Genomic DNA, 57671 nt, shown 5'->3' on the forward strand with positions numbered 1-57671 from the left:
AATGATGAATATCGTAAATGGTGGAGAGCATGCAGATAATAATGTTGATATCCAGGAATTTATGATCATGCCTGTAGGTGCTCCAACATTCAAAGAAGCACTTCGTATGGGTGCAGAGATTTTCCACAGCTTGAAGAAAGTACTAAGTGGAAAAGGCTTGAACACAGCTGTAGGTGATGAAGGTGGATTTGCTCCAAACCTTGGTTCAAATGAAGAAGCTCTTTCTACAATTATTGAAGCAATCGAAGCAGCTGGTTACAAGCCAGGTGAAGAAGTTAAGCTTGCAATGGATGTAGCATCTTCTGAATTCTACGAAGATGGCAAATACAACCTGAAAGGTGAAGGCGTTGTTCGTACTTCTGAAGAAATGGTTTCTTGGTACGAAGAAATGATCAACAAATATCCAATCGTTTCTATTGAAGATGGATTAGATGAAAATGACTGGGAAGGTCACAAACTTCTTACAGATCGTATCGGCGACCGTGTACAATTAGTTGGTGATGACTTGTTTGTTACAAACACTAAACGTCTAGCGCAAGGTATCGAGCAAGGTGTAGGTAACTCTATCCTTGTAAAAGTAAACCAAATCGGTACATTAACAGAAACTTTCGAAGCAATCGAAATGGCGAAACGTGCTGGTTACACTGCAGTAATCTCTCACCGTTCTGGTGAAACAGAAGATGCAACAATTGCAGATATCGCTGTTGCAACAAACGCTGGTCAAATCAAAACAGGTGCACCGTCTCGTACAGACCGTGTAGCGAAATACAACCAGTTACTACGTATCGAAGACGCATTAGCTTCTTCAGCAAAATACGCAGGCCAAACAGCGTTCTATAACTTAAACAAATAAGCATATAACCAAAAGATGGACTCTGACAACCAGAGTTCATCTTTTTTTATATAACAAGCAGAAGATATAACAGAAAGTGTAGTGCGAAGAATGACTCAGCTGAAGTGTGCAATATTGCCGTTCCGTAAATAAACTTCGCTTTCCATGGGCGTCTGTCAAGCCTCCTCGCTCGCAAAAACCGCTCACTGCGGGGTCTCGCCTAGGACTCTGATCCCATAGGAGACTACGTTTATTTACTCCACTAGAATTACAGTTCTTTATTTTTAAAATGCTGATATTACGGCATATAATTTACGTGCAACGTCATATTTGATATAAACACCACATTCAGTTCACTATTCGTTGCTCTCATTGGTCTAGAACTCTATAAATAGCTGGGGGAAAATAGGAGACTCTTGTGGGAACAGCGCGAGCTGAAGATCCACTTGTTAAAGTGGGTTTCTTTAACAAGTTAGCTGAAGCCGTGCCCACAGAAAGCGACTGTTTTCCCCCAGCGGAGCAATTGCATTTACAAAATTAGTACCTGAGTGCAACCATAATCAATGTCCGAAAATACGGCTTATGTTTAAATATAAAGTCTAAACAGTTCCGAGGGGCTAACATTGCGCTATTGGGCGGTTTACGTGTTATAATGTGGATGATTAATTTATTTGGAGGTAACTACTATGAAAGAAATACAGCCTGCTGAGTTAGCTGAGAAATTGAAAAGCGGAGAAAAGCTGAATATTATTGATGTAAGAGAAGATGAAGAAGTTGCAGGAGGTATCATTCCTGGTGCAAAACATATTCGATTAGGCGAAATTCCAGAGCGTATCAATGAGTTAGAGGAAGGTAAACATTACTATATGGTTTGCCGTTCTGGAGGACGCAGTGGCCGCGCAACAGAATATTTAGAAGCAAAAGGTATTCAAGCAACAAATATGGCTGGCGGGATGCTGGCATGGGAAGATGATGTAGAAATACCAGACGAGAAGTAATTAGACAATTGTTGTCGATATAAAATAGGCTTATCCTGTAAAGGATAAGCCTATTTATTTCTAGAAAGGATTTTATCTCTATATATTACTGATTTGTTTTCTCACGAACAAAAGCTTCTACTTCATCAGCAGTGTTCATGCTTAACAGCTGATCTTTGAATGATTGCATCTCTTCTTTTGACAGGCCTTTGATTTGTGTACGAGCAGGTAAAATAGATGTTGCGCTCATACTGAATTCATCTAAACCTAATCCTAAAAGAATCGGAATTGCAATAGAATCACCAGCCATTTCTCCACACATTCCAGCCCATTTGCCTTCAGCATGTGCTGCCTCAATAACATTGTTAACAAGGTTTAAGATAGCCGGGTGGTATGGTTGGTATAAATAACTAACACGTTCATTCATACGGTCAGCAGCCAGTGTGTATTGAATCAAATCATTTGTTCCAATACTGAAGAAATCAACTTCTTTCGCAAATTGACGTGCAATTACAGCCGTTGATGGGATCTCAACCATAATACCAATTTCAATGGAATCAGAGACTTCCACACCTTCAGCAATTAATTTGTCTTTTTCTTCTAATAAGATTTTTTTTGCCTGACGGAATTCATCTAACGTTGCAATCATTGGGAACATAATTTTTAAGTTTCCATATGTACTTGCACGAAGAAGTGCGCGTAATTGAGTACGGAAAATATCATCACGTTCCAGACAGAGACGAATTGCACGGTAACCTAAGAATGGGTTCATTTCATCAGGTAATTCCAAATATGGTAATTCTTTGTCTCCACCAATATCAAGTGTACGAACAACAACAGGTTTTTCGCCCATTTGTTCTAATACAGATTTATAAGCATCAAACTGCTCATCTTCAGTAGGCAGACTATTTTTACCCATATAAAGGAATTCGGTACGGTAAAGACCAACACCTTCACCACCATTGTTTAATACACCTTCTACGTCTTCTGGTGTTCCGATATTAGCTACTAATTCCACATGAGTTCCATCTGAAGAGGTAGTAGGCTCATCTTTTAGTTTTGCCCATTCTTGTTTCTGTTTTTCAAATTCTTCTTGTTTTTGCGTATATTTAGTAACTTCATCATCTGAAGGGTTAATAATAACTTGTCCATCAATTCCGTCAATGATCAGAAGATCTCCTTCTTTAACAGTTGAAGTAACTTCTTTTGTACCAACTACTGCCGGAATTTCAAGAGATCTAGCCATAATTGCAGAGTGAGAAGTTCTACCGCCAATATTTGTTGCAAAACCTTTAACAAATTGCTTGTTTAATTGAGCAGTATCAGATGGTGTTAAATCTTCTGCAATAACAACAACTTCTTCATTGATTAAAGCAGGATTCGGGAATGATACATTCAATAAATGTGCCATTACACGTTTTGTTACGTCTTTAATATCCGCAGCTCTTTCTCTCATATATTCATTGTCCATATTTTCAAACATTTGAATAAACATTTGAGCTGTTTCATCTAACGCAAATTCTGCATTAACCTTATCCGTTTCAATCTTATCTTTAATTGGATTAATTAATTCCGGATCACTTAACACAAGCAAATGAGCAGAAAAGATTTCAGCATGTTCGTCTCCAAGAGAAGTTCTCGCATGTTCTTTAATCTTTTCTAATTCTGATTTAGAAACTTCTAATGCATTTGTCAGGCGTTCTACTTCACTTTTTGCATCTTCAATCGCTTTCTTCGTAAAAGAAAGGTCTGGAACTGCCAATTTATATGCTTTCGCTATGGCGATACCATTTGATGCTGCAATACCTGTTAAAATACTCATGAAAGAATTACTCTCCTAGTCCTTCTGATTTAATTACTTCCACTACACCGTCTACAGCTTCCTGCTCATCAGAACCTTCAGCAATAACTTTGATTTCTGCACCTTGAGGGATACCAAGTGACATAACTCCCATGATTGATTTCAGGTTAATGGACTTTCCGTTATATTCTAAAGTCATATCTGAAGAATAGCTTCCTGCTTTATTTACAAGAACTGTCGCCGGGCGAGCATGAACTCCTGTTTCGTCTGTGATTGTTACTGTTTTTTCTACTGCCATAGTAAAAAACCTCCTGTTAAATATATGATTAATGTATTGCTACCTTTTAATTTTACTCTTTTTTATTGTTAATTTTCAAGATATCGATTGAAAAGTTTAAAATTTTTGTAAAAAATCAATAAAAGTAGCAACATCATTATAATGACTGTATGTCGAATTATCAAGTAATTTGTTTATTGATCCAGTTTAGTATATCCCGAAATACTATTTCTTTTTCATGTTCGTTAAGTATTTCATGTCTCATTTTCGGATATATCTTTAATTCCTTATCATCTGATGGATATAAACGCGCAACAGAATTCATGCCTTCTCCGTAGTTTGTCACAGGATCGTCTTCTCCCGACAGAAATAATAGAGGAATTTGTTTGTTTATCTGAGCAATTGCCCGTTTTTGCTGGATCTTGTCAATTCCTTCATATAAATCATAAAAAAATTGATTTGTTGGGATAAAGCCGCATAAAGGATCTTTTATATATTCTCTGACCAATTCTCTGTCCGTAGAGAGCCAGTCAAATTCTGTTTCCTTCTCCGTTCTCTTGTTGTACTGATTAAATGTGAGTTTATTCATAAATTGGCCAGGAGCTGTCTTTTCCTTTATTCTGGATATTGATTTAACAAGCGCTTTTCCTGCTTTTAATATAGAGGAAGGTTGGTACCCTGTCCCGATTAAGACAACTCCGGAAACATTCCTTTCCTTATGTAAAGTTAAATACCTTCTGGTAAAGAATGATCCCATACTATGTCCAATTAAGAAGATAGGCAATGCAGGGTTTTTCTGTTGAATACACTCGGTGATTTCCATTAGATCGCGAACAGCCCGGTCAAATCCGTCCTCATGGCAAAAGTACCCCATCTTGTTTTGCTTTTCACCTGTTCTCCCATGCCCTCTATGATCATTTCCATATACGAGTATGTTCTGACTATTAAGGAATGTTGCGAAATCATCATACCTTTCGATGTGTTCTGCCATACCATGGACGATTTGAACAATTGCACGCGGACTTTTCACTTGATTCCACATCCTTAAATAGACAGGAATTTGATCAGACATTGCCAGCCATTTACTTGTTTGCATTATCATCACCTCTATGATTGGTAGGTTCACTATATTTTACCATGTCTACAACTGCTTTTGGAACATCCTCTATAATAGAAAAATTGCAAAAAAACTTGCTAAACATAGACATATTGTGCTAAATTGATATTATGTATTTGTACGTCTAGGAGGTGTTTGCAACATGTTAGCAACAACGGCAATGATTTTGCTAATTATTGATGCAATCGTATTAATTGTTTTTGTATTATTACAATCAGGAAAAAGTGCAGGTTTGTCTGGAGCTATTTCAGGTGGAGCTGAACAATTATTTGGCAAGCAAAAAGCAAGAGGAATTGACGCAGTACTGCAAAAAGGTACAATCATTACAGGAGTGTTATTCTTTCTGTTAACTTTTTCTATTGCTTACTTGTTATAATTCCCTTGTATTAGGAATAGGGTCATAACAATAATAAGGGCATCCTTTGCAATAATGCGAAGGGTGTTCTTTTCAATTACAGAATCATACGGAAGGGAATGAATCCAAATGAAAATGAAACAGCCTGAGCCATTTATGTTTAAAGGAGACGAGCGTGCGGTATTACTATTACATGGTTTTACTGGTCATTCTGCAGATGTAAGAATGCTTGGAAGATACTTGAACAGTCTGGGATATACATGCTATGCCCCTATTTACCGAGGTCATGGAAAATCACCGGAGGAACTGATCGATGTCACTGCAGATCAATGGTGGGAAGATGTGCAGGAAGCCTATCAGTATTTAAAAAAAGAAGGATACGAAAAAATTGCAGTTGCCGGACTTTCCCTTGGAGGTGTATTAGGTCTAAGGCTTGCATGTAATAATCCGCTTCAGGCAGTTGTTACAATGTGTTCGCCTATGTTCTTTGATAATGAAGAACAATTAACGATTGGATTCAGACAGTTTGCGAAAGAATATAAACAATTAGAGAAAAAAGATGATGAGACAATTCAAGAAGAGATAAACCGATTGTTGGAAAATTCTAAAGAACTGTTTAAGCAAATTGCTGAATCAATTGAACGCGTAAAAGAAGATATTGATATGCTCTATACACCAGCATTTGTTGTCCAGGCGACAAATGACAAGATGATTAACACAGAAAGTGCGAATTATATTTATCAGACAGTTGAATCTGATCAGAAACTGATTAAATGGTACGAAAACGCCGGTCATGCAATTACATTTAGTAATGCTAAGGATGAACTACATAAAGATATTGCTGAATTTTTCGCATCACTTGACTGGTAATTTGCCATAATAATAATAGAAATAGAAAGAGGTGAATTGGATGGATCTACAACAGAAATTATTGGATTTTTTTCAAGAAAATGCGACTAAACCACTATCTGTCCAAGAAATAGAAGAAAGTTTGCAATTGGATAGCAGTGAAGAATTTACCGAGCTGATGAAAGCATTAAATCACTTAGAGAATAACGGTGAATTAATCCGGACAAAGAAAAATCGTTATGGTTTGCCAGAAAAAATGAATCTGATTCGAGGAAGAATTCAGATGCATGCAAAAGGGTTTGCTTTCCTCATTCCGGATGATGAAGCAATGGAAGATGTCTATATAAATGCCGCTGATTTACAGTCAGCAATGAATGGTGATATTGTCTTCGTAAGAGTAGACCAGAGAGATGATGACGGAAAACGCGCGGAAGGTGTTGTTGTCCGGATTATCGAAAGACATACAAAGCAAATTGTCGGAACATACGATGACAATGGAGCATTTGGCTTTGTTATTGCAGATGATAAAAGAATTCCTAATGATATCTTTGTACCGAAAGGACAGTCTAAAGGGGCGGTCAGCGGTCATAAAGTTATTGTAGAAATCACAAAATTCCCTGAAGGACGAATGAGTGCAGAAGGGGAAGTTGTTCAAATTCTGGGACATAAAAATGATCCTGGTATGGACATTTTATCCATAATTTATAAAAACGGCATAGCGATCGATTTCCCTCAGGAAGTACTGGATCAGGCAGAAAGTGTTCCAGAGAAAATTTCTGAGGCAGATTTAAAAGATCGACGGGATCTAAGGCAAGAAACTATTGTGACGATAGATGGTGCAGATGCGAAAGACCTAGATGATGCAGTTACCGTATCAAAACTTTCTAACGGTAATTATAAATTAGGTGTATATATTGCTGATGTGACTCATTATGTGAAAGAAGATTCTCCAATTGATAAGGAAGCATTTGAAAGAGGAACAAGTGCTTATTTAGTTGATCGCGTAATTCCGATGATTCCACATCGATTGTCAAATGGAATTTGTTCATTAAATCCACAGGTGGACCGTCTTGTACTTGGTTGTGATATGGAGATCAATGCAAAAGGGGAAGTTGTCAGCCATGAAATTTTCCAGGGTGTCATTAACACAACAGAACGAATGACATACAAAGCAGTGAACCAGATATTAGTTGAGGACGATCAGGAGCTTAAAGAACGATATAACTCTCTTGTACCAATGTTTGAAGATATGCGTGATCTGGCCGAAATTCTTCGTAATAAGCGCTTTGGCCGTGGTGCAATTGATTTCGATTTTAAAGAAGCACAGGTGCTTGTTGATGAATCTGGAAAAGCAGAGGATGTAGTAATAAGGGAACGATCAGTTGGTGAAAAACTAATAGAGGAATTTATGTTATGTGCCAATGAAACAATTGCCGAGCATTTCCATTGGATGGATGTTCCTTTTATTCATCGTATTCACGAAGATCCAGACCCATCAAAATTACAGACATTCTTTGAATTTATTGCAAGGTTTGGGTATGTCGTAAAGGGAACCTCGAATGAAATTCATCCACAGGCATTACAGCAAGTATTGGATGAAGTTCAAGGAACAGATGAAGATATGATAATTTCTAAGTTGATGTTGCGCTCAATGAAGCAGGCCAAATATGATCCTCAGAGTATTGGTCACTTTGGTTTAGCAACAGAGTTTTACACTCATTTTACTTCACCGATCAGACGTTATCCGGATTTGATTGTCCATCGTCTTATTCGTACTTATTTAATTGAAGGAAAGCTAGATGCAAAAACGAGAAATCATTGGAAAGAGAAAATGCCTGACATCGCTCGTCAAGCTTCAATGAAAGAAAGAGCAGCAGTTGACGCAGAACGAGAAGTGGATGACCTCAAGAAAGCCGAATTTATGCAGGATAAAATTGGCGAAGAATTTGAGGGTGTTATCAGTTCTGTAACAAACTTCGGTTTATTTGTGGAATTGCCGAATACAGTAGAAGGATTAGTTCATGTCAGCTATTTAACTGACGATTATTATCATTTTGATGAACGATCTTATTCCATGATCGGGGAACGAACAGGAAATGTGTTTCAAATAGGTGATGCCATCACGGTGAAAGTCGCTCAAGTTAACTTAGATGAGCGCTCTGTCGACTTTGAAATTGTGGGAATGAGACCGAGAAAAAGCAGAGAAAGAAAAGAAGAGCCAAAAGTCATAAATGCAAGAAGAGATAAAGGCGGTTTGAAAAAGACTGCCAAAAAAGCGCAAAAATCTGGTGTGAAAGCAAAGAAAAAGAAAAACGGTCGAAAAAAGAAGCGGAAATAGAAGTGCTTTCGAGCCTTCTGTTTCCTGTTTTTACACGTTAGGAAATGATAAATACTGCACGGAAGTGTTGGACTGCGTAGTGGAATTTTTAAGTTCCAGATAAAATAACCCATTTGCTAAAAGGTGAGCGAATGAGCGTTTTTCTCATTCAAATTATGTAATTGCTTCCTCCATTAGCGCATTTTTATGATTTTTGCTACAATATGTTTACGTAACATTTAGGAGGAACAAGCCATGGTAAAGAATGACGGAAGAGCAATCGCCCAAAATAAGAAAGCAAGACATGATTACTTTATAGAAGAAACCTATGAAGCAGGAATAGTACTGCAAGGTACAGAGATTAAATCTATTCGTAAGGGACAAGTAAATTTAAAAGACAGTTTTGCAACAATCCGAAATGGAGAAGTATATTTAAATAATATGCATATTTCTCCATATGAACAGGGGAACCGCTACAATCATGAACCAACACGAGCAAGAAAATTATTACTCCACCGCAAACAAATTGATAAACTAATCGGTGAATCAAAACAAGCGGGATATTCTTTAGTTCCATTAAAGGTTTATATCAAAAACGGTTTTGCCAAGATATTAATTGGGCTGGGTAAAGGGAAGAAAAAATATGATAAGCGTGAAGATTTAAAACAAAAGCAGGCAAAGCGGGATATGGACCGTGCGATAAAAGATCGAGGCTAATAACGGAAATTGGAAATCTTGTTTACTTGAATTTTGCTAGAGATGTGTTATAATTATATTTGTTGATTCGGTTAGACAATTCATAACAATTTCATATATAAGAGCTTAGATAACTCTTATCCGTATCTTCTTATTATTAAGGGGACGTTACGGATTCGACAGGGGTAGGTCGAGCTCAGGTTGCGCGTCGAGGTTACGACTCGTAAAACGTTAACGCCAATAATAACTGGCAAAGAAAACAATTACTCTTTAGCAGCTGCCTAAGCACTGACTAAAGGATCCTTCCTGCCATCGCCCATGTGGCAGATTGAAGGGTCTCACTTATTAGTGGGCTACGCTGTGATCCTCCGTCTGGGGATTTGCAGAAGAGACTAATCAGACTAGCTGCTCGGACGCCTGTTGGTAGGCAGAACAGTTAGCGAAATCGCGAATATACCAACTACACGTGTAGAAGCCTGAGTGCCGATATCCTTGGACGTGGGTTCGATTCCCACCGTCTCCACCAATACATATGTTGGTGGTTTTTTTGTGTTTTCGGACTATCTCATAAGTTTACTCTATTCATTTGTTTATAATAGAATATATTAATGTTCAGCGCCAATCTGCCGTTACAGATGGCGCTTTTTCTCATTATATAACGTAGGTTGATTTGACGCTGGCAGATATAAATAAGTATAATAAAATTGCATTATGTGTAAGCGTTAGCAAAAATTTCAGAAATGAAGTGATTCAATGATCCATCTACTGAAGACTTATTACAGAAATTTAAGGCTTAAACATAAAATGGTTATTTTAACATTCCTTGTCTTGCTTACATTCAGTATAGGCGGGGTATCAATCCTTCAATATGCCTTTCATCTGTATAATAAAGAAATCTACCGTCAATCTGCCCAAGCGTTACAGGTATCGACCAACTCCATTGAAGCGGAATTGAGAAAATTAGAAAGACTGTCTTATCAAATTTCAACAGATACATATGTTCAGTCATACTTGATCGAATTGGCTGATACAGAATCTAGCTACAATCGATATATGATTGGTGCAGAGTTAAGGAAAAGGCTAATAGATATTGGGGCACTTAGTAAATATGTACAATCAATTCAGGTATATGATAATTTTGACAGAGAATATGCCAGCGGTATAGCTTTAAAGAATTTGAGCAAACAAAGATTAAATCAGATAAAGAGATTAACGGAACAAGAAGAGGGCGGTGCTGCCTGGTTATCACCGACAGAGGAGGATGATTCGATCATTGTTGCACGGGATATCCGTGAGTATTTAACTTTCTCTTTTGAAAAATTAGGGACAGTGGGAATTCGTGTGGACATTAAAGAAATTGTCAACGAGATTACTAGTAATCTAGAGGACGAGGATACGAGCTTCTTAATATTTGATCAGGAAGAAACACAGATTTTTACAAATGAAACGCCAATTGAAAAGGTAAAACCATCACACTTTGCGCTTAATAAACAAGGGTACCAAATAGTAAAAATTAATAAAGAACGATATTTCCTGACATACTCAGAAGCCAGTGATTTAGGCTGGACTTACATGATACTTACTCCATACAGTAACTTGTTTATGGTCATAACCCAAGCAAGAACTGCTGTTTTTGTTACATATTTAGCTTTATTCTTATTCGTCATCTTCTTAGGTTCTAAATTTACTGGCACGATTGTCAATCCAATTGAAAGCTTAAACCGCAAAATGAAAAAGGTGCAGACTGGTCATTTTGATTACGAGGATTTAAACACAGAAAGTTATTTTACGAAAGATGAAGCTGGCCAAATGCATGAAAACTTTAAAAAAATGATGAACCAAATCAATTATTTAATAGAAGAAAACTATAAAAAGCAATTGTTAATTAAGGAATCTGAATTCAAAGCATTGCAAGCTCAAGTAAATCCGCATTTTTTATATAACACATTAGAATCAATTAATTGGTCAGCCAAAATTGCCGGAGAGAAAAAGATTTCACAAATGGCCGAATCACTTGGCTATGTTCTCAGAGCTTCCATCAATATGAAAAGCACACTTATTCCATTAAGTGAAGAAATATCAATTGTGGATCATTATATCACCATCCAGAAATACCGTTTTGAAGACAGGCTTTATTTTACCAAACATATTCCGGAACATTTACTTAGAATGGATGTTCCTAAATTTATATTACAGCCACTTGTAGAAAATTCAATCCGTTATGGCTTACAGGAAATGATGGGCAGGTGCGAGATAATCCTGGAAATTAAAGAAACGGTGCAGAATATTGAAATAATCATCAGTGATAACGGACCGGGAATGACAGTTAGTCATCTGCACAATGTTAGGAAAGGAGAGTACGAGCCTAAAGGAAACGGAATTGGGTTAAAAAATATAAGTGAACGGATTAAAATTTTATTTGGTAATGATTATGGACTACGAATGGAAAGTGAACAAAATAAAGGGACAAAAGTTGTGATTATCCTGCCAAAGGAGGCAAAAGATCAATATGTACAAAGTGCTGCTGGTAGATGATGAGCGGATGATTTTAGACGGAATTTCGATTATTGTGGACTGGGAAAATCATCAAACAGAATTGATTGGAAAAGCAATGAATGGATTAGAGGCATTAGCTTTGATAGAAGAGGAGGAGCCGGATATCGTGATTACAGACATCACGATGCCCGGCCTTGATGGAATCGGTCTTGTTGCCAAAGCGAGCGAAAAGTTCCCTTCTGTAAAATGGATATTTTTATCAGGTTACGATGAGTTTGAGTATGCAAGACAAGCAATGAAATTTGGTGTAAGACACTATCTCTTGAAACCATGTAATGAAAATCAGATTTCAGAAGCCTTAAGTGAGTTAATATTAGAAAAGAAGGAAGAAGAGCAAACTCTCCAATATATGGAGACGATTCAGCAAGAAGCCTCTAAATTATCTGAATATGAACAGGAAGACATATTAAAGCGATTTCTTACCGACATAACACCTGCAAAAGAATTGTATGAAAAAATGAGCAATATCATTTACTCGAAATTTGAAAGGGATCAATATCAATTGATCCTATTTCACTGTGAAAAAGCAAATACAATGTTAGCAGAAAATCAATGGGCTGATTTGGCCGCATTTTTTGATACGAAAGCACTTATAAGTACAATTATTGATAATAACTTACTTGTGTTATTGGAAGCAGATAATAAAATTGCGGAAAAAATTAAATTATATCAAGATACAAGGCAAAACAACTGGTCAATAGTTATCTCCCCGCAATACTCCGTAAAAGGGATTATAGATACCAAATTGAATTATTATGATCTCATTATGCAACTATTTTATCAATCTAAAGGACAAGTTATTTCATCTGATAATTTTATAGAATTTCAAACAAATATTGAAGACACTTCACAACTAGATTTAAACCAACTGATTGTTCATTTAAAGAAACAATCTGATGAAAAAGCTATGACCTTGATCACACAGTTTGGCGAAGAACTGAAACAACATAAAATCAGTCCTAAAATTGCCAAAGGATATTTCATTCAATTTTATCTGCTGTTAATGAGTAAACTTCATTCTGTCATGCAGGAAGACCGATTTGAAACAATTTCAAAATTGGAAAGTTTTTTACATTTAGAAACATTTTATCACTTCTTTGATCAATTGTTTACGGAACTAATAAAAACTGACCCAGCACCAAGAAGGTATTCTGCAGTTGTACAACAATTAATGGAATGGATAGAGAAAGAAATCCATAATCCAGAATTATCATTACAATGGTTAGCGAATAATTGTCTTTTTATGAATGCTGATTATTTAGGCAAGGTATTTAAAAAAGAAGTTGGTCAGCGTTTTTCTTCCTATGTTACTAATGCCCGAATTAATAAAGCGATTGAAATCATTGAATTGGAAGAAGATATCAAAGTTTTTGAATTAGCGGAAAGACTGGGCTTTGGTACGAATCCGCAATATTTTAGCCAGCTGTTCAAAAGGATCAAAGGATTCACACCATCAGAAATCATCAAAAATCCAGATTGAGAAACCGCTTACGAAAACTCTTTTTTTTAAACATTTATCTCTGTTTTTTCTATCATAGAATATTGTGGAAAAATGATATGATTAATCTGTAATCGCTTACAGTAAGCGTCTATAAAAAGGGGAGGGAAAGAAATGAAAAAATCTTTGTATTTGCTGTTAGGTTTCATGACCGTATTAATCTTAGCTGCATGTGGCGGTGAAAATGGTACGGAGGAAACAAACACAGATGGCGGAACAGAAGAAACAGGGAATGAGTCCGGAGAGGCTTCTGGTGAGGATGTTACACTGCGAATCGCATGGTGGGGTGAGCAGACAAGACACGACAGTACATTAGAAGTAATCAAGATGTATGAGGAACAAAATCCCCACGTGACAATCGAGCCGGAATATGCAAGCTGGGAAGACTATTGGCGTAAACTAGCTCCACAAGCTGCAGCTAATGAATTACCAGATATTATTGCAATGGATTTATCCTATCTTTCTCAATATGCACAAAACGGTCAGTTAGCTGACTTGACACCATTTCTGGAAAATGAAATTGATGTGAGCAATATATCAGAAGACAATGTTAATGCAGGAAGAATTGACGATAATTTATTTGGCTTTAATTTAGGAGTTAATGCAGTAGGATTCCAATATAATCCACAGAAATTATCAGAGATCGGATATGATGAAATTCCTGAAGGATGGACTTGGGATGACTTCCAGGAAATGTCCCAGGCAGCTGCTGATGCAGGAATGTATTTTGATAATGGATTCCAGGCAGATGTATTCTTCAACTACTATTTACGTACAAATGGGGCGCGTTTATATGCAGAAGATGGCAGCGGGTTAGGATATGAGGATGACCAATTGTTTGTAGACTTTTTCTCCATGACGACAGAAGAAGTGGAAAAAGGTGCAACACCTACCCCTGATTTCTTAGCACAATTAGCTGGGCCGGAAGATGATCCAATTATTAAAGGCGAAGGTGTAGGTATTTTCCAATGGTCGAATCAATTCGTTGGATTAGAGGAGTTATCTGGATTAGATTTTGAAATTGCACCAATGCCTGGTCCAACCATGGAAGAGGGACTTTTCCTGAAGCCTAGTATGTTCTTCTCTGTTGCAGAGAATTCCGAAGCAAAAGCAGAAGCTGCAAAATTTATCAGCTTTTTCGTCAACAATGTGGAAGCTAATAAAGTCATTTTAGGTGACAGAGGTGTGCCGATCAATTCGGAAGTGCTTGAAGCATTAAAATCAGAAGTTTCCGATTCACAAGCACAAGTATTCGAATATATTGAATGGGTTGAGAACAATAGTACACCTATGGGGCCGGCAGATCCGGCAGGTGCAGGAGAGATTATCGAATTATTAACAAGTCTTTCTGAGCAAATGGCCTATGGAGAAATAACTCCGGAAGATGCAGCAACACATTTCAGAACACAGGCAGAAAGTATTCTAGGTAACTAATATTAGAGATGATAGCTGATCTGATTATAGATCAGCTATCATTTTAAACAAGCTGGAAGGGAGCTGATTATGTTGCAATCACATATGAAGCAGAATTTATGGGGCTACCTGTTTATTGGTCCATTTATTATTGGTTTCCTGGCCTTTACGATAATACCAATCATTTCATCTTTATATTTTTCCTTTACTTCATATGATTTGTTTTCTCCACCACGGTGGATAGGTTTAGATAACTTTACTCAAATGTTTACAGAAGACCCGCGTTATTTACATTCATTAAAAATTACGTTTATCTATGTATTTGCTGGTGTTCCTTTACGATTAGCGTTTGCCCTGATTGTTGCCATGTTGCTGAATACAGCATCAAGGGCAGTCGGTTTGTATCGTACCATGTATTACCTTCCTTCATTAATCGGAGGAAGTGTTGCGGTTGCCATCATGTGGCGTCAAATCTTTGGTGATGACGGGATTGTTAATCTTGCGCTTGGTTTTATCGGTATCGATGCAGTCAGGTGGTTTGGGGACCCGACAGCAGCATTATGGATGTTGATTTTCTTATCAGTATGGCAATTCGGTTCCTCAATGTTAATTTTCCTGGCAGGATTAAAGTCAATACCACAGAGTTACTATGAGGCAGCAAGTGTTGATGGGGCAAGCTTTTTCCAAAAGTTTTTCAATATCACGCTGCCAATGTTAAGTCCCGTTATTTTATTTAATGCTATCATGCAGACAATTGGGGCATTTATGACATTCGTACCTGCATTTATTATTTCAAAAGGTACTGGCGGTCCGTTGGATGGTACATTGCTGTACTCCCTATATTTATTCAAGCAAGGTTTCGAGTTCTTCCACATGGGCTATGCATCTGCTATGGCGTGGATCATGTTAATTATTATTGCGATATTAACATCGATCATTTTCTTCACTTCAAGATTTTGGGTGCATTATGAATCAGAAGGGGGCAGATAAAAATGAAATCCAAACATATTAAAAAGCTGATTTACCATGTTCTTGTTGGTGGATTCGCTATTCTGTTACTCTATCCGGTTATTTGGCTTATTATGAGTTCCTTTAAACCAAGCTCAGATATTTTTGTGACAGCAGAGTCGTTAATTCCTAATCCTTTTGTCCTGGAAAATTATGCGATTGGATGGGAAGGTTTCGGTGATTACGGGTTTGGTACCTTCATTAAAAATACTGCTGTCTTTGTAGCGTTTGTATTAGTAGGTCATTTAATTTCCTGTTCCTTAATCGCATTTGGATTTGCTCGGCTGAAATTTGTTGGTCGGAATTTCTGGTTTGCAATTATGATTATGACCTTGATGCTTCCATATGAAGTTGTCATGATCCCTCAATATATCATTTTCGCAGAATTAGGCTGGCTTAATTCCTTGAAGCCATTAGCTGTACCGGCATATTTCGGTCATCCATTCTTTATTTTCTTACTTGTTCAATTTATCCGGACAATTCCGAGAGAGTTGGATGAAGCTGCAACAATCGATGGCTGTAATACGTTCCAGATTTACTACAGAGTCATCTTGCCATTAATTGTACCAGCACTTGCCACAACGGCAATTTTTACATTCTACTGGACATGGGATAATTTACTTGGACCTGTTTTATATTTGAACAGCCCGGAGAAATACACTGTTTCAATGGCATTAAATATGTTTTTAAGTAATGAGACAGTATCAAACTGGGGAGCAATGTTTGCAATGTCAACAGTTTCACTTATTCCGGTTTTTGTTATCTTCTTCATCTTCCAGCGTTATGTTGTCGAAGGAATCAGCACAAGTGGTTTAAAAGGTTAAAAACATCAAAAGAGGTGGGAAAAATGCAAGCAGTGAATAAAGCCCTGGAATGGATTGCGAATGTTGCATACTTAAATATATTATGGATCTTGTTTACACTTATGGGTGCAGTAGTTCTGGGGGTATTTCCTGCTACTGCAGCCACTTTTATGGTATCGAAAAAGTGGATTTCAGGGGATAGTGATATTCCGGTTTTTCAAACATTCTGGCAAACATTCCGCACATCTTTTAAAAATGCCAATATTCTTGGTTTTATTATAAGTCTGTTCGGATATATTCTTTATCTGGATTTTGTCTTTATTACCGTTGCTCCTCACAATTATGTGTTATTACTGACGATACCGTTTCTGTTTATCAGTCTTTTATTTTTTCTGACGGTAATGTATGTTTTTCCTGTATTTGTTTATTATGAAATGAGGATCATCGAAGTTTTCAAAAGTTCATTCTTTATTATGATCCTGAATCCTTTAAAGACAATCATTATGGCTTTTGGAGTGTTTGGGATCAGCTTTATTTTATGGCATCTTCAACCACTGCTTTTTTTCTTCAGTATAAGTTTGCTGTCGATCGCGCTAATGATGCCGGCAAGGAAAGCTTTCGATAGAATTCAACAAAAGAAGGAACAATATGATGACAAGAAATTGGTAGAAGAATAGAATAATTAATCTTATTTTTAAACATAAAATACGAAATTGAAATATAAATGTAATATTTCGCTAATAAAAATGACATATTTCTATGTTACACTGTTGCTAGTGAATAGATAGAGATATTAATAGATAACCCTTTACATCTATATTCGCTACTACATTTAATAGATTGAAGGCAGGGGAAACGAGTGCGAGATATGAAGTTATTTATGAAACAAGCAGCAGTAACTGCAACAGTTGTAACAAGTTTATTTTTTGTACATAGTAATTCTGTTCAAGCAGAGACAAAAGCCGAAATTCAAGCACAACGTTCTGAAATACAAACTGACATAGAAGCAAAACAATCTGAAATTGAAAGCATTAAAGAAGAATTAATTACGTTGACAGAAAAATTGCATCGATTAGAAGAAGCGATTAAAGATAATGAGAAAGTAATGCAGGATACGGAAAATAATATCACGAAAGTAGAAGAAGAAGTAAAAAATCTTGAAGCCGAGATAAGTGAACTGCAAAAAGACATTGATCGCAGGAATGAGATTTTAAAAGAAAGAATTTCATCAATGCAGCAAAGTGGCGGAACAAGCAGTTACCTTGAAGTTCTTTTTGGAGCAACAGACTTTTTAGATTTTATTGACCGCTTTTCACTAGTAACAAAAATAACAACTGCTGACCAGGACTTACTTGATGCACAGGAGACTGATAAGCAGAAGTTAGAAAACAACAAAGCTTCACTTGATCAAAAGCTGTCTGAATTAGAAGAGATGGCGATTGAATATGAAGAAATGCAAAAACAGATTATAAATCAAAAAGACGAAAATGAAGCGGTTAAAGAAGAACTAGAGCAAAAGCAGGAAGCAAATCAGGAAGTACTGGATGACTTGGAAATTGAAGATGAAATCTTAGCAAATAAAGAAAAAGCTATAGAAGAAGCGAAACGTCAACAGGAAATATTACAAAGCCAGCCAGCTGCAAATGTAAATTCAGGATCTTCTGAACTTTCAAGTTTGCCGCAAAGTTCAGGATCTACTTCTGTTGCTACGGGAAATCTGCAGACAATTATAAATGCTGGTAACAGATATATTGGTAACTCTGTTTATGTTTTTGGTGGCGGAAGAAATGCATATGATATTGCAAATGGGCGTTTTGATTGCTCAGGTTTTGTAAGCTGGGCCTTCAGACAAGGTGGTATAAGCTTACCAGCTAGCACATCAGGAATGTCCGGAGTAGGTGTGAAAGTTTCCACAAGCGAAATGAAACCAGGTGACCTTGTATTCTTTAATACATATAAAACAAATGGCCATGTTGGTATTTACCTTGGAAACAATAAATTTATCGGTTCACAAAACTCTACAGGTGTAGCTGTCGCTGACATGAGCAGTGGCTATTGGGCAAGTACTTTTTCAGGACACGTACGCCGCGTAGTACAATAATAAGAGGCAAAAAGTCAGGAACTTTTAATAAGTTCCTGACTTTTTTGTGTAAAAAAGAAAGAAAGGCCGTGATTGTCCGGCCTTTCTTAAATAACCATTTAGCAATATTTATTATATGCTTCAGTTAATTGGTTAATAATCTCTTCAACCTCAAAACCTTCAATCTGTTCTCTGGGAATAAAATACTGCAGCTCGCCGTCTTTAACGATTGCCATTGATGGAGAAGAGGGTTCGATATCCGTAAAATAAGATCTCATTTGGGCAGTTGCTTCTCTATCCTGACCAGCAAATACTGTCACAAGATTCTGTGGTTTCTTTTCATTTTTTAATGAATGTATTGCAGCAGGTCTTGCCAAGCCTGCAGCACAACCACACACTGAATTAATCACAACCAGAGCTGGTTGACTGTTCTCTTTCATAAATTGATCTACTTCTTCTGGTGTATTTAATTCTTCAAAGCCAGCATTGGTTAGTTCTTCTCTCATAGGTCGAGCGACTTCTCGCATGTATTCTTCATATGCATTCATTCGTTTGTTCCTCCTTAAATTGCACCTATTATCAGCATTTTACCAAATTACAATGAACTAGACGAATAATTTGATTGACTTAATTTCACTTTCAACCAGCCTCTTACACTATTAATAAACCATATGTGGTCAAATTGCGGAATGTCGGTGAGATATATTTGCTTAACCTCTAACACTTTTTCTTCAATCAATTTTGCACGGAGAGTTCCGTTTAATAATCCATCCGTTACAGGTGGTGTATAAAATTTCCCATCTTTCTCAAACACAACATTTCCAATTGTAAACTCTGTTATCTGTTTATTTTCATTCCAAAGCAATGTAGTTAAATAATCTTGTGGTAAATGCTGATCAAACTGCTGATAAATTTCTCGATTCGTAGTTTTATGATACAAAAATACATTATCAATACTTACTGGTTCATTTGCCAAAACCGCTTTAATTGGTTGTTTGATTTGCTCAATTTTTTCTGATGCAATGGTACTGTTCCCGTCCTGGTTAAGCAGTAACCTAATTTTATACTTTCCCTCTGGAATATTATTTGCACAAGTTAACAATTGCTCAATGAGGTCCTCTTTTTTGCAATGAAAGGAAAAATAATTAGCCGAATTCATTAATCTTTGCAGATGATAATCAAGCATTGGATATTCTCCATTTTCTAATAAAATGGATTCAAGTAACGAAAATGATGGGCGATTTTCGACTAAAAAGGCTGCCTTTTGCATCCATTCCTCGTATTCACTTGCACTAGAGGAATTCCATGTTACACCACTTCCCGTCCCATAAAATGCATCCCCAGAATTATTATCAATCCACACTGTTCTAATAGGTACATTAAATATCGCTTGCCTGTCTGGTCCAATCCAGCCGATTGCCCCACAATAGACATCACGAGGGGTTGTTTCCATTTCAGCAATATATTTCATTGTTTCTACTTTCGGAGCACCGGTAATTGAGCCACATGGAAATAATGCTTGAAACCAGTCCCATACAGTTTTATTTTCTTCTATTTCCGCTTCAACGGTGGAAGTCATTTGATGTACTGTAGGATACTGCTCAATCTCAAACAATTTTTTCACATGGACACTGCCTGGTTTCGCAATTCGGCCTAGATCATTTCTTAATAGGTCAACAATCATAACATTTTCCGCACGATCTTTGACAGAGGCATGTAATTGCTCTTGTAATTGCTTATCTTCCTCCATTGTTTTCCCGCGTTTAATCGTTCCTTTCATTGGTTTTGTAGTAATCATTCCATCATTTACTTGAAAAAATAATTCCGGCGATATGGATAGAATCTGGTAATCATCAATGTCAATAAAGGCACTATATGGAGCTTGCTGATTTTTTCTTAATTGCTGATAGTACTGAAAACTATTTCCTTGGAAATTAGCACATAGTCGAGTAGTGTAATTGACTTGATATGTGTAACCTTGCTTGATAAGTGATTTTATTTTTTTCATCATCTGATCATAATGGTCGTTTATAATAGTATTCCGCCATGAGGAAATATTGTATGATAACTCTTGTCTTGGTACGGAAGTTGTTTCCTCTGCGAACACACCAAACCACACTAAAGGGAACGAACTCTTCTTATTTACTGCAAAATTATGATCAAACGCTGGTGCAGCCTCGTATGAAACAAACCCTGCAACATAATAGCCGCTATTTAATGCTCTTTCCACCTCATTAAATGCAGTGTCTGCATCTGCAATACTCCTTGCTGTAATCACTTTAATTGGATTAGCAAAGTTCTTTTCCATTCCACTGAAATCAAATTGGAGAAAGGGAGTCATTTTATCACTTCCTTCGGTTTGTTTAACAGCAGGCTATTTTGTACAATTTCAAATCCATGCTCTGTTAAGATTGCTTCAGGATGAAATTGTACCCCTTCAATTGCCAAATTGGTATGCTTTACTGCCATAATTAATTGGTCATTTGTTTCGGCTGTAATTAATAAATCATCCGGGAAGCTACATTTGTCAGCTGCCAGCGAATGGTATCTTGTCACACTTAGTGGCGATGGCAAATTCTGAAATACACCAGTCTGATTATGAGAAATCGAAGAATTTATTCCATGCATTGGCTGGCCTGATGAAACAATCGATCCGCCAAAAAACTCTACAATAATTTGCATACCTAAACAAACACCGAAAATGGGGGTGTCTGTATACAAATTTTTTAATATAGGCAGACAAATTCCCGAGTCCTTAGGCGTACCTGGACCTGGTGATAATACAATCAATTCAGGATCTAATGACTTGATTTGCGCAATGGAGATTTGATCATTGCGATAAACGACGACTTCTTTAGATAATTCCCTGTAATACTGGACCAGGTTATATGTAAATGAATCATAATTATCAATAATTAAAATCACAATTTTCCCTCACTTTAAAATAACGTTAGTAAGTATTATATCTTAACAGTGAGTTTTTAAAAAGCTAGCAGAAATAATTGGTTTATGAAGAGTCTGTCAGTAAAAGAAAAAGCGGAATATACGGATGAAGAAGCAGGAAAGTCGCAAAAAGAAGCAGGAAAGTCGCAAGAAGAAGCAGGGAAGTCGCAAGAAGAAGCAGGGAAGTCGCAAGAAGAAGCAGGGAAGTCGCAAGAAGAAGCAGGAAAGTCGCAAGAAGCAGCAGGAAAGTCGCAAGAAGCAGCAGGGTAGTTGCAAGAAGAAGCGGGAAAGTCGCAAGAAGAAGCAGGAAAGTCGCAAGAAGAAGCAGGAAAGTCGCAAGAAGAAGCAGGGAAGTCGCAAGAAGAAGCAGGAAAGTCGCAAGAAGCAGCAATAAAAGTACAAAAAGGAGCAAATTAATATTTTCTTCATATAGATTAAGAAGCCGGTTTATCCTTATAGCAGCAAGGGGAAATCATTGATCTCCTGTTGACTTTCTATATACTTTTCGTTATAATAAAAACGCACTTGGAATGATAATCATTTTCAATTATCACACTGAGAATTTAATAGGTTATGAGGATTACATATGAAACTTTGGATATTAGTGATTGCAACTATTATCCTGTCATTTATTTCATTATTCATAGGTGCAATTGATATTAAAATTAGTGATTTATTGGATTGGAGCTCTGATGAAACACAGATTTTCTTAATCAGTCGAGTACCTCGCTTAATGGCAATTATTTTGGCAGGAGCAGGAATGAGTATTGCGGGTCTGATTATGCAGGCTTTAAGCCGCAATAAATTTGTTTCCCCGACTACGGCAGGAACGTTAGATGCAACAAAACTAGGAATCTTAATTTCTATGCTTTTTATTACAAACGTAACTTATACACAGCAGGTTATTTTCAGCTTTGCCTTTGCTTTAGTCGGAACATTGGTATTTATGCAGCTTCTTGACCGGATCAAATTTAAAGATGCTATCTTTGTACCATTAATCGGTATTATGTACGGGAATATTCTATCATCGATAACAACATTTTTTGCCTATGAGGCAGACCTTATTCAAAATATTTCCGCATGGTTAATGGGGAGTTTTACCTTGATTATCTCTGGCCGGTATGAATTGCTGTATGTAAGTATTCCAGCAGTTATTTTAGCTTATATTTATGCAAATAAATTTACAGTCGCAGGGATGGGGGAAGAGTTTGCGAAGAATTTAGGCCTGAGTTATAAAGTGGTATTAAATATTGGTCTTATCCTTGTTGCCATTATCTCGACAACAGTTGTATTAACTGTAGGGGTAATACCTTTCTTGGGACTAATTGTACCAAATATAGTATCCATCTACTTAGGGGATAATCTGCGCAAAACTATACCATATACCATGTTATTAGGGGTCGTTTTCCTATTAATCTGTGACATTATTGGTCGTATTATTATTCACCCATATGAAATACCAGTCAATGTTACGGTGGCTGTTATTGGCAGTGCGATCTTCTTAATTATGTTATTTAGGGGGAGAGCATATGCGAAATAGAACGAAATTACTATTATTATTTGTATTGGTCATTATTTCAGTTTTATTATACGGTTTTTATGATATTAAGGGCGGATTTGATTATGCGTTTCCGAGACGGATGATTAAAGTGGCGGCAATGGTTATTACAGGAATAGCCATTTCTTATTCCACCGTTGTATTCCAGACAGTTACACATAACCGTATTCTGACACCTTCTGTAATGGGACTTGGATCAATGTACGAGGTAGTCCAGACAGTAATCTACTTCTTTGCAGGTTCTATGTCAATCTGGATAGTAAATAAATATTTGAATTTTGGTGCAGCGATAACTGCAATGGTTGTATTCGCGCTCCTGTTATACCGGTTCTTGTTTCGTGCCGATAAACATCCAATCTATCTGCTTCTATTAATTGGGATGATTATTGGGACACTTCTTGGTAGTTTAGTAACATTTCTTCAAGTATTGATCGATCCGGTAGAATACTTAGGGTTACAATCTCTATTATTTGCATCTTTTACAAAAGTAAAAGCTGAATTGTTATACATAGCTTTCGGAATTTTACTGATTGCCTTTATTTATGGATATTTCATCATGAAAAAGTTGGATGTTATGTCACTCGGCCGCGAGAATGCGATCAACCTTGGGATTAACTATGACCGAATGGTAATGAATATACTAATCTTATCATCCGTTTTGATTGCTACATCTACAGCACTAGTAGGACCAATTACTTTCTTTGGTTTAATTGTGGCAAACCTGTCCTACCAGTTTTTTGTGACATACAAGCATTCTGTTATCATACTTGGTGCCAGCTTGTTTAGTATTGTTGCTCTAGTAGGTGGTCAATTTCTTGTAGAACATGTCTTGGAATTGCGGACTACAATTAGTGTTATAATCAATTTCGTCGGTGGTATTTACTTTATTTACCTATTATTAAATGAAAGTAGGGCTGCAAAATGATCGAAATAAAGGGACTAACGAAACAATATGGGAAAAAGCCTGTAGTAGAAGATGTCTCCGTAACAATCGAGCCAGGTATGATTACATCATTTATCGGGCCAAATGGGGCTGGTAAATCTACACTTCTTTCAATGGTAAGCAGATTATTGGATGCAGACACAGGAGAAGTATTACTTGATAAAAATGATGTGAAAAAATGGAAGTCAACGGAATTTGCAAAGCGTGTTTCTATATTGAGACAGGCAAATTATATCAATGTTCGGTTAACTGTAAGAGAATTGGTGGCTTTCGGGCGTTATCCTTATTCAAAAGGAAGATTAACTGCTGAAGATAACAGGTTTATTGATCAGGCGATAGAATATATGAACTTGAAAGATATGGAGGATAAATTCTTAGACGAATTATCCGGCGGGCAAAAACAACGTGCATTTATTGCAATGGTTATTGCCCAGGATACAGACTATATTTTACTTGATGAACCATTAAATAACCTGGATATGAAGCATTCAGTACAAATTATGAAGATATTGCGCAAACTTGTAGATGAATTGGGAAGAACAGTTGTCATTGTCTTACATGATATTAACTTTGCCTCAGTTTATTCAGATCGTATTGTTGCATTAAAAGACGGAAAGCTTGTCAAGAATGGACCAACGAATGAAATAATTAATTCGGTTGCTTTGAGAGAGATTTACGATATGGATATCCCCATTCAGGAACAAGATGGCTGCCGGATATGTGTCTACTTTAATTCGCACACTACCAGCTAATTCAATCATGATAGAAAACGGCTTAAAGAAAAGTTTCCCCGATCCTCTTTCTTTAAGCCGTTTTAACAACTTATAAATGATAAGTGGACAGAAAAATCAGAAAAAAGAAAAAATACTATTGACGCTAATGGTAAGTCAGTATATAATGATAATTGTTATCAATGATAATGATTATCATTACCAAATAATAAATACATAAGGAGAGAGAATAGAATGAAAAAGTGGCAATTAGCTATTTTATTTTTAGTTTTTGCAGTAATGTTAGCAGCATGTGGTGCAGATCAAGAAAGCTCAGCAAATGAGGCAGATGAGCCAGAAACAACAGAAGAACAAGCACCAGCTGATGAAGGTTCAGAAGAAGAAGGGACTGGGGAAACAGAAGCAACGGAAGACAGTGGCTCTGCATATCCAATGACAATTTCTCCAACTATTTCTGAATCGGAAGGCAGAGATGGAACAGCTTACAGCTTTGCGGATGTGGAGTTTGAATCTATGCCAGAAAATATAGTTGTGTTTGACTACGGATTTTTAGATACATTAGATGCACTTGGTGTGGAAGGTATCGTAGGTGTGGCGAATGGAAGCACATTGCCAGAACATTTAGAAAAATATGCTTCAGATGAATATACAAATATCGGTAGTTTAAAAGAACCGTTACTTGAAGATATTGCTGCATTAGAACCTGATGTAATCTTTATCTCTGGTCGTCAATCAGCATTCTATGATCAATTAAAAGAAATTACGCCAAATGTAGTATTCGTTGGAACTCAACAAGATGACTACTGGAACACATTCTTATCTTCAGTAGATGTTGCGGCTAAAATGTTTGGTAAAGAAGCAGAGGCAGAAGAATATCTTGCTAAATTTGATTCAGCACTAGAAGAAATTAAAACATTAGCAGGTGACTATGAAAACAGCTTAGTAACAATGTACAATGAGGGAAGTTTATCTGGTTTTGCAACAAATTCCCGTTTCGGTTACATTTATGATGTATACGGATTTACACCAGTAACAGAAGATATTGAGTCTTCTTCTCATGGCTCTAACTTTGGATTTGAAGCAATATTAGAATTCGATCCACAAGTGTTATTTGTTATCGACCGTACAGCTGCAGTTAATGGAGAATCTAACATTGATGCAGATATGGAAAATGATATTATCAAGCAGACAACAGCTTATAAAAATGACCAGATCGTTTACTTAGATGGTGCTTTATGGTACTTAAGCGGTGGTGGTTTACAGTCTGAACTTGATAAAATTGAAGAGGTTAAAGCTGCATTAAGTAAATAGCAGGATGAGAGGGCCGTCCAAGGTGTGAAAGGTATTTGACATCTTGACGGCTCTTTTTTAATGTTAGAAACAGATAATTTCTGCAGGGAAGTTTTAGCGGTATTTTAGAAATTTTGAAATTTCAATTATAAGAAAAAATAACCAATTCGCACTAAGATGAGTGAAACCGAAATATTCTAATCACCGCTCTAAATATCCGTATTGCCCCCACTGATCAATGTCTAGATTCTCGATTTATTTATTTCCTCATGCAATTTATTCATCACTATTTTCTTATTTTACTACTGGTTTTCAGTAGATTGCGTAGTTTCCTGATAAATTTATATAAAAAAACTCAATGAATATAAATAGTAGGTGTGCAGTTAGATGAGAGATATGACTATTTTTCTATAATTTCTTGTTGTGTAATGGGTGGAAATTAGGTAATATGAATTACAGGAAGTAATTTTATACTATGATAGTAATCATGAGATAAGGAGACATGTACTGATGACATCATCTAACGAAGTAAACATAAACGAAATCATTAAAGAATTATATAATGGATCAGTTCAGTCTATTAAAAATGTAGTTCCAGTAGGTCATCAATTTGATGCGCCCAAATTAACAACAGATCCTCTGTTTGTAAAATATGGTGTATTAATTGGTTATAGTGGTTCTTTCAAGGGTGACCTGTTAATCCAAGCGAATCCCCAGGTTTTTAGTTCTATTGGAGAAGCATTATATGGAATGCAATTACCAGAAGAAATGCTAGACTCTTTCTCGGGCGAATTAGGAAATATGGTGGCAGGCGGCTTATCGACTCATTTAGCTACTGCAGGGATTGAGACAGATATTACCCATCCAACAATAATTAGCGGTGACGCGAAATTGTCGGGATTTAAAAGAGTATTAGAAGTAAAAATCCAGTACGAAAATATTGGGAATATGACAATGTCATTATTGTTGAATCACTAATCATTCATGCGATTAAAATAAACTGATAAATTAAGTAGGTGAAGAGAATGCAAGAAACACTTTCAAAAACAATTATTTTTAAACTGAATAACCAGGAGTATGGTGCAAACATTGCTCAGATTTTATCAATCGAAAAATTACAAGAGATTGTTGCACTGCCGCAAACATCTGACTTCATTAAAGGAATTATCAACCTGCGAGGGACGGTTACCCCTATTATTGATCTGCGTACAAGGTTAGGGATGAAAGAAATGGAGGAAACCGAACAAACAAGAATCTTAATTGCAAAAGTGAAAGAGATTCAAATTGGATTGATTGTTGATGAAGCGACAGACGTCATTGACATTTCACCGGAAAAAATTGAACAAACACCTGAATTAGTAAGGGATGTTGATCATCGGTATCTAAAAGGTGTTGCTAAATTAGAAGAACGTGGAATGCTGTTATTATTAGATTTAGATCATGTTTTAAGTATGGAAGAATTTACTGAAATACAACAAGTTGCACAAGATTAATGGAGGTATAAGAATGGCACAGGTACTAATTGTAGATGATGCAGCATTTATGAGAATGCAATTGAAAAATATTTTCACAAAATTAGGTCATGAGGTTGTAGGGGAAGCAGAAAATGGTCTTCAGGCAACAGAATTGTATGACCAATTAAAACCAGATATTGTTTCCATGGATATTACCATGCCTGAGATGAATGGTGTGGAAGCAACGAGAGAGATTAAAAGTAAAGATAGCAATGCTACAATTATTATGTGTTCTGCAATGGGGCAGCAGCAAATGGTGTTAGAGGCCATTAAAGCAGGGGCAAAGGATTTCATTGTGAAGCCATTTACAGAAGATAGAGTACAAGAAACATTAGACAAGCTTTTATAAATAAGAGGAGGATGGGGCAAATGAATTATAATTCAAAAAGTCTCATGGGTCACTTTGACTTATGGTAACAGTCTGTTGAGTGACTGTTTCAGATATGTCCCATCCTTCATTTCTATGCAATGTTTACCTGTATATTACTGAGAAATATTAATTTGCTTTATATGAAATTTTACTATTGGAGTAATCTCAACAGCTGGATACCTTTGTTGCCATTCGTCTTTGTTCCAGTCTCTAAACTTACTTCTGGCAGATGCTCCTATCATTAAAGGATCAATTTCGGTTTCTTGAAATTCTTTAATTAAACGAACCGCGTCTTTTTCTAAATCTTTTCCTATTTCCTTTTCTAATTCCTCTTTTTCTCTGGTATTATCAACTGAAACACTTACCGTTTCAGCCAAAAAACCATCAATTGTTATGATTATATTAAGCTTATCTTTTGATACCCATTCTTTTTTATGGCTAGAGCGGATAGAAATGACATCTATCGATTGGTTTTTCTTTCTCCATTCAAACTGATATGTCCCATCCGTTATATTTTCAAACATTGACTTAAAGGTGAAAAATTGATCAGGTCCAATCTCATGTACCAATTTATCTTTGGAAAAAAACCCTAAACCAATAACATCTGCAGCTGCAGTGCTTGTTGAGACAATTGGCATAAACGGATCCATCCCGTCACCACTGTTTTGATAATTAAACAGATGAAGATTCATATTTGGTAAATTCCTCTTCATGTTGCTCTCCATTAAACTTTTAATATAGTGTGGAAAAGTTTGCTGTAATTCATATTTTTTTGCAAGAAGGTCTTCTGCCTTTCCTTTCACAATGACAGGATATAAATTTCTGCCGATATCAGGGATTTCATTTATCCCCTGCAGAATTTTTTTAATTCCTTTTTCAGCTAATTCTTCTCCAAACATAATGCTTGTTAATTTCCCTGTCTCTACTTGAAAAGGTGCTTTATTTTGAGTCTTTGCATTAATCCCTTGAACAGTTTTGGAGCGGCTCGTATAATAAGTATTCTCTCTTACACTTGTCTGTTCACTGAACCCATAAAGGGGGGACACAGCTGTGCCAATATATTGTTCTTTAATCGGATCCCAGTCAAAGCCATAAAGCATAATTAATTCAATGTCATCAATAACGGTTGTTCTCACACAACCAGTTAATAACATGATAGTGCAAATGAATGTTAGAAGAATTTTATTAACTTTCAAGGCGTTTTTTCACTCCCGTATGAATTATATGGCAAATGTAAAGAAAGGGAATATAAAGAAATAAGAGATACATACCTGCTTTGGTTAAAAGAGCAGACAGCTTTTCAACGATAAGATAATCACTCAATACAAACATACAAGCGACACCACTGATTGCAGATATGATAGAAATTCCCCGAAAAGAAAATTTTGTTAACCGATGAAAAGATTGAACACTGCCCCAGAAATATAACCCTGTTGTAGCAATGATGCTTCCAAAATGAAGGCTGATCCCGACATATTCAAATCTTTCGATAAAAGGGAGACTGACTATTTTCCATACATGAAGGGCTGGCCAAGTTAATTGCTGAATTTGATTTTCACTAAAGTAAAAAAAATCAGCAATAATAATGAGTAAATACAATAAGGTTGTATAGATATTTGCACTAATGGCCCATTTCCGGCTTTTATGGAATTGACGAATAAAAGGTGCGAACAACAAGATAAGCTCCACACCTAAAAAACTGCTGACGATCGGTTCGACTGCCTTAATAATATTCAAGTAATCAGTACTGAGAATTGGAAGCAGGTTCTCGATATGTCCAGTCTTAAAGGGAGTATAGACTGTGAATAGTAATGACAAAGGGATCCAGGCACTAAAAAAAGCAAATCCGACGATGATGCGAAAACCGCCTAAAACGATGTAAACAATAAGTAGGTAGATAATGAAATAAAACCATAGTAAAGATAAATCAGGGAAAAACCATACTTGAATGATTTCCACATATGACCGCAAAACAAACATAGAGATGACCAGAAGATATATTCCGAAAAGAAAAGAAAGAAGATTACCAATGATTTTGCCAAATAATGTTTGATGAATATCAATCAAATCTTCGTGGGGAGGAATTAACCTCCATATTACAATAATTACAAGGGTGACTAAAAACCCTGTAATAAGTACACTGATCCAACTATCATATCCTGCAATTTTGGTGATCTTCCTGCCGAATGATAAAATCCCTTCTCCCATTTGTGAACTGAAAAGGATAAAAAAAATTAAAAATGGGGAAACCATTTGGCTTATATCGGGTTTTTGCTGCTGGGTGTTCATAATCTTTCCTACTTTCTCTTTCCGTTTTTCGCCGTTGTTCTTCTTGAATTCATTCGGTTTTTATCCCCGGTTGTTGTTAAAATAGGCCGCTTTTTTTGCACACTAAATGGCAATCGGAAGAAGGAATCCTTTAAGTCTGGCCATCTCGGCGGATAAAATGGCTCTGTGTAAGGTCGCCCCAGTGAAGTTAATCTTAGTAAATGGGTAACCATAAACATAACTGCTATCGATATGCCGATAATTCCCCACATTTGTGCAAAAATAATAAAAGGAAAACGGATAAGACGGATCGTATTACCAATTCGGTAAATCGGTGTTGTAAAAGATGCCAAAGCCGCCAATGCTACCAATATGAGTAAGACATTACTTGTTAAGCCGGCTTCCACAGCGGCAGTACCAATTACAATTCCCCCTACGATACCAATGGTCTGACCGATTTTAGTCGGCAGCCTTGCTCCAGCCTCCCGCAATAGTTCAATCGTTAATTCAAGAATTAAAACTTCTAAGACTGGGGGGAAGGGGATATCTTTTCTTGAAGAAATAATTGTTCCCAATAAATCAATTGGCACAACATGATAATGATAAGTCAAAACAGCGACATACAATGGCGTAACTAAAACAGAAAACATCACCGCAAAGATACGAATGATTCGAAATGCTGTTGCCAGAGGCCATGTCAGAAAATAATCTTCATAAGATGCAAAAAATCCAACTAATGTAGTAGGCCCTGTTAATACTTGAGGAGAACCATCACAAATGATGGCAACTTTCCCTTCTATAAGGGCACTTGTTACACGATCAGGTCTTTCTGTGTCCATTAATTGAGCAAATGGTGATGCCGAATTATCTATTATCATTTGCCCGATAAAGGAGCTATCAGTTATCTGGTCATATTCAATATCATTAATTCTTTGTATCACTGTATCAATATTATCTTGATTGGCAATCCCATCAATGTACACAACAGCAACAGACGTTTTAGTGATCTTTCCAACTTGCAGCACCTTCACTTGCAGTTGAGGCAATTTAAGTCTTTTCCTGATTAAGTTGATATTTGTATTTAAGTCTTCAATAAAGGCAACTTTTGGACCGAGTACACTAAATTCAATTTCAGGTTGTGAGACAGGCCTGTCTGTAATAAATATTGCAGGCATCAACAGTACCTGCTGCAGATCATGATTAGGAGCAATTGCAATATATCCAGATAATAATTTCTCTTCTATTATTTTTAAATCAGAGGTAATCTCTGTTTCATCAAAAGGAAGAATATTCATCAAATCGTGTAGGTTATTAATCGTTAAATCGTGGCAATATGGCAAAAGGTTTGTCTTAACCTTATCTGTATCAATTAACGATTGATAATAATATATGTTAAGGTTAAGATTGCTTCCGAATTGCAATCTCTTAAAATCATCACTTTTTTGCATCACTTCTAATAATCCGGAAAAATTTTCAACAGGATTTGAATGGTGGGTTTTTCTTGATCTGCGTAACATACATATATCGCCTTTCTTTTTTGATAGTTTGAGAAAATCGTGTAAATTTATGCATGCTAGGAGTATTATTTATATTGAGTATATAATTGGAATTCTTCATGTCGATTCGTTATGATCAATTTAAAGGAGGAGAAAGGAATGCAGCAAAGAAATATATTTATCCAGTCAGAACGTCAGCAAAATCTATATGATAAAGCCGGAAGATTGGCTGAACAACTGTACAAAAGAAGAAAGCAGGCAGATGATGATGCATCCTTGCCGCTTGAAAATTTAGCCGATTTACGCAGAGAAAAATATCTATCCTTAACTTTACCCAAAAGCTATGGCGGAGAGGAACTGAGCCTTTATGAATTTTTGCTTATTCAGGAGAAATTAGCTGAGGGAGATGGGGCAACAGCTCTTTCCATTGGCTGGCATTTAGGTGTGATCAAGGAATTAAGTGAAGATGAGCTATGGGATAAGAAGACATTCAATTATCTGGCACAGGAAGTTGGAAAGAATCAGAAATTGGTTAATAGAGCTGCCACAGAACCTGCGACGGGGAGTCCGACCCGTGGAGGAATACCTGAGACAACAGCGATAATGGATGGAGATCATTACATAGTAAATGGCAGAAAAACTTTTACAACAATGGCCCAAGTGCTTGATTTTTATATCGTAACAGCATTTATAAAAGATAAAGATGCAGTGGGGTCATTCCTTATCCCGAAAGAAACAGCAGGACTGTCTGTAAATAAAACATGGGATACTCTCGGTATGAGGGGAACAGGAAGTGATGACCTGATTCTTGAAAACGTCAAAGTGCCATCCCAATTTCTTGTTGAGGTAAATGACAAACCAAGAAAACCTGGGCCAAAAGGGTGGCTGTTACATATTCCAGCATGTTACTTGGGTATAGCAACTGCAGCTAGAAATGATGTTATCGAGTTTGCGAAGAATTTCCAGCCAAACAGCTTAAAGACACCTATATCTGAAGTAGAACATGTTCGACAAAAAGTTGGAGAAATTGATTTAAAGCTGCTTCAAGCAAGGCATTTTATGTACAGTGTAGCGGAAAAATGGGATAAGTTTCCTGACAAGAGAAAGGAACTGGCAGGAGAGCTTGGAGCAGTCAAAGTTGTTGCTACAAATAGCGCGAATGAGGTAGTTGATTTAGTGATGCGAATTGTTGGTGGGAGAGGACTGGCGAAAGCAATGCCATTTGAACAGTATTACAGAGATGTACGTGCAGGACTACACAACCCGCCTATGGATGATATGGTTATTCAATCACTTGCAAGAAACGCATTTTCCTCATAACTGTGTTAAGCACTTTGTTTTGACTTATTTCATAGAATAGGGTATCTCACATGAGTCTTATCAGAGCGGGTAGCTATTAGTACTAATCCTGCTTAAAGTTTCGAGTAACAGGAATCTGGGCGCTAAGCATTCTGATAAGTTTCGCTAATGATTAGTGAGGGATCAACATCCTGACTAGTCATAGTCTCACGTTATAAGGAGGCTGTCTATGAGCATCATTGTTAATCCTAAACAGGTCTATAGTTATACCAAAATGATGGAAGACATCTTATTATTAACGGAAGCATACCCTTTTCTGCATAAAGAAGTGATTGGACACTCTGTGGAAAAGCGAAAGATAGTGGCAGTTAAAATCGGAACAGGGAAAAAAAGCATCATGCTGAATGGAGCACATCATGCAAGAGAATGGCTGACAACTGCTTTATTAATGGATATGCTCGAATATTATTGTCACCGTCATGAAAATGAGCAGGAGATTCGAGACATCTTTTCAAAAATCTCTCTTTGGTTTGTCCCAATGGTCAATCCAGATGGGGTAACGTTAGTTCAGGAAGGAGCAGATTCTTTTCCCCAGAAAGAAAGTTTAATGGAAATGAATCAAGGATCTTCGGATTTTAATGGTTGGAAGGCAAATATCCGAGGCGTTGACTTAAATCGTCAATATCCAATGGACTGGGATTCAATAGATGATAGAATTCAGAAACCTGCTTCAGCTATGTTTAAAGGTAGTCATCCTTTAACAGAGCCAGAGTCTATGTCTCTATATTTGTTTGCACTAGAGCATAAGTTTGATGCTGTAGCTTGTTATCACTCTTCAGGAGAAGAAATATTCTGGCAGTACAAATTAACAGGAGATCTTTACCATTCTGCAAAAAAGATTGTTGAACAGCTGGCAGAATTGACAGGATATCAATTAATAGATCCTGGTCCTAATCCGAGCGGCGGCGGATTTACGGATTGGTTTATTATGGTACAGAAACGGCCAAGTTTTACGATTGAAATTGCACCATATGTTGGACCAGTTCCTGTACCATTAGAGTATTATGATAAAATATGGCAGGAAAACAAAGAAGTAGGGATTACATTAGCGAAAGCATGCTTGCAAGGTTAAGCGTGCTTCGTTGTTTTTCTCTCTTCATTGATGACTTCCTGATATCCAGTAAGCAAATCCTCGAATTGATCTTCCCATCTTTGTTTTTGTGCATATCGAACAGCATTTTCTTCTAATTGTTGCCGCCAAATACTATTTTCTAAAATGGATGCAATCGCATTTATATAATCATCTTTTTTCCCTTGTCGACAAAGCATTCCGGTAAATCCTTCCTGGATAATCGTTTTTACACCACCAGCATTTGCACCGGCAACGGGCGTTCCGCATGCGAGTGCTTCTAATACTACATTGCCAAATGTCTCGCTTTCGGACGGGAAGACAAAAAGGTCACTTGAAGCTAAAAAAGGTGCAACTTCCTTTTGTGATAAAAACCCGGTAATAGTGACATTTGCTGTCTTATGCTCCTCCAGGTACTGTTTAGATGGGCCATCTCCAATGATACTCCAGTGAATTTGTCTGTTTAGCTGCTCTGGTAAGTTTTTGAACAAATAAGCAAGTGTTTCAATATTTTTTTCGGGAGCTAACCTTCCGACATAGCTTAATATATATTTTTGTTTTATATTATATTTTTTGCGGATTTCTGAATGATTATAATGAGGGTGGAAAACAGTTGTATCGACACCGCGTTTCCAAATTTGGATATTGTGAAAGTCTCTTTTTTGCAATTGACTGAAAGTGTGGGCAGATGGTACAAAAATACGTGACATTGACTGATGAAACCATTCCATATAACGCCAGAGTGGCCTGGATAATAAAGATAAATGATAATAATGCAAGTAATGATCAAAATCTGTGTGATAAGAACCAACTAATGGTATATTTAGCTTTTTTGCTAATTGTAATCCGCACAACCCAATCGAAAATGGTGTCGCCACATGAATAATATCTGGTTCAAACGATAATAATAAATTTTTAATTTCTGTTTTCTTTGGTAAAGAGATTCTGCATTCTTTATATAGAGGAAATGGGAAGCTCGATTGTGGATAAATCTGGTCCGTTGCTGATTCATTTCTCGTTTGCTTAGGGGATATAACGATATAATGGTGGTTGGAAGAATCCAAATATGTTGTGAGCCTGCCAAGAGTTTTTGCAACACCATTTACATCAGGAAGAAAAGTATCTGTAAAGATCGCAATTTTCATTTTTGTCACATCCTTTCGAGTATAACCTTTCATACAAAGGATATGTCGAAAAAATGTAAAGAACAACTTATTTATGTAAAATGATTGTAAAAAGAAAAGGAAGGAAAATTCAAACACGCTGTTTCTGGTGATTGAATTTCCCTGCAGATTATTGACAAGAAGGGCAAAATCCGTAAATTTCAAACTTATGATCTTCTATCATAAATTGGTTTAGTTCCTGGCTGATTTGCTCCATCGGACAATGATGGATTTCTTTGGTCACACCACAACTTTTGCAGATAAAATGATGGTGATGATGATGATCACATTTTAAACGAAAGTGTTTTTCTCCATTTAATTCTGTAGATTCCAGTATTCCTAATTGGTCAAATAAATGTAAATTACGGTAAATCGTATCAAAACTGATTCCTGTATAATTTGGTTCCATGTTCTCCTGGAGGTCTTTCGCTGTTCGGTATCTGTTTTCCTTTACGAAATAGCCAATCATATGCTCACGTTTTTCTGTATATTTATAACCTTTTTGTTTTAACAAGTTTAAAGCCTCTTGTACATTCATTCTATCACCTCGTTATTGGCTCGATGTTTTCTTTCTTTTAGGCGGTTGGTCACATTTTTACTGATAATCGTAAGAATCAATAAGATTATTAACAGCATAACGATCGTACCACCTGGAGGAATTTCTAAGTAGTAACCACTAATTAACCCTAAAATCACAGCTGTTTCTCCATATATTATCGCATAAATTATCGTTTGTTTAAATCCTTTTGCAATACGAATACTTGCAGCAACCGGTAATGTCATCAAAGAAGAAACTAATAAAACACCGACAATTCGTATTGATGCTGCAATAACCAATGCTTTCAGTAAAATAAAAATAAAATGAATAGCTTTCCCGTGAATCCCTGTCACATTTGCATGTTCTTCATCAAATGAAAGTAAAAATAATTCCTTATAAAATAAGAAAATCACGACACATACAATAACAGCTATTATAATAATACTGTACAGGTCCTGCCTGCTTACAGCAGAAACCGAACCGAATAGATAATTATACAAATCAGTATTAAAGCCATTGGCAAGTGAAATAAAAATGACGCTTAAACCGACACCGGCTGATAAGATAATAGGGATGGAGAGTTCCTGAAAAGCTTTATACACACTTCTAAGCCGCTCAATCAGTACTGAACCAATTACAGAGAAGCCTACACCTGAATAGAATGGGGTAAAGAATGGCGATCCGGTTTTCTTCTCCATTAACAGCCCGAATGCAATTCCGGCCAAAGTAACGTGTGACAGGGCGTCAGCAAGTAATGACAACCTTCTCACTACAACGAATGTGCCTAATAATGGTGCAATAATACCAATAATAATGCCCGTAAAAAATGTATTTCGTAAAAATTCATACTCTAAAAAATTCGCTAACATGAAGCTTCCTCCGTCTTAATGTTGATGTGTTACTAGATTTAACGGGTGACCGTAATAATCTGATAATTGTTCTTTTGATAATGATTGAAACGAACTGGGTTTTCCATGAAAATGCAATGTTTTATTCAAACATACAATTTGATTTGCATGCTGAGTCATTGTTCCGATATCATGGGTAACAAGTAGTAAAGTAATATTCTGCTTATTTAATTCATGCAATAAATCAAAAAACTTCTCAACATTTTCAGCGTCAACTCCAACAGTCGGTTCATCTAGAATAATTAATTCCGGTTCACTGACAAGGGCTCTTGCAATGAAGATTCTTTGTTGCTGTCCTCCTGAGAGATTACCGATATTCTCATGGGTATATTCTGCCATTCCAACTTGTTCAATAGCCTGTTTTATTTTCCGTTTATCTTCTTTTGATAAACGCTTAAAATAGCCGAGTTTTGCTGTTAGTCCCATAGCAACAACTTCAGCTACTGTGGCAGGAAAGCCTCGGTTGAAACTGTTCGCTTTTTGAGAGACATAGCCAATCTTACTTTTCTGCTTATATTTTTGAACAGGGGTATCAAAAATCGTTATTTCTCCAGCTGTAGGTTTCTCCAGTCCAAGAATCAGTTTAATTAGTGTTGTTTTGCCTCCGCCATTTGGACCGACCAAGCCGGTAAAATCACCTTGCTTGATTTGAAAGTTTATATTCGACAGCGCCTGACGGCTTCCATAATGGAAACTTACATTTTTCATATTAACAATGGTATTACCCATAATTTATTCTCCTAACTTGTACAACTTCCACATAGTTCTAAGTCAATTATATCGTAATCATTCCGTTTTGTAAATCAATTGAATTAATTCATCAAAATATAAAAAAACTTGGCAGTTGGCCAAGTTTTAATGAAGGGGAAGCTGTTGTTTATCTTGCTGGAATTGCTGATAACTTTGTTGGCATTTCTGCATATCAGCCTGCTCAAGACTGTACCAGCCATTTTTGAACATAAGATTATATAGTTCTCTCTGGCAGTTCTGTGTTTCTTCAAACACATTTAATAGATCCTGATATAAAACCTGATTACTTGCTTCATTTAAAGCGGTACTATATGCCTGAGTTAAGTATTTTTCTGTAGCTAAAATATCTGTAGCAAAATCGCGATCATTCATAGCCTGTGTCTTCTGTATGGTAGTTTCCGGGTTTTGGACTTTTTTATTCATTTGCTGCACGTTTACTTCCTCCTTACATCATTTTCTGTTTTTGATCATTTAAGTGTTCGAGGATAAGCTGGTAATGTCTTTCATGCATCTGACAAGCTCCTTCAATTGCTTGGCGAACTTCAGGGATGGTACAGTTCTGAGCAAAGAAATGTGCTTTTTTAGCTGCATTTAAGTTCCAGGACAGCATATCTGTTAAATAGAGATGATCTTTTGTTGTAATCATTTTTGGCGGCTGTGTCATCAACTGTGAACCCATTGGTTGTTCTTGCTGCTGCATACGACTTCCTCCTTAAATATCAGTTCGACCATATTTTGTTCTAAAGAAACAAAACTATACTAGAGGTGGTTTTCTTATTGCTTGCTTATTTGAGAATTCTTTAGGTAAAATAATGGAAACAAGCATGATGGAGGAAAGAAATTATGGCAGTTCAATTTTATTGGTACCCTAAATGCAGTACATGCAGGAAAGCGAAAAAATGGCTTGATGAGAATAACATTACTTATGAAGCGATCGATATTGTAGAAAGCCCGCCATCAAAAGAACAAATGGCTGTTATTATTGAAAAAAGTGATCATCCGATCAATAAGTTTTTCAATACAAGTGGAAAAAAATATCGGGAATTGGGCTTGAAGGACAAGCTTACAGATGCATCTGAAGAGGATAAGTTAGATTATTTAGCTTCTGATGGTATGTTAATAAAACGTCCGCTAGTAGTTGGCGAGAACCAGGCTACCATAGGGTTTAAGGAGGAAATATTTGACCAGACCTGGAAATAACCTTTATATTAAAATAGAAGTGAGTGTTCAGAAAGTCGGCAAATAAGAAGCAAGAAGGTAGAGGCGGTGCAGTGAGGAGCATCGGAACGTATGGTTTGAATACGTGAGAAGCGGATTCACAAACCAACGAAGAGATGCGCCGCTTATCATTTGTTGACTTTTTGAACATCCTCTAGAAGTATAAATTGGAGGTATTAGTTGTGAATTTAACAAAAGATCTATTATTTTCCGAAGAACATGAATGGGTAAAAAAAGAGGACGGAAAGCTAAGGATCGGTATAACGGACCATGCTCAATCTGAACTGGGGGACATTGTATTTATCGAATTACCAGAACCAGGTGATACAATAGAAGCAAATGAACCATTTGGAAGTGCAGAATCTGTTAAAACAGTATCGGAATTATACGCTCCTGTCAGCGGGAAAGTTGTCGAAGTTAATGGAGAGTTAGATGATAGTCCTGAACTTGTAAATGAATCACCATATGAGAAAGCATGGTTGGTTGTTGTTGAACCGAATGATGAATCAGAGCTGGATAAATTAATGTCTGCTGAAGATTATAAGAACATGATTAATGAAGAATAATAAATTTTAGCATTCGCAACTAATTCAGCGGATGCTAAATTTGTATAGTGTATATTAATTAGTCATAACTACACTAATTTGTTCCATACAATAAACTAAGCTGTTGTTAAATAGCATGTAGTCTGACGAAGTAGGTGAGCCAATGCTGAATTTAGATACAAAGGTAATTATTGTAGAGGGCCGCTCCGATAAAGAAAAAGTAAAAAAACTAGTAAATGATCATGTGGAAATTGTTTGTACAAATGGAACGTTAGGTGTTGAACGACTTGAATACTTAATTGAAACCTATGATATGGATCACCGAGATGTATATATTTTAGTGGATGAGGATAATGCAGGAAAAAAATTAAGAAAACAGTTGTCAAAAGAACTGCCACACGCCACACACATCCATATAGATAAAGCATTTAGAGAAGTTGCAGCAACTCCGGAAGCTGAATTAGCTGTTGCTTTGGTTTCTTCTCGTATCATGATTAATCCGGATTATTTATAAAGGTGATGTTAATGGAAGAATTAAAAGAGAAAACATGGAATATTCTTAATGGGGAAAAAGCAATTATTTTTATATACACACCATTCTGTGCTACCTGTCAGTTGGCAGAAAAAATGATTCATATTATCGAACAGGAAAACCAGTCGAGAGTCATTTATCAAATGAATGCTTCTTTTTATCCTGACTTTATGGCTGATAATAAGATTGAAAGTGTCCCAGCCCTGGTTTTCTGGGATGGTGCTAGGGTACAGGACAAGATATACGCAATGGAATCAGTAACAAAACTTTTCAACATAATTGGTGAATGGGAGCAAAAATGGAGTATTTCTCAATAAAATAAAGTATTATGCATTAAATTTAATTAATTCAGAGGTGAATGAATCAAACTGATTTCAGTCAGAGATATTGCAGTCATACAGAACGACAGTCCGTTTTGTTGAATTGCCAGAGAATGTTACAATATGATTGTAAATAACCGAAAGGATTGATTCATTATTAATGACCATAAGCTTGATCTGAATTACACAACAGAGATGGAAAAAGCGATGCATCAAATGCATGGAGTTGGATATGCAGAATACAGTCGCAATCTTAAAAAAAGGTTAAGTGTGGAAAAAGAAAGAGAAAAAAGTTATGAGAAAAGCCAAAGAGTGATACAGGATGTCGAAAGATTAGTTCATAGATAATATAGCAAAAACAACAGTTACACGATATAAGTGAAGCTGTTGTTTTTTTATTTTCAACTAACTAAATAGTAACTTTATGAACGATTTAACCAATTATGCTTTTATGCTGTTCCGTCGTAGGTTAGTTGTGACTAACGTTAAACTACACTATTATAACAGCAATTTCCTGTGTGTCAGGTTAGAATCTTATTTGAAGCGTTGATTCTGTGTTTGTAAAGTTGTCTTAATCGATAATATAGTCCAAGTTGTGGTATAATATCTTTCGTGGATATCAGTCGAATATGGTTGATTATAGATTCGAAATAGTATAAGATTATAATGAGAATAAAGTGAGAATGAATGTAATTCCACTTGTAATTAAGATAATATAAAATGTTTTGGAGGTATGTTTTTATGGCAGGTTCAACTTTAGAGATTAAAGATCTTCATGTTGAGATTGAAGGTCAGGAAATATTAAAAGGTGTAAATTTAACAATTAAGGGTGGAGAATTCCACGCTGTAATGGGACCAAATGGTACTGGTAAATCAACCCTGGCATCTGCAATTATGGGTCATCCGAAATATGAAGTAACAAAAGGACAGATCCTTTTAGACGGTGAAGATGTATTAGAGATGGAAGTTGATGAACGTGCACAGGCAGGTCTATTTCTTGCAATGCAATATCCAAGTGAAATCAGCGGTGTGACAACATCAGATTTCTTACGTTCTTCTGTTAACGCACATCGTGAAGAGGGTGACGAAATTTCTTTAATGAAGTTCATTAAAGAGATGGACGGTGCAATGGATTATCTTGAAATGGATAAAAATATGGCACAACGTTACTTGAACGAAGGTTTCTCTGGTGGAGAGAAAAAACGTAACGAAATTCTGCAATTAATGATGATTCAGCCAGCAATTGCAATTTTAGATGAAATTGATTCTGGTCTGGATATCGATGCATTAAAAGTAGTATCAAAAGGTATCAACAAAATGCGCAGTGAGGAGTTCGGCTGTCTGATTATCACTCACTATCAACGTTTACTTGATTATATAACTCCAGATCATGTGCATATTATGATGCAAGGCCGTGTGGTTAAGTCAGGTGGACCGGAATTAGCTCAACGACTTGAGGCAGAAGGTTATGAGTGGATTAAAGAAGAATTAGGTATTGAAGACGAAACTGTAGGACAAAACGCATAAAGGTTAGGAGGTATCGTATGACTGTGGAAACTAAATTACCATATGATCAGGATTACATCCGGTCATTTTCAGCTAACAGAAATGAACCAGATTGGATGCAGGAATTGCGTATAAAAGCACTAGAATTGGCAGAAGGACTGGAAATGCCAAAACCAGATAAAACAAGTATCAAACGCTGGAATTTTCATGATTTTAAACATGATGTCAGTGCGGAAACAATTCCTTCATTAAAAGATTTACCGAAAGAGATTCAAGTATTCCTTGATATGGAGAACCTAAATGAGAACCTTGTAATTCAACGTAACCAAAGTGTTGCTTACAAATCCTTATCTTCTCAATTAGAAGAACAAGGTGTCATTCTTACTGACATCCAGACAGCTCTCGAAAAGCATAGCGATTTAGTACAACGTTACTATATGAAAGATGCAGTCCAAATCGATGAGCATAAATTAACGGCATTGCATACTGCTTTAATGAACGGCGGAGTTTTTGTTTATGTTCCGAAAAATGTACAAATTGAAGAACCGCTTCAAGCGATTTTCTGGCAGGAGGATCCTGAGGCAGCTACATTTAATCATGTAATTGTTGTAGCTGAAGCAAACAGTTCTTTGACATATGTTGAGAATTATATTTCTAAAAATACAGATGAAAATGCAGTAGCAAATATCGTGACAGAGGTTATTGCACATGATAATGCCAATATTAATTTCGGTTCAGTAGATAACTTCTCCAAAGGAACAACTGTTTACGTAAACCGACGTGGTGTGGCATATCGTGATGCAAAAATCGAATGGAATTTAGGCCAGATGAATGATGGAAATACTATTTCCGATAATACCACTCATTTAATAGGTGATAATTCTTATGCCTACGCAAAAACTGTTTCTGTTGGACGCGGGGAACAAACACAGAACTTCACTGCGAAAATTGTTAACTATGGGAAACAATCAGAAGGTTTAATTTTACAGCATGGAGTAATGAAAGAAGCTGCATCTGCGATCTTTAATGGTATTGGGAAGATTGAACATGGGGCATCAAAGTCAAATGCAGAGCAGGAATCACGTGTGCTGATGCTAAGTAAAGATTCACGCGGTGATGCCAACCCAATCCTATTAATTGATGAAGATGATGTAACAGCAGGACACGCTGCTTCTGTTGGCCGTGTTGATCCAATTCAATTATACTATCTAATGAGCAGAGGGATTTCTAAACAGGAGGCTGAAAGGTTAATTATCCACGGATTCTTAGCACCTGTAGTAAGAGAAATTCCGATCGAAGCGGTTCGAAATCAATTGACAGAGGTAATTGAAAGGAAAGTTTACTAATGGACACACGTGCTATTCGTGAACAGTTTCCGATATTAGATCAGGAAGTTAATGGCCATCCGTTAGTTTATCTGGACTCAGCAGCAACATCACAAAAACCAATACAGGTAATTGAAGCACTTAACAGCTATTACCGTCAGAACAACTCGAACGTACACAGAGGTGTTCATACATTAGGAACTCGTGCAACTGACCAGTATGAAGGGGCAAGAAATAAGGTTAAACAGTTTATCAATGCCTATTCTACACAGGAAGTAATCTTTACCAGAGGTACGACTACAGCAATTAATATGGTTGGATATGGCTATGCACGTCATTTTCTTACAGAAGGTGATGAAATTGTCATTACAGAAATGGAGCATCATAGTAATATTATTCCCTGGCAACAGGCAGCTAAATTTACTGGAGCTACATTAAAGTATATTCCGATGGAAGAAGATGGAACCATTACATTGGATTCTGTCCGGTCTACAATTACAGATAAGACGAGAATTGTGGCAATGACCCACGTTTCCAATGTATTGGGAACAGTTAATCCAATTAAGGAAGTTGCAGAGATTGCTCACGAAAATGGAGCTATCATAGTAGTAGACGGAGCACAGGGAGTTCCACATATGAAGGTGGATGTTCAAGATTTAGATTGTGATTTCTATGCATTTTCTGGACACAAAATGTGCGGACCTACAGGTATTGGGGTTCTTTATGGTAAGAAACATTTACTGGAAAAAATGGAACCTGTTGAATTCGGCGGAGAAATGATTGACTTCGTAGGCTTATATGATTCAACTTGGAAGGAACTGCCATGGAAATTTGAAGGCGGGACTCCGATTATAGCTGGAGCAATCGGTTTAGGTGCAGCTATAGATTTTCTGGAGGAAATCGGGTTGCATCAAATTGAAGCACATGAAAATGAAATTGTCCAATATGCTCAAGGTCTATTTACTGATATGGAAGGTTTAACGATCTTTGGACCAGAGAAACGCAGTGGATTAATTACTTTCAATATTGAAGGTGTGCATCCGCATGATACAGCAACAGTACTTGATGCAGAAGGAATTGCAGTGAGAGCAGGACATCACTGTGCCCAACCCTTAATGAAATGGTTGAATGTCACTGCAACGGCACGAGCTAGTTTTTATTTGTATAATTCAAAAGATGATGTTGACCGATTAGTTGAGGGAATACAGCTAGCGAAGGAGTATTTCGGCGATGTCTTTTAATAACTTAGATACACTTTACAGACAAGTGATTATGGATCATTATAAAAATCCTCGTAATCGTGGAACTTTAGACAATGAATCTGTTACAATAGATATGAACAACCCTACTTGTGGTGACCGTATCGAATTACACCTGCAAATTAAAGATGGCATTGTAGAAGATGCAAAATTTGAAGGGGAAGGTTGTTCCATTAGTATGTCATCTGCTTCTATGATGACACAAGCAATCAAAGGAAAGCAGATTGATGAGGCAATAAATATGTCACACATTTTTTCTAACATGATGTTAGGAGAAGATGTGGAAGAAGTGGATTTTGATCTAGGTGATATAGAAGCACTTCAAGGTGTTTCTAAATTTCCAGCTCGAATTAAGTGTGCAACATTAGCTTGGAAGGCAATGGAAAAAGCAGTAGCAGCTGATGAGAAGGAAGAGTAGAGAAAAAATCCAAAACAGGAGGTAATAACATGGCGAAAAAAGCACCTGAAATAGGCGAATATAAATATGGCTTTCATGATAGAGATATTTCCATTTTTCGTACAGAAAAAGGTTTAACACGAAATATCGTGGAAGAAATTTCTCGTATGAAAGAAGAACCAGAGTGGATGTTGGAATATCGTTTAAAAGCATTAGAGCAATTTTACAAGAAACCAATGCCTCAGTGGGGCGGTGACTTAGCAGAACTTGATTTTGATGAGATCACTTATTATGTAAAACCATCCGAGCGCTCGGAGCGTTCTTGGGATGAGGTGCCTGATGAAATTAAACAAACGTTTGATAAACTGGGTATTCCTGAAGCAGAACAGAAGTATCTTGCTGGTGTTTCTGCCCAGTATGAATCAGAAGTTGTTTATCACAACTTAAAAGAAGATCTTGAAAATTTAGGAATTGTCTTTAAAGATACAGATACAGCTTTAAAAGAGAATGAAGACTTATTCAAAGAGTATTTTGGAAAAGTTATTCCTTCTTCTGATAATAAGTTTGCTGCACTGAACTCTGCTGTTTGGTCTGGTGGATCATTTATTTATGTTCCAAAAGGAGTAAAAACAGATACACCGTTACAGGCATATTTCCGAATTAACTCAGAAAATATGGGACAGTTCGAACGTACACTTATTATTGTTGATGAAGGGGCTTCTGTCCACTATGTTGAGGGTTGTACAGCACCGACATATACAACGAACTCATTGCACAGTGCGGTAGTAGAGATTTTTGTTAAAAAAGATGCTTATTGCCGTTACACTACAATCCAAAACTGGGCAAACAATGTATACAACCTTGTTACAAAACGTGCAACATGTGATGCAAATGCAACGATGGAATGGATTGATGGAAATATTGGCTCTAAATTAACGATGAAATATCCGGCAATTATCCTTAAAGGAGAAGGTGCTCGCGGTAATACCCTTTCTATCGCATTAGCGGGTAAAGGACAACACCAGCATGCTGGTGCCAAAATGCACCATTTAGCACCAAATACTTCTTCTACAATTGTATCTAAGTCCATCTCAAAACAAGGCGGGAAAGTTACCTATTTAGGTATGGTACACTTTGGACGTAAAGCAGATGGGGCAAGATCTAATATTGAATGTGATACGTTAATTATGGATAATAAATCAACTTCCGATACAATTCCATACAATGAGATTTTAAATGAAAACATCTCATTGGAACACGAAGCGAAAGTTTCGAAAGTATCTGAAGAACAATTATTCTATCTGATGAGCCGTGGTCTTTCAGAAGAAGAAGCGACAGAAATGATCGTAATGGGCTTTATCGAGCCATTTACGAAAGAACTTCCAATGGAATATGCGGTAGAGATGAACCGTTTAATCAAGTTCGAAATGGAAGGTTCAATCGGATAATGAAAGAGCAAAACCTTGCTGCAATGATATGCAGCAAGGTTTTTTATGTCTGAAAAGAAATAAGATAATCAAATATGACACCAAGTTTTACCGTATTAGGTTAATGATCTGTTACAGGAAAAATTCTGATATTCCATAAAATAGGCCATATTAGCTATTTATTCCCTTTTTATATTTTTGTAATATTTATAAGAGAACTAACTAATTAGAATTTGAGGGTGAATAGTATTGTTGAAAAGTAAACTTATTATTACAGGACTTGTTATGTTCGTGCTTCTTCTAGCAGGATGTTCAAATAATGAGAATGAGACAAATCCGGCAGATATGCAAGAACAGACAGATTCCTTAGTGAAAGACGATAAAGAGTCAGCTTCAGATACAGATAATTTAGACCATTTACAATTTTCGAATGCTGAAGAAAGAATGCAATTAGACTTGGAGAATGCGGAATTTAATGGGGAACAATTTAATGAGGATGAGGTACAACGTATAGTGGAGCAGCTTCCAGAAAATCTAACACCTGAGGAGTATTATTACAAATTACTTTCATTGATAGGAGAAGATTACCGGAAATATTACCAGTTTTTTAACAGTGTAGAGACTTCTTTCGAATCTGCGACTTCCCAGCCAGATGAGATAAATAGAGAAGGGGAGTCAGACCTCTCACCAATAAATGTATCTATACTCTTTGATGCTAGTGGAAGTATGGATGAAATGATTTCAGGAAAAACCAAAATACAATTAGCCAAAGAAGCAGTAAATTCTTTTGTTGCCAGTTTGCCGGAAATTGTTAATATTTCCTTGACTGTTTATGGTCACAAAGGAACAGGGACAGATAATAAAGAACTTTCCTGTAAAAGCATAGAAGAAATATATCCACTTTCTTCCTATGATGAAGATTCTTTTCAGGCTGCATTAGATTCATTCTCTTCCGCGGGTTGGACACCACTTGCTGGAGCAATGGTATCAGCAACTCAAAAGTTATCAAATGCAAATGGAGATAATGAAGAGAATATTGTATATATTGTGAGTGACGGCATGGAAACATGTAACGGTGATCCTGTTATAGCAGCTAAAAAGTTAAATCAATCTAGTTCAAATGCAATTGTAAATATTATCGGTTTTGATGTTAATGATGAAGGCCAGCAACAATTAAGAGAAGTGGCAAGCGCAGGTGCGGGAGAGTATTCTACTGTCAGAACGGAACAAGAATTAACAAGCTATTTTAATAGTCAGAAAACAAAACTAATTAACCAATGGTATGGTTGGGAAGCAGAAAATGTCAATAAATACTATGCATCAGAATCAGAAAGAGTAAATGAATTGTATAATATGGAAACCGAAATGGTCAACATAGCCTATAATGAGGAAACACGTTTAAAGAATTTAACCTATCATCTTGACCAAACTATAGATGCCGATTGGGATAAAGTCAGGGAAATTGTGAATGATACTGGGGATGAAATAAGAGAATATGTCAGATCAGCTGCTGATGCCTATCGAGCGGAAATCAGAAGTGGGGGAGATCAGAATAGAGATAGTATTAGAAATAAAGCAGGTAATGAACGAGACAAGCTTCGTGGTAAGCAATGAAATATATTGCCTGAATGGATAAATCAACTGATAAGCTTTATAATAGAAGAGAGTTCGTTTAATGAACTCTCCTTTTCTTTTATACATACATAAAAATGGAAGTGATATTTTGGTCATTATAATTTGTTTACTTATCGGGTTATTTTCTGCAATGCTTGGCAGTATTGTTGGACTCGGTGGTGGAGTTATACTTGTGCCGACTCTGCTGATTTTACATACAGCTACGGACTTATTTGACTGGGCAACAGCAAGTACCATTGTCGGTATTTCATTAGTGATCATGGTTTTTACTGCGTTGTCTTCTACTTTATCTTATGCCAAGTTAAAGAGAATTGATTATAAAAGTGGGATTTACTTTATTGCCGGAAGTTTACCAGGCGGGATTTTAGGCTCTTGGCTGAATCAATTTGTGGAAACAGATACTTTTTCAATCTTTTTAGGTATTTTTATGTTGCTTATTTTTACAAGCTTCTTATTTCAGAGGCGAAATTTGAATAGAAATACTGAACCAACAGAAAAGAGTAAGCACAAAGTCTATCGGGAAACACTGATAGGAACTGAAAAACATTACTATTCTTTTTCACCCGTTACAGCGATTGCTATTGCGTTGGTTGTAGGTTTATTATCTGGCTTTTTTGGAATTGGTGGGGGGTCATTAATGGTTCCGGCTATGATTTTGTTGTTCCACTTTCCACCACACATTGCAACAGCAACATCTATGTTTATGATTTTATCACTAAGCACTGTAAGTTCTTTTACTCATATTATGTTAGGACATATCGAATGGTCTTACGTCTGGGCTTTTATTCCGGGAGCATGGGTTGGGGGCAGACTCGGAGCAAAAGTCAGTCAAAAAATGTCAAGCAAAGCTGTGGAAGCTTTATTGAGAATCGTCCTTTTGTTAATTGGTTTACGATTGATCTGGCAAGGATTCTTTTCATAAGTTGATTTTGGTGTATTACAGATGTTTAGCGTTGCGATAAATATCCAATGCTTTATAGACCATGGTGAAGGTTTTTGTTTACACGTTAGGATAGCATAAACTATCTGCAAGGGAGTATTTATCGACGTAATAGAAAGTTTGAAGTCCAAAGTATAAGTAAAACTAACACATTCGCTAAAGGACGAGCGAATGTGTTAGTTTTACTAAAAGGGGGATTAAATTGGTAGAACAATTGCATTTTTATTATTCGAATGATTTACATAGTCACTTTGAAAATTGGGGTAATATTGTACAATATCTTAATGAAAAAAAAGCAAAGCATTCTATTGATAAACAACCATACTGGATTGTAGATATAGGGGACCATGTCGACAGAGTGCATCCTATATCAGAAGCATATCTCGGCAGAGCGAATGTTGAGTTAATGAACAAGGCAGGATATGACTTTGCTACAATTGGTAATAATGAAGGAATCACATTAGAGTTTGACGATTTATATCATTTATATGATGATGCTGAATTTCAAGTGACTTGCGCTAATCTGGCATCCATAAATACGAAAGATCCCTTATGGTTACAAGAACACATAACAACAGAAACGGAATCTGGTATACGTATAGGGCTAGTTGGATTGACTGCTCCATTTAAGCCTTTTTATCAACCGCTGGGTTGGAATGTGGATTCACCTTATAATTTCCTGGAAAGCAGGTTAAAACAGGTGAAAAAAGATGTTGATATTTTGATTTTGCTGTCACATTTAGGATGGACAGAGGATCAATATATCGCTACCCATTTTTCGGAAATTGATGTGATTATCGGTGGCCATACCCATCATCTACTTAAAAATGGGGAATATATCAACGAAACACTCATAACGGCAGCTGGTAAATATGGTTTTTATGTTGGAGAAATCCACCTGGAGTGGGATCATCAACAAAATAAAATCACTAAAAAACAGGCTTTTGCTGTTGATACATCAATATATGAAGGTGATCAGGATACAGAAAATTTAGTACAGCAAATATCCAATGATGCGAATAAACTGCTGGGGGAATCAGTTACAACATTAGAGCAAATGTATGAAGTGAATTGGTATGAATCTACACCAATCATAGAAGCACTGACAGCTCATTTGCTAAAATGGACAAAAGCAGATGTAGCTATGCTTAATGCAGGGATCTTATTAGAGAGTCTGCCCCAGGGTACTGTATCATATGGTGACATTCACCGAACATGTCCCCATCCAATTAATCCATGTGTCGTGGAACTGAGAGGAATAGAATTAATTGAAGTTGTACGGGGAGCCCTTAGTAATGAATTGACAAACTTTAAACTTAAAGGGTTTGGATTTCGCGGAAAAATAATCGGTAAGATTGTTTTTAGTGGAATTGAAGTAAAAACATACCTAGATGAGCAAGGGAATGAACATGTTAAAACAGTTTTATATGAAGGAAAAGAAATCGTCCATAATCAGATATATCATTTAGCAACGGCTGATATGTTTACATTTGGAAATATGTTTCCAGAAATTGCGCGGTCAGAGATGAAAAAGTTCTTTCTTCCTGAATTTATACGAGATTTATTAGTAGATTTATTGAAGAAAAGCGTTTAAACACAAGCACATCTTTTTAGGCAGAACATACACTTTAGTGAGAGGGGTGTGTTCTGATGATGGAAGTAAAACCGGTAAAAGTAGATGACCATACATTTATTGCGATAACAGTAAAGTTACCATATACCACACTTTTAGTTATCGCAAATGAAATTGGCTATGTCATGTGCGGAGCTTTAGATGTGGACCTGTTAAATGAGAAATTAAGTGATCGTCCAGTTGTAGCAGGACGTGCTGTCGGTGTAAGAACAATTGATGATTTACTCGATGCAAAATTAGAAAAAATCACAAATACTGCCCAATCTTATGGCTGGGAAAAGAATATGGAAGTGAAAAAAGCACTACTTTTAATTGCGGAATAGTTAAATGAATCTATTTTTTTCTACGAAGTTTGTCTAAAATACTAGAAAATTGACATTTTATCTGCTAATCTTGAAATATATGTGCGTGTTAAAAAAGTCGGCAAATAAGAAGCAAGAAGGTCGAGGCGGTACAGTGAGGAGCATCAGAACGTAGGCTTTGAATACGTGAGAAGCAGACTCGTAAACCAAAGAAGAGATTCACCGCTTATCATTTGGTGACTTTTTGAACATCCTCTATAAAATATTCTGAAACGTAATTATAGGAGTAAATATGAGGCTAGTATCTACAGTATTGTTGCAAGAAGGGATCGAATTAGCCAGACCAATTTATGATAAGAATGGTCGTATTCTTGTGCAGAAAAATGTCAAATTAACAAATAACATGGTTAGAAGATTAAAGACTGGTGAAATCACCTATGTTTATATCAGGGATAAGTATACAGATGATATTTTAATTACACCTGCTATCTCTGATGAAGAGAGAATCGAAGCAATCAACAAGATTAAACAATCCTTTCAATCGTTCAAGAAAGAGGATATAAGAAAAGGCAGTCATTTGATTGATGAATCTTCTGAAAAATTAAATGATGTCGTCAAGGGACTCATTGATAAATTACTAGTTCAGGATGAAGTAATGAACTATTTATCTGATATCTTAGTCACCGATAATTATGTATTTCAACATTCAATAAATGTGACAATTTATACATTAGCGTTAGCCCGGAAACTGAACTTTAACAAGAAAGAATTGCAAGTGATCGGGTTAGGTGCACTATTACATGATATTGGAAAGATCTATATCCCTACAGAAATTTTAAATAAAAAAGGAAAACTGGATGATACGGAATTTAAAATAATGAAGGCACATACGGAATATGGGTTTGAATTGTTAAGAAAGAGTCACAGCTTGCCGCTTTTAGCTGCCCATTGTGCCTTTCAGCATCATGAACGCATGGACGGGTCTGGATATCCAAGAGGTTTATCAGGTGATAAACTGCACCCGTATGCAAAGGTGTTAGGAATCGCAGACGTATTTGATGCTGTTACTAGTAATCGTGTATATCGTGCTGCTATGCTGCCACACAAAGGTTTTGAAATACTGAGTAATGGTGCTGACCGTCAATTTGATGCAAAGATGGTGGAGCTTTTTAAGGAAACGATATCGACTTATCCAAACGGGATAACCGTCCATCTAAATGATGGCCGTAAGGGAGTTGTAACACAACAAAACGTGAAATTTCATGAACGTCCGGTCGTCAGGGTGTTACAAGAAAACCAGCATCCAGTTAAGCCGTATGATTTAGATTTATCATTAAATCAGAATGCTGTCATTATTGATGCAGACAATCCTGCAATTTATCACAGTGCTAATGGTCTGTAATATCCCTATTGAAATTATTTTTTCTCACCAGTAAAATATCTATTTGTCCCCTCCTTCTCATATAAATTTAGGGAAGGGGGGTTTTAAATTGAAAAGGGCGAGAAAAATAGCTGCACCTCCAATGAGGCAAATCGCTTATATCTCTTTATTGTTATTCATAATTTGCATGATCTCCAGTTTATTAATTGTAAATGAAGGGATCAAACCAGTCCTGCTCGAAATTGCAAAAGTGAAGGTAAGTCAAATAGCGAACCAGGCAGTGGGGATTGCTGTAAATAAAAAAATATCAGAAGATTTAGAAAATGATAAATTAATCCAATATGAAGTTGATGAACAAGGCAGAGTAGTAAATTATATTTTTAATTCGATTATTGAGAATCGCGTCCAACGCAATATTCAATATCGTGTAGAGAATTTTCTGAAGTTACTTGAAGAGGGAGACAGACCTGAAATTGGTGTGCCGCTCGAAGTGGAAATGGAGCTGGAACCATCAGAAAAAAAGTTACTGGATGAAATCAGGAAAAGAGGCCTTCTTGTTGAAGTGCCATTAGGCCAGACTTTAGGCATTCCATTATTAGCAAATTTAGGACCGAAAATCCCTGTAAATATGGAAGTAATTGGTTTTGTTGAAACATCCATAACAAGTGATATTGTTGAAACAGGGGTCAATGGTGCTTATATTCACGTCAATGTTCATATTGAGGTAGAAATGCGAGTTGTTATTCCTTTTGCTTCAGAACCGGTCAGAGTAGTGCAGGATATTCCTGTAACAAAAGTATTCCATCCAGGTGATGTGCCAGACTATTACCAGGACGGTGAAGGTGATTCTAATTTATCAGTTCCTCTTGATCCGCCAATTGATTAATACTTTGATCAGTAGTAGTATTTCCAGACGTTTTGCGTTACTTCAATATGTGGTAGTACCATATGAAAATTCTCTATAATTCTCAGAATATTTCTAAATTTAACGAGTTATCAGATATAACAGAATGATCTTACTTAAATTACCTTTGACAAGTTATTTGAATATTCGTTATAATTTGAAAGGTTATCAGCACAAAAACAAAACTAGTTTCTATATTATATTTATTATAATACTAGAGAAGAGAAAGGGGATTTTTTTATGGAACAACGCTCTCAGTGGGGAACTAGAATCGGTTTTTTACTTGCAGCAATTGGTTCAGCAGTTGGTCTAGGAAACATTTGGCGTTTTCCAGCGACTGCATTTGAAAACGGTGGGGGTGCGTTCTTTGTCCCGTATTTATTTGCACTATTAACAGCAGGTATTCCTCTCTTAATAATGGAATACACAATTGGTCATAAATATCGAAGTTCTTCACCTCGAAGTTTTTCCAAAATTAGTAAGGGGATGGAATGGATTGGTTGGTGGCAGGTACTTATATCATTTGTAATTTCAACTTATTATCCAATCATTATAGCATGGTCTATCATGTATACTTATTTTTCGTTCGGAACAAAGTGGGGGGACGATCCAACGGCCTTCTTCGTCTCTGATTTCTTAAATAAATCAGATGCTGGGATCTTTGGATCAATAGTTCCGTCTGTATTAATTCCAGTAATCTTTGTCTGGATCTTTGTTTTCTTCTTCCTGGGACGTGGGGTGAAGAAAGGGATTGAATTTGCCAATCGTATTTTTATCCCTACATTATTAATTGTCTTTATTATTATCGTGATAAGAGCATTAACCTTACCTGGAGCAATGGAAGGATTGGATGCGTTCTTTAAACCGGACTGGAGCAGAATTATGGATGGTTCTGTTTGGATAGCAGCATATGGACAAATCTTCTTTAGTTTATCCATTGCTTTTGCTATTATGATTACTTATGCTTCCTATTTACCCAAAAAATCTGATATAACAAACAACGCGTTTATTACAGGATTTGCGAACTCATCATTTGAGTTATTGGCAGGTATTGGAGTTTTTGCTGTGTTAGGATTTATGGCTACTCAAACATCACAGCCTGTATCAGAAGTTGTCCAGAGTGGGGTAGGGCTTGCATTTATGGTATTCCCGGAGATTATTAGTCAGATGCCTGCATCAAGTTTCTTTGGAGTTTTATTCTTTGGAGCATTAGTACTTGCAGGTATTTCTTCCATGATTTCTATTTCCGAGACATATATTGCAGCAGTTCAGGAAAAGTTTTCGATATCACGTGGCAAGGCATTAATGTTTGGTGGAGGCTTAGCATTCTTAGCATCCTTGTTGTATGCAAATCAAGGCGGATTAAATTTACTGGATACAGTGGATTACTTTATTAATAATTATGGTGTGGCACTGGCTGGTCTGTTTGAGGTAGTAGCGATCGCCTGGTTTGCTAAAGGATTAAGGGACTTACAAACTCATGCGGATAATATCTCCGACATAAAACTAGGAATATGGTGGAGAATTTCACTTGGTGCAATTACACCTGTAGTGCTTGGCTTTATGATGCTGCAAAACTTGAAGACAGATCTTTCCCGTCCATATGAGGACTATCCAATTGAATTCTTGTTTAATTTCGGTTGGCTTGTTGCAATTGGAGCTATGCTCATTGGTGCATTAATTTCCACAAAAAAATGGCCGAAAAATGATAAAGAAGCCTAAAGAAGGAGGTCCATATAAATGTCCACAAGTGCAATTATCATGGCAGTAATAGGTGCTGTAATTATATGGGGCGGACTATTAGTAAGTATATTAAAAGCGAAAAAAGCTTCTAAGTAAAAATAACTCCGTAAGGCACTCTAGCCTTACGGAGTATTTCTTTCCCATTTTTTTAAGTAGGGATATGGATCGAAAGACCACTCACTTTTCCCATCATCTTTATACATACCATAATGAAGGTGAGGCGGGAATTTTCCAGATGTTCCAGGCGGCCCGTATCCACTTGAACCTACCGATCCGATTGTATCACCAGCTTCTACAATATCGCCAACTTCAATTCCCTCGGCAAATCCGTTTAAATGAGCGTAATAGTGGTATCTGTTATAAGTATCCCGAATACCAATTCGCCATCCGCCAAACTTATTCCATCCTTTTAATTCTACGATTCCAAATGTTGTGGCCCTGACAGGTGTTCCATAATTAGCAAAAATGTCTGTTCCTTCGTGAATCCTTCTGCCACCGAATCCGCGAGCATCTCCCCATGTATTGCGATAGCTGTAATTGTATCCCTTTGGAATGGGGAAAGATGTCGTATCAAACGTGAGTCGATTATACTGCTTCATTAACCTTGCATAATTCATAATAGACAGGACAGCTAAATCACGGTGATAGTAGTTCCATAAAGCAGCTTTGATGTCTTGTTCAGAATGTCCGTAGCGCTGAAGGTAATTGCCAACTGTATACAAAATATCTAAATCATTCTCTATATGCGCCAATCCATCCCCATCACCGTCTTTTCCTGTCCCGTGAAACATTGCAATCATATTCGGGTCAGTAGAAGCAGGTGGAGCAAGTCCGTACCATTTTTGCTCAGATATCTGAATATCGATAAGCTGGTTTTCTTCTGATGACTTTCTGATATTTGATTAATACTGGTTCATTGCTGCATAATAATACCATGGAATATTTGTGACTGCTTCCATCTGTTTAAACATGTTAATTTTTTGTTCTTCCTCATCCACATTTTCTTCAGCATATGCTATAGTAGTAAGAAGAAAATAACTAGAGACAACGATTAAAAAAACGCGTTTAATCAAAAAATTTCCTCCTTATGGAATTATTTTATTTATGTAATTAGTTTAAGTAGTAATCAATATTTCATTCTAGCAACATTTTCTATTTAAGGTAATAGCAGTGCGGAATAGAACAGGAGAGTGTCACGGAATATGGTGGAAATCCAGGGAAAAACTTATCAGGTTATAAAAGAATTTCGCGAAGGGTTTGACGAAAAAGCTTTTAAAGAACGATACAGTGAAGTGCTAAGTAAATATGATTTCATTTTAGGTGATTGGGGATATGAACAATTACGATTGAAGGGTTTTTATGATGATCAGAACCCGAAAGCAACATTTGATACAAAAATCAGTACATGTGAAGATTATTTGTATGAATATTGTAACTTTGGCTGCCGTTATTTTGTAGTGAAACAAATTAACAAGTAAGCAAATAGGTGAGATAAATGAATCAGATTGCTAAGCATCCTGACGAGTTTCGCTATTGATCAGCGGAGATCAAATAATCCACTGATCGATGCCAGACTTTATCCCACCTATTTTATTTTCAAATTATTATTAAGTTTGACAGAATTAATTTGTTTATGTTAACAATGGTTTAACATATGCTCTGAAGTCTTCTGCTTCCATTTCATTATATTGAAATGCATGCTCGACATAATTAGCTTTATCAATTGTATTTAGTTGAATTCTGGAGTATTTATTTTTATTTAAATCAATAACAATATGATCTGGATTAAATGCAGGGGAAGAAATTATCGCAAGATCGAAACGAGTTGTTTTTCCTTTGAAACTGACGAGGCGTGTTTGATTCGTTTCGGTTTCATTTTTTATATAGGTAAGTTCCATATGCTTCACTCCTTTTCTTTTATTATATCCTAGCAAATTGAAGTTATGGAGTAAAGTATATCCATTATAGCTGTTATGAAGGAGAGGTAATTATGTATTTTGTTGATATGAACAGCTTAATTCATAAATTGAATTTTTTCGACAATAAGTTAAAATTGTATCACCAAGTAAAAATGGATACAGAAGTAGATAAATTAGGCCTGGAACGGTTGACTCATGTGTTAATTGAATCCTTTCTGGATATTGGCAATATGATGATCGACGGTTTTGTAATGCGTGATCCAGGAAGTTATGCTGATATTATTACCATTTTAGTTGACGAAAATGTGCTCAAGAAGGAAGATGAAGAAGCATATCAGGCATTAATAAACATAAGAAAAGATTTAGTTTCCAATTACGAAAATGTTGATCACCAATCGATTCAGCACATTCTCGATAAATATTTTCAAGTGTTTGAGCAGTTTAGTAAGGATATAAAAAGCTACCTAGCAACCGAAATGGGAGTTGCCAATACTTTCACGGAATAGTTGTGATGTTATTCACAATAAAAGTTTGGAAAGTATGGTTTAATAAATTTATACAGTAAGTTAAGGGAGCGGATTAGATGCAACAACAAGTCATTACAGATAAATTTGGCCGAGTATTACAGGATTTGCGTATTTCGGTGACAGATCGTTGTAATTTTCGCTGCCGGTATTGTATGCCAAGGGAAATTTTCGGCAAAGATTTCGCCTTTTTACCGAAAGATCATTTATTATCATTTGAAGAGATCGAAAGACTCGCATCAGCCTTTTTGCAGCTTGGTGTAAAGAAAATTCGTTTAACAGGTGGAGAGCCGCTGTTACGAAAAGATATTGTGACATTAGTGGGGAAATTAGCAAAGTTAGAAGGCTTAGAAGACATTGGTCTTACTACAAATGGTGTGTTATTAGGGAAAATGGCAGCAAAACTTAAAGAAGCAGGTCTGAAACGTGTGAATATAAGTCTAGACGCTATTGATGATAAGACGTTTATGGCAATTAATGATAGTCATGTTCCAACAAACACTGTAATTAAAAGTATTCAGCAGGCAAAAGAAGCAGGGTTAATTGTCAAGGTGAATATGGTGGTAAAAAAAGGGATGAATGACCATGAAGTATTACCAATGGCAAAGTTTTTTAAAGAGTTAGGTGTCACGTTACGATTTATCGAATTTATGGATGTAGGACAGACGAATGGATGGGATTT

62 protein-coding genes and 1 other RNA gene (1 of these 63 running past the window's edge) are annotated in these 57671 nt (G+C 36.5%); 45 read left to right on the plus strand and 18 right to left on the minus strand.

Going from position 1 to position 57671, the window contains the following annotated elements; all coding sequences use genetic code 11:
- Together eno and F9U64_RS12720 are read left to right on the plus strand one after the other, a co-directional pair.
- Positions 1-853 (plus strand): phosphopyruvate hydratase (gene eno / locus F9U64_RS12715; protein WP_228275706.1); only part of this gene is annotated, 853 nt, incomplete at its 5' end.
- A gap of 665 nt (positions 854-1518) precedes the next feature.
- Positions 1519-1830, plus strand: a complete 312-nt coding sequence (locus F9U64_RS12720) for a rhodanese-like domain-containing protein (protein ID WP_153404033.1) — start codon at positions 1519-1521, stop codon at positions 1828-1830.
- 85 nt (positions 1831-1915) lie between these two features.
- Here the strand turns inward: F9U64_RS12720 and ptsP are convergent, their stop codons facing one another.
- From ptsP to F9U64_RS12735, 3 genes are all read right to left on the minus strand, one after another.
- On the minus strand, positions 1916-3631 hold the full coding sequence (gene ptsP, locus F9U64_RS12725) for a phosphoenolpyruvate--protein phosphotransferase (protein ID WP_153404036.1): 1716 nt from the start codon (positions 3629-3631) through the stop codon (positions 1916-1918).
- 7 nt (positions 3632-3638) lie between these two features.
- Entirely contained in the window at positions 3639-3908 is a 270-nt protein-coding gene (locus F9U64_RS12730; protein ID WP_153404039.1) for a phosphocarrier protein HPr, read from the minus strand.
- 160 nt (positions 3909-4068) lie between these two features.
- The gene (locus F9U64_RS12735; protein WP_153404042.1) at positions 4069-4983 is read right to left on the minus strand and encodes an alpha/beta hydrolase; all 915 of its coding nucleotides are present in this window, start codon (positions 4981-4983) and stop codon (positions 4069-4071) included.
- A gap of 163 nt (positions 4984-5146) precedes the next feature.
- Between F9U64_RS12735 and secG the strand changes: the two genes are divergently transcribed.
- From secG to F9U64_RS23515, 12 genes are all read left to right on the plus strand, one after another.
- A complete protein-coding gene (gene secG / locus F9U64_RS12740; protein ID WP_153404044.1) occupies positions 5147-5380 on the plus strand; it encodes a preprotein translocase subunit SecG in 234 nt (77 codons plus the stop codon).
- Between the two features lie 108 nt (positions 5381-5488).
- Positions 5489-6229, plus strand: coding sequence for an alpha/beta hydrolase (locus F9U64_RS12745; RefSeq protein ID WP_153404048.1), 741 nt, complete (start codon positions 5489-5491; stop codon positions 6227-6229).
- A gap of 40 nt (positions 6230-6269) precedes the next feature.
- A complete protein-coding gene (gene rnr / locus F9U64_RS12750) occupies positions 6270-8546 on the plus strand; it encodes a ribonuclease R (RefSeq protein WP_153404051.1) in 2277 nt (758 codons plus the stop codon).
- Between the two features lie 234 nt (positions 8547-8780).
- Positions 8781-9242 carry an SsrA-binding protein SmpB gene (gene smpB, locus F9U64_RS12755; RefSeq protein WP_153404054.1) on the plus strand — a complete coding sequence of 154 codons (462 nt, stop codon included), beginning with the start codon at positions 8781-8783 and terminating at the stop codon, positions 9240-9242.
- Between the two features lie 140 nt (positions 9243-9382).
- Positions 9383-9747, plus strand: a transfer-messenger RNA (tmRNA) gene (gene ssrA, locus F9U64_RS12760).
- A 227-nt stretch (positions 9748-9974) separates the two neighbouring features.
- Positions 9975-11756, plus strand: coding sequence for a sensor histidine kinase (locus F9U64_RS12765; protein ID WP_153404057.1), 1782 nt, complete (start codon positions 9975-9977; stop codon positions 11754-11756).
- Positions 11731-13257, plus strand: a complete 1527-nt coding sequence (locus F9U64_RS12770; RefSeq protein WP_153404060.1) for a response regulator — start codon at positions 11731-11733, stop codon at positions 13255-13257. The genes F9U64_RS12765 and F9U64_RS12770 overlap by 26 nt, the downstream gene beginning before the upstream one ends.
- Positions 13258-13389: 132 nt before the next feature.
- Positions 13390-14709, plus strand: a complete 1320-nt coding sequence (locus F9U64_RS12775) for an ABC transporter substrate-binding protein (protein ID WP_153404063.1) — start codon at positions 13390-13392, stop codon at positions 14707-14709.
- Positions 14710-14778: 69 nt separating this feature from the next.
- Entirely contained in the window at positions 14779-15678 is a 900-nt protein-coding gene (locus F9U64_RS12780; protein ID WP_407647325.1) for a carbohydrate ABC transporter permease, read from the plus strand.
- Between the two features lie 2 nt (positions 15679-15680).
- Positions 15681-16520 carry a carbohydrate ABC transporter permease gene (locus tag F9U64_RS12785; RefSeq protein ID WP_153404068.1) on the plus strand — a complete coding sequence of 280 codons (840 nt, stop codon included), beginning with the start codon at positions 15681-15683 and terminating at the stop codon, positions 16518-16520.
- A 23-nt stretch (positions 16521-16543) separates the two neighbouring features.
- Positions 16544-17176, plus strand: coding sequence for a YesL family protein (locus tag F9U64_RS12790; RefSeq protein WP_153404071.1), 633 nt, complete (start codon positions 16544-16546; stop codon positions 17174-17176).
- 191 nt (positions 17177-17367) lie between these two features.
- A complete protein-coding gene (locus F9U64_RS23515) occupies positions 17368-18600 on the plus strand; it encodes a coiled-coil domain-containing protein (RefSeq protein ID WP_323125855.1) in 1233 nt (410 codons plus the stop codon).
- A 98-nt stretch (positions 18601-18698) separates the two neighbouring features.
- Here F9U64_RS23515 and F9U64_RS12800 read toward each other — a convergent pair whose 3' ends face one another.
- From F9U64_RS12800 to F9U64_RS12810, 3 genes are read right to left on the minus strand one after another with little or no spacing between them, the layout of a single operon-like run.
- A complete protein-coding gene (locus F9U64_RS12800; RefSeq protein WP_153404076.1) occupies positions 18699-19127 on the minus strand; it encodes a BrxA/BrxB family bacilliredoxin in 429 nt (142 codons plus the stop codon).
- A 47-nt stretch (positions 19128-19174) separates the two neighbouring features.
- Positions 19175-20920 carry an aminodeoxychorismate synthase component I gene (gene pabB / locus F9U64_RS12805; protein WP_153404079.1) on the minus strand — a complete coding sequence of 582 codons (1746 nt, stop codon included), beginning with the start codon at positions 20918-20920 and terminating at the stop codon, positions 19175-19177.
- A complete protein-coding gene (locus F9U64_RS12810; protein WP_153404082.1) occupies positions 20917-21504 on the minus strand; it encodes an anthranilate synthase component II in 588 nt (195 codons plus the stop codon). The genes pabB and F9U64_RS12810 overlap by 4 nt, the downstream gene beginning before the upstream one ends.
- A gap of 84 nt (positions 21505-21588) precedes the next feature.
- Between F9U64_RS12810 and F9U64_RS12815 the strand changes: the two genes are divergently transcribed.
- The 9 genes from F9U64_RS12815 (at position 21589) to F9U64_RS12855 (ending at position 27907) form a co-directional block, all read left to right on the plus strand.
- Positions 21589-21792: a hypothetical protein gene (locus F9U64_RS12815; RefSeq protein ID WP_153404085.1), complete on the plus strand. Its 204-nt coding sequence runs from the start codon at positions 21589-21591 to the stop codon at positions 21790-21792.
- Complete coding sequence (locus F9U64_RS12820) at positions 21793-21939, plus strand: hypothetical protein (protein ID WP_153404088.1); 147 nt, start codon at positions 21793-21795, stop codon at positions 21937-21939.
- A gap of 169 nt (positions 21940-22108) precedes the next feature.
- Positions 22109-23062: an ABC transporter permease gene (locus tag F9U64_RS12825; RefSeq protein WP_153404091.1), complete on the plus strand. Its 954-nt coding sequence runs from the start codon at positions 22109-22111 to the stop codon at positions 23060-23062.
- Positions 23052-24005: an iron chelate uptake ABC transporter family permease subunit gene (locus tag F9U64_RS12830; protein ID WP_153404094.1), complete on the plus strand. Its 954-nt coding sequence runs from the start codon at positions 23052-23054 to the stop codon at positions 24003-24005. Before F9U64_RS12825 ends, F9U64_RS12830 begins: the two co-directional genes overlap by 11 nt.
- The gene (locus F9U64_RS12835) at positions 24002-24775 is read left to right on the plus strand and encodes an iron ABC transporter ATP-binding protein (protein WP_153404097.1); all 774 of its coding nucleotides are present in this window, start codon (positions 24002-24004) and stop codon (positions 24773-24775) included. Before F9U64_RS12830 ends, F9U64_RS12835 begins: the two co-directional genes overlap by 4 nt.
- A 213-nt stretch (positions 24776-24988) precedes the next feature.
- A complete protein-coding gene (locus F9U64_RS12840) occupies positions 24989-26065 on the plus strand; it encodes a siderophore ABC transporter substrate-binding protein (protein WP_153404100.1) in 1077 nt (358 codons plus the stop codon).
- A gap of 489 nt (positions 26066-26554) precedes the next feature.
- Positions 26555-27022 (plus strand): chemotaxis protein CheX, encoded by a 468-nt coding sequence (locus F9U64_RS12845; RefSeq protein ID WP_153404103.1) that lies wholly within the window; start codon positions 26555-26557, stop codon positions 27020-27022.
- 47 nt (positions 27023-27069) lie between these two features.
- Positions 27070-27537, plus strand: a complete 468-nt coding sequence (locus F9U64_RS12850) for a chemotaxis protein CheW (RefSeq protein WP_153404106.1) — start codon at positions 27070-27072, stop codon at positions 27535-27537.
- 13 nt (positions 27538-27550) lie between these two features.
- Entirely contained in the window at positions 27551-27907 is a 357-nt protein-coding gene (locus F9U64_RS12855; RefSeq protein ID WP_153404109.1) for a response regulator, read from the plus strand.
- Between the two features lie 134 nt (positions 27908-28041).
- Here F9U64_RS12855 and F9U64_RS12860 read toward each other — a convergent pair whose 3' ends face one another.
- From F9U64_RS12860 to F9U64_RS12870, 3 genes are read right to left on the minus strand one after another with little or no spacing between them, the layout of a single operon-like run.
- Positions 28042-29124: a Ger(x)C family spore germination protein gene (locus F9U64_RS12860; RefSeq protein ID WP_153404112.1), complete on the minus strand. Its 1083-nt coding sequence runs from the start codon at positions 29122-29124 to the stop codon at positions 28042-28044.
- The gene (locus F9U64_RS12865) at positions 29114-30217 is read right to left on the minus strand and encodes a GerAB/ArcD/ProY family transporter (RefSeq protein WP_153404115.1); all 1104 of its coding nucleotides are present in this window, start codon (positions 30215-30217) and stop codon (positions 29114-29116) included. Before F9U64_RS12865 ends, F9U64_RS12860 begins: the two co-directional genes overlap by 11 nt.
- Before the next feature lie 8 nt (positions 30218-30225).
- Positions 30226-31713, minus strand: coding sequence for a spore germination protein (locus F9U64_RS12870; RefSeq protein WP_153404118.1), 1488 nt, complete (start codon positions 31711-31713; stop codon positions 30226-30228).
- Positions 31714-31851: 138 nt separating this feature from the next.
- On the opposite strand from F9U64_RS12870, the gene F9U64_RS12875 reads away from it, so the two are divergent.
- Together F9U64_RS12875 and F9U64_RS12880 are read left to right on the plus strand one after the other, a co-directional pair.
- Positions 31852-33012 carry an acyl-CoA dehydrogenase family protein gene (locus F9U64_RS12875; RefSeq protein WP_153404120.1) on the plus strand — a complete coding sequence of 387 codons (1161 nt, stop codon included), beginning with the start codon at positions 31852-31854 and terminating at the stop codon, positions 33010-33012.
- Positions 33013-33220: 208 nt separating this feature from the next.
- On the plus strand, positions 33221-34123 hold the full coding sequence (locus F9U64_RS12880) for a M14 family metallopeptidase (RefSeq protein WP_153404123.1): 903 nt from the start codon (positions 33221-33223) through the stop codon (positions 34121-34123).
- Here F9U64_RS12880 and F9U64_RS12885 read toward each other — a convergent pair.
- The 6 genes from F9U64_RS12885 to F9U64_RS12910 all read right to left on the minus strand — a co-directional run bounded on the left by F9U64_RS12885 (position 34120) and on the right by F9U64_RS12910 (position 38179).
- Positions 34120-35265, minus strand: a complete 1146-nt coding sequence (locus F9U64_RS12885; RefSeq protein WP_153404126.1) for a glycosyltransferase family 4 protein — start codon at positions 35263-35265, stop codon at positions 34120-34122. The two genes, F9U64_RS12880 and F9U64_RS12885, sit on opposite strands and share 4 nt — an antisense overlap.
- A 148-nt stretch (positions 35266-35413) precedes the next feature.
- The gene (locus F9U64_RS12890) at positions 35414-35821 is read right to left on the minus strand and encodes a Fur family transcriptional regulator (protein ID WP_153404129.1); all 408 of its coding nucleotides are present in this window, start codon (positions 35819-35821) and stop codon (positions 35414-35416) included.
- Positions 35818-36690, minus strand: coding sequence for a metal ABC transporter permease (locus F9U64_RS12895; protein ID WP_153404132.1), 873 nt, complete (start codon positions 36688-36690; stop codon positions 35818-35820). The genes F9U64_RS12890 and F9U64_RS12895 overlap by 4 nt, the downstream gene beginning before the upstream one ends.
- 15 nt (positions 36691-36705) lie before the next feature.
- Complete coding sequence (locus F9U64_RS12900; protein ID WP_153404135.1) at positions 36706-37458, minus strand: metal ABC transporter ATP-binding protein; 753 nt, start codon at positions 37456-37458, stop codon at positions 36706-36708.
- Between the two features lie 126 nt (positions 37459-37584).
- Positions 37585-37902 carry a spore coat protein gene (locus F9U64_RS12905; RefSeq protein WP_153404385.1) on the minus strand — a complete coding sequence of 106 codons (318 nt, stop codon included), beginning with the start codon at positions 37900-37902 and terminating at the stop codon, positions 37585-37587.
- 22 nt (positions 37903-37924) lie between these two features.
- Positions 37925-38179, minus strand: coding sequence for a hypothetical protein (locus tag F9U64_RS12910; RefSeq protein ID WP_153404137.1), 255 nt, complete (start codon positions 38177-38179; stop codon positions 37925-37927).
- 143 nt (positions 38180-38322) lie between these two features.
- On the opposite strand from F9U64_RS12910, the gene F9U64_RS12915 reads away from it, so the two are divergent.
- From F9U64_RS12915 to F9U64_RS12995, 17 genes are all read left to right on the plus strand, one after another.
- The gene (locus F9U64_RS12915) at positions 38323-38679 is read left to right on the plus strand and encodes an arsenate reductase family protein (RefSeq protein WP_153404141.1); all 357 of its coding nucleotides are present in this window, start codon (positions 38323-38325) and stop codon (positions 38677-38679) included.
- A 200-nt stretch (positions 38680-38879) separates the two neighbouring features.
- Entirely contained in the window at positions 38880-39263 is a 384-nt protein-coding gene (gene gcvH, locus F9U64_RS12920; protein ID WP_153404144.1) for a glycine cleavage system protein GcvH, read from the plus strand.
- 142 nt (positions 39264-39405) lie between these two features.
- Entirely contained in the window at positions 39406-39756 is a 351-nt protein-coding gene (locus F9U64_RS12925) for a toprim domain-containing protein (RefSeq protein WP_153404147.1), read from the plus strand.
- A gap of 11 nt (positions 39757-39767) precedes the next feature.
- Positions 39768-40091 carry a thioredoxin family protein gene (locus F9U64_RS12930; protein ID WP_153404150.1) on the plus strand — a complete coding sequence of 108 codons (324 nt, stop codon included), beginning with the start codon at positions 39768-39770 and terminating at the stop codon, positions 40089-40091.
- A gap of 744 nt (positions 40092-40835) precedes the next feature.
- Entirely contained in the window at positions 40836-41621 is a 786-nt protein-coding gene (gene sufC, locus F9U64_RS12935) for a Fe-S cluster assembly ATPase SufC (protein ID WP_153404153.1), read from the plus strand.
- 17 nt (positions 41622-41638) lie between these two features.
- Positions 41639-42946 (plus strand): Fe-S cluster assembly protein SufD, encoded by a 1308-nt coding sequence (gene sufD / locus F9U64_RS12940; RefSeq protein WP_153404157.1) that lies wholly within the window; start codon positions 41639-41641, stop codon positions 42944-42946.
- Positions 42946-44166, plus strand: a complete 1221-nt coding sequence (locus F9U64_RS12945) for a cysteine desulfurase (RefSeq protein ID WP_153404160.1) — start codon at positions 42946-42948, stop codon at positions 44164-44166. Before sufD ends, F9U64_RS12945 begins: the two co-directional genes overlap by 1 nt.
- Positions 44156-44602, plus strand: coding sequence for a Fe-S cluster assembly sulfur transfer protein SufU (gene sufU / locus F9U64_RS12950; RefSeq protein WP_153404163.1), 447 nt, complete (start codon positions 44156-44158; stop codon positions 44600-44602). Before F9U64_RS12945 ends, sufU begins: the two co-directional genes overlap by 11 nt.
- A 29-nt stretch (positions 44603-44631) precedes the next feature.
- Positions 44632-46029 (plus strand): Fe-S cluster assembly protein SufB, encoded by a 1398-nt coding sequence (sufB, locus tag F9U64_RS12955; protein WP_153404166.1) that lies wholly within the window; start codon positions 44632-44634, stop codon positions 46027-46029.
- A 228-nt stretch (positions 46030-46257) separates the two neighbouring features.
- Complete coding sequence (locus tag F9U64_RS12960; protein WP_153404169.1) at positions 46258-47622, plus strand: VWA domain-containing protein; 1365 nt, start codon at positions 46258-46260, stop codon at positions 47620-47622.
- Between the two features lie 109 nt (positions 47623-47731).
- Positions 47732-48565, plus strand: a complete 834-nt coding sequence (locus tag F9U64_RS12965; RefSeq protein WP_153404172.1) for a sulfite exporter TauE/SafE family protein — start codon at positions 47732-47734, stop codon at positions 48563-48565.
- Positions 48566-48785: 220 nt separating this feature from the next.
- Positions 48786-50177: a bifunctional metallophosphatase/5'-nucleotidase gene (locus F9U64_RS12970; RefSeq protein WP_153404175.1), complete on the plus strand. Its 1392-nt coding sequence runs from the start codon at positions 48786-48788 to the stop codon at positions 50175-50177.
- A gap of 56 nt (positions 50178-50233) precedes the next feature.
- On the plus strand, positions 50234-50539 hold the full coding sequence (locus F9U64_RS12975) for a YunC family protein (RefSeq protein ID WP_153404178.1): 306 nt from the start codon (positions 50234-50236) through the stop codon (positions 50537-50539).
- 271 nt (positions 50540-50810) lie between these two features.
- Complete coding sequence (locus tag F9U64_RS12980; RefSeq protein ID WP_153404181.1) at positions 50811-51920, plus strand: HD-GYP domain-containing protein; 1110 nt, start codon at positions 50811-50813, stop codon at positions 51918-51920.
- Positions 51921-52008: 88 nt separating this feature from the next.
- Positions 52009-52785: a sporulation protein YunB gene (gene yunB, locus F9U64_RS12985; RefSeq protein WP_228275707.1), complete on the plus strand. Its 777-nt coding sequence runs from the start codon at positions 52009-52011 to the stop codon at positions 52783-52785.
- A 258-nt stretch (positions 52786-53043) separates the two neighbouring features.
- The gene (locus F9U64_RS12990) at positions 53044-54525 is read left to right on the plus strand and encodes a sodium-dependent transporter (protein ID WP_153404184.1); all 1482 of its coding nucleotides are present in this window, start codon (positions 53044-53046) and stop codon (positions 54523-54525) included.
- Between the two features lie 18 nt (positions 54526-54543).
- Positions 54544-54642, plus strand: coding sequence for a methionine/alanine import family NSS transporter small subunit (locus F9U64_RS12995; RefSeq protein WP_153404187.1), 99 nt, complete (start codon positions 54544-54546; stop codon positions 54640-54642).
- A 26-nt stretch (positions 54643-54668) separates the two neighbouring features.
- On the opposite strand, the gene F9U64_RS13000 is transcribed toward F9U64_RS12995, so the two are convergent.
- Both F9U64_RS13000 and F9U64_RS23520 read right to left on the minus strand, forming a co-directional pair.
- Positions 54669-55337 (minus strand): M23 family metallopeptidase, encoded by a 669-nt coding sequence (locus F9U64_RS13000; protein ID WP_323125849.1) that lies wholly within the window; start codon positions 55335-55337, stop codon positions 54669-54671.
- A gap of 111 nt (positions 55338-55448) precedes the next feature.
- Positions 55449-55619 carry a hypothetical protein gene (locus F9U64_RS23520; protein WP_323125850.1) on the minus strand — a complete coding sequence of 57 codons (171 nt, stop codon included), beginning with the start codon at positions 55617-55619 and terminating at the stop codon, positions 55449-55451.
- 129 nt (positions 55620-55748) lie between these two features.
- Between F9U64_RS23520 and F9U64_RS13005 the strand changes: the two genes are divergently transcribed.
- Positions 55749-56024 carry a YutD family protein gene (locus tag F9U64_RS13005; RefSeq protein ID WP_153404190.1) on the plus strand — a complete coding sequence of 92 codons (276 nt, stop codon included), beginning with the start codon at positions 55749-55751 and terminating at the stop codon, positions 56022-56024.
- Between the two features lie 153 nt (positions 56025-56177).
- On the opposite strand, the gene F9U64_RS13010 is transcribed toward F9U64_RS13005, so the two are convergent.
- Positions 56178-56444: an SAV0927 family protein gene (locus F9U64_RS13010; protein WP_228275708.1), complete on the minus strand. Its 267-nt coding sequence runs from the start codon at positions 56442-56444 to the stop codon at positions 56178-56180.
- 92 nt (positions 56445-56536) lie between these two features.
- Here F9U64_RS13010 and F9U64_RS13015 point away from each other — a divergent pair, with 92 nt between their 5' ends.
- Entirely contained in the window at positions 56537-56971 is a 435-nt protein-coding gene (locus F9U64_RS13015) for a DUF86 domain-containing protein (RefSeq protein WP_153404195.1), read from the plus strand.
- Positions 56972-57048: 77 nt separating this feature from the next.
- Positions 57049-57671 carry the 5' portion of a GTP 3',8-cyclase MoaA gene (gene moaA / locus F9U64_RS13020; RefSeq protein WP_153404198.1) on the plus strand. Its footprint extends 394 nt past the window's final position, so the window shows 623 of its 1017 coding nt (coding positions 1-623); its start codon is at positions 57049-57051; its stop codon lies beyond the right edge, outside the window.

It is taken from the genome of Gracilibacillus oryzae (assembly GCF_009498735.1).
Taxonomy (GTDB): Bacteria; Bacillota; Bacilli; order Bacillales; family Amphibacillaceae; genus Gracilibacillus; species Gracilibacillus oryzae.

What these genes read in the sequence shown, in the direction of transcription:
- F9U64_RS12825 (WP_153404091.1), top strand. Translation starts at nt 22,109, where the DNA reads ATGAAACTTTGGATATTAGTGATTGCAACTATTATCCTGTCATTTATT.
- F9U64_RS12855 (WP_153404109.1), top strand. Translation starts at nt 27,551, where the DNA reads ATGGCACAGGTACTAATTGTAGATGATGCAGCATTTATGAGAATGCAA.
- F9U64_RS12720 (WP_153404033.1), top strand. Translation starts at nt 1,519, where the DNA reads ATGAAAGAAATACAGCCTGCTGAGTTAGCTGAGAAATTGAAAAGCGGA.
- pabB (WP_153404079.1), bottom strand. Translation starts at nt 20,920, where the DNA reads ATGACTCCCTTTCTCCAATTTGATTTCAGTGGAATGGAAAAGAACTTT.
- sufU (WP_153404163.1), top strand. Translation starts at nt 44,156, where the DNA reads ATGTCTTTTAATAACTTAGATACACTTTACAGACAAGTGATTATGGAT.
- F9U64_RS13000 (WP_323125849.1), bottom strand. Translation starts at nt 55,337, where the DNA reads ATGTTTCACGGGACAGGAAAAGACGGTGATGGGGATGGATTGGCGCAT.
- F9U64_RS12910 (WP_153404137.1), bottom strand. Translation starts at nt 38,179, where the DNA reads ATGCAGCAGCAAGAACAACCAATGGGTTCACAGTTGATGACACAGCCG.
- F9U64_RS12835 (WP_153404097.1), top strand. Translation starts at nt 24,002, where the DNA reads ATGATCGAAATAAAGGGACTAACGAAACAATATGGGAAAAAGCCTGTA.
- F9U64_RS12975 (WP_153404178.1), top strand. Translation starts at nt 50,234, where the DNA reads ATGATGGAAGTAAAACCGGTAAAAGTAGATGACCATACATTTATTGCG.
- F9U64_RS12815 (WP_153404085.1), top strand. Translation starts at nt 21,589, where the DNA reads ATGAAGAGTCTGTCAGTAAAAGAAAAAGCGGAATATACGGATGAAGAA.
- F9U64_RS12790 (WP_153404071.1), top strand. Translation starts at nt 16,544, where the DNA reads ATGCAAGCAGTGAATAAAGCCCTGGAATGGATTGCGAATGTTGCATAC.
- F9U64_RS12830 (WP_153404094.1), top strand. Translation starts at nt 23,052, where the DNA reads ATGCGAAATAGAACGAAATTACTATTATTATTTGTATTGGTCATTATT.
- F9U64_RS12850 (WP_153404106.1), top strand. Translation starts at nt 27,070, where the DNA reads ATGCAAGAAACACTTTCAAAAACAATTATTTTTAAACTGAATAACCAG.
- F9U64_RS12840 (WP_153404100.1), top strand. Translation starts at nt 24,989, where the DNA reads ATGAAAAAGTGGCAATTAGCTATTTTATTTTTAGTTTTTGCAGTAATG.
- F9U64_RS12925 (WP_153404147.1), top strand. Translation starts at nt 39,406, where the DNA reads ATGCTGAATTTAGATACAAAGGTAATTATTGTAGAGGGCCGCTCCGAT.
- secG (WP_153404044.1), top strand. Translation starts at nt 5,147, where the DNA reads ATGTTAGCAACAACGGCAATGATTTTGCTAATTATTGATGCAATCGTA.
- F9U64_RS12845 (WP_153404103.1), top strand. Translation starts at nt 26,555, where the DNA reads ATGACATCATCTAACGAAGTAAACATAAACGAAATCATTAAAGAATTA.
- F9U64_RS12735 (WP_153404042.1), bottom strand. Translation starts at nt 4,983, where the DNA reads ATGCAAACAAGTAAATGGCTGGCAATGTCTGATCAAATTCCTGTCTAT.
- F9U64_RS12765 (WP_153404057.1), top strand. Translation starts at nt 9,975, where the DNA reads ATGATCCATCTACTGAAGACTTATTACAGAAATTTAAGGCTTAAACAT.
- F9U64_RS12865 (WP_153404115.1), bottom strand. Translation starts at nt 30,217, where the DNA reads ATGAACACCCAGCAGCAAAAACCCGATATAAGCCAAATGGTTTCCCCA.
- F9U64_RS12980 (WP_153404181.1), top strand. Translation starts at nt 50,811, where the DNA reads ATGAGGCTAGTATCTACAGTATTGTTGCAAGAAGGGATCGAATTAGCC.
- F9U64_RS12900 (WP_153404135.1), bottom strand. Translation starts at nt 37,458, where the DNA reads ATGGGTAATACCATTGTTAATATGAAAAATGTAAGTTTCCATTATGGA.
- F9U64_RS12880 (WP_153404123.1), top strand. Translation starts at nt 33,221, where the DNA reads ATGAGCATCATTGTTAATCCTAAACAGGTCTATAGTTATACCAAAATG.
- sufC (WP_153404153.1), top strand. Translation starts at nt 40,836, where the DNA reads ATGGCAGGTTCAACTTTAGAGATTAAAGATCTTCATGTTGAGATTGAA.
- F9U64_RS12785 (WP_153404068.1), top strand. Translation starts at nt 15,681, where the DNA reads ATGAAATCCAAACATATTAAAAAGCTGATTTACCATGTTCTTGTTGGT.
- F9U64_RS13005 (WP_153404190.1), top strand. Translation starts at nt 55,749, where the DNA reads ATGGTGGAAATCCAGGGAAAAACTTATCAGGTTATAAAAGAATTTCGC.
- F9U64_RS12870 (WP_153404118.1), bottom strand. Translation starts at nt 31,713, where the DNA reads ATGTTACGCAGATCAAGAAAAACCCACCATTCAAATCCTGTTGAAAAT.
- F9U64_RS12945 (WP_153404160.1), top strand. Translation starts at nt 42,946, where the DNA reads ATGGACACACGTGCTATTCGTGAACAGTTTCCGATATTAGATCAGGAA.
- F9U64_RS12905 (WP_153404385.1), bottom strand. Translation starts at nt 37,902, where the DNA reads ATGAATAAAAAAGTCCAAAACCCGGAAACTACCATACAGAAGACACAG.
- F9U64_RS12990 (WP_153404184.1), top strand. Translation starts at nt 53,044, where the DNA reads ATGGAACAACGCTCTCAGTGGGGAACTAGAATCGGTTTTTTACTTGCA.
- F9U64_RS12800 (WP_153404076.1), bottom strand. Translation starts at nt 19,127, where the DNA reads ATGAATGCATATGAAGAATACATGCGAGAAGTCGCTCGACCTATGAGA.
- F9U64_RS12885 (WP_153404126.1), bottom strand. Translation starts at nt 35,265, where the DNA reads ATGAAAATTGCGATCTTTACAGATACTTTTCTTCCTGATGTAAATGGT.
- F9U64_RS12930 (WP_153404150.1), top strand. Translation starts at nt 39,768, where the DNA reads ATGGAAGAATTAAAAGAGAAAACATGGAATATTCTTAATGGGGAAAAA.
- rnr (WP_153404051.1), top strand. Translation starts at nt 6,270, where the DNA reads ATGGATCTACAACAGAAATTATTGGATTTTTTTCAAGAAAATGCGACT.
- sufD (WP_153404157.1), top strand. Translation starts at nt 41,639, where the DNA reads ATGACTGTGGAAACTAAATTACCATATGATCAGGATTACATCCGGTCA.
- F9U64_RS12915 (WP_153404141.1), top strand. Translation starts at nt 38,323, where the DNA reads ATGGCAGTTCAATTTTATTGGTACCCTAAATGCAGTACATGCAGGAAA.
- F9U64_RS12895 (WP_153404132.1), bottom strand. Translation starts at nt 36,690, where the DNA reads ATGTTAGCGAATTTTTTAGAGTATGAATTTTTACGAAATACATTTTTT.
- F9U64_RS12775 (WP_153404063.1), top strand. Translation starts at nt 13,390, where the DNA reads ATGAAAAAATCTTTGTATTTGCTGTTAGGTTTCATGACCGTATTAATC.
- F9U64_RS12745 (WP_153404048.1), top strand. Translation starts at nt 5,489, where the DNA reads ATGAAAATGAAACAGCCTGAGCCATTTATGTTTAAAGGAGACGAGCGT.
- F9U64_RS12995 (WP_153404187.1), top strand. Translation starts at nt 54,544, where the DNA reads ATGTCCACAAGTGCAATTATCATGGCAGTAATAGGTGCTGTAATTATA.
- ptsP (WP_153404036.1), bottom strand. Translation starts at nt 3,631, where the DNA reads ATGAGTATTTTAACAGGTATTGCAGCATCAAATGGTATCGCCATAGCG.
- smpB (WP_153404054.1), top strand. Translation starts at nt 8,781, where the DNA reads ATGGTAAAGAATGACGGAAGAGCAATCGCCCAAAATAAGAAAGCAAGA.
- F9U64_RS12875 (WP_153404120.1), top strand. Translation starts at nt 31,852, where the DNA reads ATGCAGCAAAGAAATATATTTATCCAGTCAGAACGTCAGCAAAATCTA.
- F9U64_RS12780 (WP_407647325.1), top strand. Translation starts at nt 14,779, where the DNA reads ATGTTGCAATCACATATGAAGCAGAATTTATGGGGCTACCTGTTTATT.
- sufB (WP_153404166.1), top strand. Translation starts at nt 44,632, where the DNA reads ATGGCGAAAAAAGCACCTGAAATAGGCGAATATAAATATGGCTTTCAT.
- F9U64_RS23515 (WP_323125855.1), top strand. Translation starts at nt 17,368, where the DNA reads ATGAAGTTATTTATGAAACAAGCAGCAGTAACTGCAACAGTTGTAACA.
- F9U64_RS13010 (WP_228275708.1), bottom strand. Translation starts at nt 56,444, where the DNA reads ATGGAACTTACCTATATAAAAAATGAAACCGAAACGAATCAAACACGC.
- F9U64_RS12730 (WP_153404039.1), bottom strand. Translation starts at nt 3,908, where the DNA reads ATGGCAGTAGAAAAAACAGTAACAATCACAGACGAAACAGGAGTTCAT.
- F9U64_RS13015 (WP_153404195.1), top strand. Translation starts at nt 56,537, where the DNA reads ATGTATTTTGTTGATATGAACAGCTTAATTCATAAATTGAATTTTTTC.
- F9U64_RS12890 (WP_153404129.1), bottom strand. Translation starts at nt 35,821, where the DNA reads ATGAATGTACAAGAGGCTTTAAACTTGTTAAAACAAAAAGGTTATAAA.
- F9U64_RS12770 (WP_153404060.1), top strand. Translation starts at nt 11,731, where the DNA reads ATGTACAAAGTGCTGCTGGTAGATGATGAGCGGATGATTTTAGACGGA.